This is a genomic window from Aquisalibacillus elongatus (genome assembly GCF_003843875.1).
GTDB lineage: Bacteria > Bacillota > Bacilli > Bacillales > Alkalibacillaceae > Aquisalibacillus > Aquisalibacillus elongatus.
The window spans coordinates 634,387-692,057 of sequence record NZ_RKRF01000007.1 but is presented as its reverse complement, the minus strand read 5'-3'; the positions used below and the strand labels follow the sequence as shown (position 1 = coordinate 692,057).

The following is a 57,671-nucleotide window of genomic DNA, read 5'->3' as shown; positions in this document are numbered from 1 at the left end:
ACTATTACTGAAGGCTTATCATAGTGGAAATCATGTTTTTGTTGAAATTAAAGATGATGGCGGTGGCATTAATCAAGAAAAAGTATTACAAAAAGCTTTAGAAAGACAAGTAATTACACAAGAACAAGCTCAAAACTTAACGAATAAACAAACGAACGAATTAATTATGTCAAGTGGCTTTTCAACAGCCGACCAAATTTCAGATATTTCAGGTCGAGGTGTTGGATTAGATGTTGTGAAAAATACGATTGAATCGTTAGGTGGCACTATTGAAATACAATCCGAATATCAAAAAGGGACAACTTTTTTAATTAAACTACCATTAACGTTATCAATTATTTCCGTTATGTTAGTAGTATTACAAGATGAAACTTACGCCATTCCGCTTTCATCTATCATTGAAACAACCGTGATAAAAGATCAAGACATATACAAGGCACATGGTGAAAAAGTCATTGATTTTAGAGGGAATATTATCCCGCTTATTGATTTAAAAGACGTTTTAGATGTACCACAGAGTGATCAAACAAATGAGGATCAGTACTCTTCTGTTGTAATCGTTCGAAAAGGAGATCAAATGGCAGGTTTAGTCGTTGATTCATTTATCGGTCAGCAAGAAATAGTATTAAAGAATCTAGGAAACTATTTAAAACAGGTGTTTGCGCTTTCTGGTGCTACGATATTAGGTGATGGTGATGTTGCGCTAATCATAGATACAAATGCGTTAATAAAATAATTAGAGAGAGGATGATAATCATGAGTGAAGCGGTTGAACAAGTAACGAAACATATTGTTTTTAAATTAGACACAGAGTACTATGGCATTCCGGTTGAATCAGTCGGTTCGATTGAAAGAGTTCAAAAGATTACGAGAGTTCCAAACACGAAACCTTATATGAAAGGTGTTATGAACCTAAGAGGAATTATTACGCCAATCATTGATTTGCGTAAAAAATTCGGCCTAGAATCAATTGATTTCGATGATCAAACCCGTATTTTAATTGTTCAATTACAGGATATGACAGTTGGATTTATCGTAGATGAGGCAAATGACGTCATTGACTTAGGTTCAAGTACAATAGAACCTCCGCCAGAAGCTTTTAATTCAACACATGTTGATTACATCAAAGGTGTGACGAAAGAGAATAATCGACTGATTGTTTTATTAGATTTAGAAAAAGTACTACATGAAGAGGAAGAATTAGCATCTAATCAGTCATAGAGAGGGAAATTTAAATGGCGGAACAATTTCAGTTTAACCAAAAACATTTGGATTTACTAAAAGAAATAGGAAATATAGGCGCAGGCAATGCGACAACCTCGTTGTCTAATTTGCTAGATACATCTATTCAAATGGATGTACCAGTTGTTAATATCGTTTCTTTTGATGACATGATGGAATTAACTGGGGGTCCTGAGGATGTTAAAGCCGCAACATTAGTAGAGTTTGAAGGCGATTTCTCAGGTAGTGTTTTCTTTTTAATTCAACCACAAAACGCTGATTATTTATTACAACTACTGACTCATGATGAACAACAATCATTATTAAATGAAGAAAATCAGATTGCTCGGTCTGCTTTCTTAGAGCTTGGAAATATCTTAACAGGATCTTATTTAAGAGCTTTATCGGATTTCTTGAACCTTAATTTACAATCACTTGTTCCAAATGCTGCAATTGATATGACTGGCGCTATCATGACCCAGGGGTTAATCGAAACATCAAAAGTTTCGGATCAAGTCATATTAATCGAAACTATACTTTCTTCTGATGAATTAGAAGAGGATATAAAAGGCCATTTCTTTCTATTACCTAATCCGGATGCATTTCATACTATATTTGATCAATTAGGAGTTAAGTAGTCATGGAACAAACACTGGATATCGTTAAAGTAGGAATTGCAGACTTGAAGGTTGCGCGCCGCCCGCAAACTATTTCAACCTCTGGATTAGGATCTTGTGTAGGTTTAGTAATCTATGATGATATCACTTACACAGCAGGTATGGTTCATATTATGTTGCCTGAATCATCATTAGCTCGAAATACTGAATTTAATCCTGGCAAATTTGCTGACACGGGTATTAGCGAATTAATCGAACAATTAATTAAACAGGGTGCTAAAAGACGAGTTTTTAAAGCTAAAATGGCTGGAGGTTCCCAAATGTTTAATTTATCTAGCCAAAATGAAAAGATGAACATCGGTCAGAAAAATGTTAACGCTATTGAAGAACGTCTGGAACAACTATCAATACCGATAATTGCAAAAGATATCGGTGGCAGTAGTGGTCGAACGATTGAGTTTGACACAAGCACCTTTGAATTGAAGATCAGAACAGTTTATAAGGGCATTACTTATATATAATTCGTCTAGGTTTGGGGGTACAGAACGTGAAACAAACAACGACCTCTTTGGAATCTTTATGGGAAAAATGGCAAGAAAATAAAGATCGTGATGCTGGTAATGAGTTGGTTGAATATTATATGCCGTTAATTGATTATCAAGTTAATCGAGTGTTTGCTCATCTTCCTAAAAATGTTGATCGTCAAGATGTGAAAAGTTTAGCATTTATGGGGCTAGTTGATGCACTTGAAAAATTTGATACTAAACGTGACTTAAAGTTTGATACATACGCTTCTTTTAGAATAAGAGGTGCGATTATTGACGGATTAAGAAAAGAAGACTGGTTACCAAGATCAGTTCGCGATAAGTCCAAACAAATAGAACAAGCTTATGAAACATTAGAACAACAATATAAAAGAACACCAACACTAGAAGAAGTGGCATCGTATACGAATCTAGACGAAGATGAAGTTGCAGAAGTAGTTAAGGATACTTTATTCGCAAATGTATTATCCATTGAAGATAAAACAACGGAATCGGATGATGACCAACGCGAGAATTTAAGAAACACTATTCCTGATGAAGATGGTTTAACACCATCAGAAGTTATTGAGAGAAATGAAAGCATTCATGAAATTAGTCATTTAATTACGGAATTAAATGAAAATGAACAATTAGTCATTAGCTTATTTTATAAAGAAGAGTTGACGTTTACAGAAATTGGCCAAGTATTAGAACGATCAACATCCCGTATATCGCAAATTCATAGTAAAGCAATTGCTAAATTAAGAAACAAGTTATCCGTAATTTAATTATGTAAACTTGCTTATTATTACGATAGAGGTGAGTCATCATGGATTTGAGTCAAATTTTTCAAGTAACCTTATCTAATGATCATCTAGAAGCTACGTTAAACCTAATTGAGGGTTCAGAAAGTAATCTCATCGATTTGTCAAAAGAGAATCATGCTGAACAAATTATTTTAGATTTTTTATCCGAAGAACAAGCGAATTTTGGCATTAATGAGAAACTAATAAAAAACATTATAGAGCACCCTAATGAAATTGAGTGGCCGTTAACTATTGCAGAAGGGATGCCCCCTGTAAATGGGAACGATGGCTATATCCAGTATCAAGTGGATGTGGAAGTGAAGATGGATTTATCTCAATCAGAACGAATTGACTTTAAAGAAGTCATTAAAATTCCGAAAGCTGAAGCGGGAGATTTATTAGCTGTCATCATACCACCTACACCTGGTGAATCCGGAACAACTGTTTCGAATGACGAAATTGAACCTAAGCCTGGTAGTTGGCCACAATTAAAACCAGGAAAAGGTGTTAAATATGTAGAAGAAGAGCGTTCTTACTATGCCATTGATAATGGTCAAATATCGATGAATTTTAAACAGATTCAAGTATTACCTTTATATGAAGTATCTGAATCACTCAATTTAAAGACAGGTAATATTGATTTTAATGGCTCAGTCGTCATTAAAGGTGATATTCCTGAGGGATTTTCAGTAAAAGCAAGAGGCGATATAACGGTTTACGGATTAGTTGAGGCTGCAGACTTAACAGCTGGTGGCTCTGTATATGTACGTGAGGGAATCTCTGGATTAGGTAAAGGTTTTATTAAAGCAGGTGTCGATATACATATTAGGAACGTTAATCAAGGGCAATTATCTTCAGGGAGATCAATTCAAGTTAATCAGTCAATTTTTCATAGTCAAGTATCTGCTAAGGAAGAAGTTGTGTGTCAGAAGGGGCATATCATTGGAGGGTCGGTCTCTGCAGGACAGAAAATTGTATGCCGAGATGTAGGTAATCGTATGCACACCTCTACAAATATTTATTTAGGTGAAAATAAGGAAGCGAGAGACCGACGTCGTTATTTAGAAAACGAAATAGAATCATTAGAAGATCAACTACAGAAACTTGAACAAATTGGTCAGTCCCTTAAACAAAAACAAAATGTAAGAGATCTAAATGCTAAAGAAAAGGCTATTTTACTTAAGCAGGAGAAATCAATTGATCAGACGAAGTTGTTATTAGATGACTTAAAGAATGAATTTAGTGAGATTGATTTAGGAGAACAAGTAGAAGAGTTTATAAAGCTGTCTGCACATGGTATAATTTATCCAAACACAGAAATTTTTGCCGGAAAATACTCTAAGAAAATATTAAGAGAAGAAAAGTATATATCCGTTGTCTTCATAGAAAATGACTTCACCATTTCTTCTTTATAAAAAAGATCTATGTGAACCCCGTTGTTGTTCTTGTGATTCGCTTTCGGTGGACGCTTTCCGTGGGCACGGACTCAACTTCCCAAAGCTCACTATCGTTTCGCTTTGCGTGATTTTCGTCTCGTGCTGTTCCCACAGGATTCGCCACCTTCGCTCACCACAATACAACAACTCATTTTGCTATAATCAATAAGAAGGAATCACTTGATCTATAAAATATATAAGGTGTGGTGTTCTGATGAGTTGGAAAGGTGTTGAACTTCAAGTTGCACTTCCTAGAACTCAAGATGCAGGTCAATTGCAGGAGCAAATGAATCAACGTGGACAACTTTCCCAGGATCAAATGGCTCAAATACAAATGAAGAATGCTGAATTGAAAAGGAAAAAGGTGTTAGAGGCAAAAGAAGAGGAGAAAGTCAGGAATGAAGAGGACGAGTCTTCATCCGACCAACAACACTCTATTTCTAATTCTGATTCAGACATAGAGAAGTCATATCCCTCAGAAAAACACCCCTATCTCGGAAATATTATCGACTATTCTGGATAAGAATAAGGATGTCATTATGAACAATATATTATTAATTTTTAGTCTAATTTTACACGGTGTAACGTTTGTTGCCATTATTTGGTTATATCAACAAGTACAGAAACAAAACGAATCCGAACGTCACTTTGAAAAACGTGTACGTGAAACTGAAGATATGTTTGACTCTTATTTATTAGAGTTAAAAGATGAAAATAAGAAGTTCATTCAAGCAATATCGAAAGTTGAACACTCAACATTCGAACCGACGAAAGCGTCCGATAATCAAATATCACAATCCTATCAGCCGACACATAGACATAATGCTACAGAACAAATGAAATCTGACTTTAAGCCTGAGTCAGTTTCAGTTGAGGATCAAGTTGAACCGCCATCTTTACAAACACAAGTTATGCATTTGTATCATTCTGGGCATAGCATTGAAGAGATTGCGAAAAAGTTGGATAAAGGAAGCACTGAGATTGAACTTATTGTAAAATTTAATCAAAAAATGCACGTATAAACCTTGCTAGCTCACCAAGGTTATGATATATTAACTTTTGGTGTTAAATACACACGCTTATGGAAATGAGTCAAAGGTGCTTATAAAACGTAAGTTTTGATTCATTTATGAAGTAGGCGGAGGAATAAAACCATAGGAGGAATTAAATTATGTCTGTTATTTCAATGAAACAGCTACTAGAAGCTGGTGTTCATTTCGGACACCAAACTCGTCGTTGGAATCCGAAGATGAAAAAATACATCTTTACGGAGCGTAACGGCATTTACATCATCGACCTACAAAAAACAGTTAAAAAGGTTGATGAAGCTTATAACTTTGTGAAGAACCTAGCTGAAGATGGAGGCAAAGTTCTATTCGTAGGTACGAAGAAGCAAGCGCAAGACACAGTGAAGGAAGAAGCTCTTCGTTCTGGAATGTACTATGTCAACTCACGTTGGTTAGGTGGTACACTAACAAACTTCAAAACGATTCAAAAACGTGTTAATCGTCTAAAAGATATTGAGCGCATGCAAGAAGATGGCACATTCGACGTACTTCCGAAAAAAGAAGTCGTTATGATCTTAAAAGAAAAAGATCGTCTAGAGAAATTTTTAGGCGGTGTAAAAGACATGGATGGCCTTCCGGATGCATTATTCATCGTTGATCCACGTAAAGAACGTATTGCTGTTGCTGAAGCGCATAAATTAAACATCCCAATTGTTGCAATGGTAGATACTAACTGTGACCCGGATGAAGTAGATTACGTCATCCCAGCAAACGACGATGCAATCCGTGCCGTTAAACTAATTGTTGCTAAAATGGCAGATGCTATTTTAGAAGTTAAACAAGGTGAAACAACTCAAGATGTTGCGGCAGAAGAAGAACAAGCAGAAGTTTCTGAAGAACAATCTGAAGAAACTGAAACAGTGCAAGAGTAAAAGGTGAGGTGATAAGAGGTTGAGCCTTTTATCACCTTTTTTAAAGCATAATAACGTCATCATATGACGAATGAAATAAAGTTAAGTTAAGGAGGATTTATATGGCTGTAACAGCACAAATGGTAAAAGAATTACGTGAAAAAACTGGTGCAGGTATGATGGACTGCAAAAAGGCTTTAACTGAAACTGATGGTGACCTAGAAAAAGCAGCAGAATTTCTACGTGAAAAAGGTATGGCAAAAGCAGCTAAAAAAGCTGACCGTGTAGCTGCAGAAGGTTCAACTCATATTGTGAGTGAAGGTAATACAGCTGTTATTATTGAAGTGAACAGCGAAACTGACTTCGTTGCTAAAAACGATGAGTTCAAAACGTTATTAGACGATCTAGCGAATCATTTACTTAAATTCAAGCCTGCAACACTTGAAGAAGCTATGGAACAAAAGCTTCACGGTGAAGGCGATACATTAGAGTACTACATTAAGTCTGCAATTGCAAAAATCGGTGAGAAGCTTTCACTACGCCGTTTTGAAATCATTGAAAAAGATGATAACGCAGCTTTCGGTAAATATTTACACATGGGTGGCCGTATTGGCGTATTAGCTTTATTAGAAGGTACAGATGATGAGCAAGTAGCTAAAGATGTTGCAATGCACGTTGCTGCTGTTAACCCTCGTTATATTTCTCGTGAAGATGTACCAGAAGAAGAAGTGAATAAAGAGCGTGAAATGTTAAAGCAACAAGCACTAAACGAAGGTAAACCTGAAAATATTGTAGAAAAAATGGTTGAAGGTCGTCTTAGAAAATTCTTTGAAGAAATTTGCTTACTTGAACAAGAATTTGTTAAAGATCCTGATCAAACAGTTAAGAAGTATGTTGAATCAAAAGGTGCTACTGTCAAACAATACGTTCGTTATGAAGTTGGCGAAGGCATGGAAAAACGTGAAGATAACTTCGTAGACGAAGTTATGAACCAAGTAAATAACTAATTTTTGCTTAACAAGATAGGGGACACAGTGTGTTCCCTATTTTTCAAGCAAACGTCAAAACTTTCATGTAAACATAACGGAGGTCATTATGTCGACAGCAAAATATAATAGAATTGTTTTAAAACTAAGCGGGGAAGCATTAAGCGGGGATAAAGGTTACGGTATTGACCCTAAATTTATTAAATCAATTGCCAATCAAATAAAAGAAATTCATAAATTAGGCATAGAAATTGTTATTGTTGTTGGCGGAGGTAACCTATGGCGTGGTAAAATAGGTAGTGAAGTAGGTATGGATCGCGCCAATGCTGACTATATGGGAATGCTGGCAACTGTTATGAATTCATTAGCTCTACAAGATGGACTAGAAAACTTGGATATTCCAACTAGAGTTCAAACATCTATTGAAATGAGACAGGTGGCAGAACCATATATTCGAAGGAAAGCTATGCGTCATTTAGAGAAAAAACGTGTCGTTATTTTTGCTGGAGGTACTGGTAATCCATACTTCTCTACAGATACAACAGCTGCTTTAAGGGCTGCAGAGATGGAAGCAGATGTAATATTAATGGCTAAAAACAACGTTGATGGCGTATACAATGCTGATCCAAAATTAGACTCAGAAGCCTACAAATATGACGAGCTATCATACTTAGACTTACTTAATGGAGGTTTAGGCGTGATGGATTCAACTGCTTCATCTTTATGTATGGATAACAACATAGCATTAATTGTATTCTCCATCACTGACAAAGACAACATTAGACGTGTTGTAACAGGCGAAAATATTGGAACCATAATTAGGAGGAAGGAAGACCATGAGTGATTCAGTAATTCAAGAATGTCGTGACAAAATGAAAAAAGCCGTACAGGCTTATTCAAAACAGTTATCTACTGTTCGTGCAGGTAGAGCAAATCCTGCCATTCTAGACTCGGTTTATGTAGAGTATTACGGAGCTAATACTCCGCTGAATCAACTGTCAACAGTGTCAGCTCCTGAACCACGTTTACTTGTGATTACACCATTTGATAAATCTGCAATTGAAAACATCGAAAAAGGAATTCAAAAAGCGGATTTAGGACTCACGCCAAATAATGACGGTAATGTTATTCGCATTAATATTCCGGCACTAACTGAAGAACGTCGTAAAGATCTAGTAAAAGTTACGAGAAAGTATGCTGAGGAAGCAAGAGTACAAGTTCGTAACATTCGTCGTGACTCTAACGATCAACTTAAAAAGCTTGAAAAAGAAGGCGAAATCTCAGAAGACGATTTACGTTCTTATCAAGAAGATGTACAAAAAGAAACAGACAAACATATCGCTGAAATTGATGAATTACTTGATGCTAAAGAAAAAGAAATGACAGAAGTATAAAATTAGAATGAATTACCATAAATTCATGATATAATATTAATAGCTTTCGCATCATGCGAAAGCTAAATTTTTCTTACTTGTTTGGCGAGGGATGAACATGAATTTTAAAACAAAAAAGGCTCAAAACACTATTGATTTTGAGAACGTCCCAGACCATGTTGCCATCATTATGGATGGAAATGGCAGATGGGCAAAAAAAAGAGGCTTGCCACGTGTAGCCGGTCACCGTGAAGGTATGAAAACGATAAAAAAAGTTGTAGAAAGAGCTGTTGAGCTTGAGTTAAAAGCCATAACATTATACGCTTTTTCAACAGAAAACTGGAAACGACCTCCAAAAGAAGTCGAATTTATTATGAAGTTACCGTCGCAGTTTTTAGATACATATTTACCGGATTTAGTAAACAATAATGTAAGAGTAACAACCATCGGCCATTTTGACGGTGTGCCTGAGGCAACGAAAAAGGCTGTTCAGTATTCAATTGAGCAAACAAAACATAATACTGGACTTCAATTAAATTTTGCATTGAATTATGGAAGCCGTTCGGAAATCTCAGATGCTGTTAAGGCGATCAGTCAAGATGTTAAGGAAAATAAACTAAGTGTTGATGCTATCGATGAGTCTTTAATTTCAAATTATTTATATACTAAAGGTTTACCAGATCCAGATTTAGTTATTAGAACAAGTGGTGAAAAAAGGCTAAGCAATTATTTATTATGGCAAGTGGCTTATTCCGAGTTTTATTTTACAGAGAAATTATGGCCTGAATTTGACCAAGAAGCTTTAGACGAAGCAATAATTGAATACCAGAACCGGAAACGCAGGTTTGGTGGTTTGTAAGGTTGTGATGCATAATGAAAACACGTATAATTACAGCAATCATAGGATTATTAATCTTTTTACCATTCGTTTTATATGGCGAGTGGCCTTTTGTTATTTTTATTTATTTAATTGGAACAATCGGTTTATTTGAAATGTTAAAAATGAAACGAATCCCTATCGTTTCATTCCCTTCTATAGTAGGGGTATTATTATTATGGACTTTTTTATTTAATAATTATTATTTTGAGTTAAATCAATACATACCACTATCGAAGTCTGAAATACTCTATGCGTTAATATTTATACTTTTAGCATATACCGTATTGGTCAAAAATCGATTTTCATTTGATGATGTATCATTCGTTTTATTATCATCCTTATACGTTGGAATTGGTTTTGGTTACTTAATTTTAACGCGAGAAGCAGGTTTAGAATATATTTTATTTGCTTTATTAATTATTTGGTTGACGGATACAGGAGCCTATTTTGCTGGACGAGCTTTTGGTAAACATAAGTTATGGCCTATTATTAGCCCTAAGAAAACGATAGAAGGTTTTTTTGGTGGAGTTATTGGAGCAATCATCGTAGCTGTAATCTTACAAGTTATATTCAATTATCATGAGCATATGTTATTGGTTGTGTTTGTCTCTATTGTGGCTTCTGTGTTAGCTCAAGTTGGCGATTTGATACAGTCAGCATTTAAACGTATTTATGATATTAAAGATACGGGACATATTCTTCCTGGTCATGGCGGTATATTAGATCGTTTTGACAGTTTGATTTTTATGGTTCCATTTTTACACTTTATACAATTCATTCAGTTATAAAGAGGGATATACATGAAAAATATTACGCTACTCGGTGGAACAGGGTCAATTGGACAACAGACCATTGATGTTATTAAAGAACACCCTAATGAGTTTCAATTATATGCATATGCATTTGGTTCGAATATTGAAGAAGCCCTACCTGTATTAGAACTTTTTAAACCTTCATATATTGTTGTAAAAGATCGTGAAATAATGGAGAGTTTGAAACGTAAAATAAATTATGATGCCCATATTCACTATGGAGTAGATGCTCTAAATGAAATTGTCTCACTACCAGATGTTGATATTGTTGTTAATGCTGTTTTAGGCAGTGTTGGGTTACAGCCAACACTAGAAGCGATACGCGCTAAGAAACAAATCGCTTTCGCAAATAAAGAGACTTTAGTAACTGCAGGTCACATCGTGATGGAAGAAGCTCAGCGATATGGGGTTGAGTTATTACCTGTCGATAGTGAACATGCAGCGATTCATCAATGTTTAAAAGGTGAGAACAATAAAGATCTTAAGCGAATTTTATTAACTGCATCTGGAGGTAGTTTTAGAGATCGTACAAGAGATGAATTAGTTGGTGTTACGAAACAAGATGCATTAAAACACCCTAATTGGAGTATGGGGGCTAAAATTACAATTGACTCAGCTACAATGATGAATAAAGGTTTGGAAGTGATTGAAGCGCATTGGTTATTCGGTGTTGATTACGATCAAATTGATGTCATTTTACATAACGAAAGTGTTATACACTCCATGGTTGAATTTGTAGATCGTAATGTAATGGCACAACTAGGTACACCAGATATGCGTATTCCTATACAGTATGCATTGGCTTATCCAGACCGAACTGATTTTAATTTAAGTGACTCACTTGATTTGGCGCAGATTGGGCAACTTAACTTTAAGGAAATGAGTTTTGAAAGATTCCCTTGTTTACGTATGGCTTATGAAACTGGGCGTGAAGGTGGTTCCTTACCAACAGTCTTGAACGCCGCAAACGAAGAGGCTGTTTCATTATTTTTGAATGATCATATTACGTTTTTAGATATTGAAGACTTGATTGAAAGGGAATTAGAAAACCATAACAAAATTGAAAAGCCTGATTTAGAGACAATCTTAGAGTTGGACCAGGAAACGCGACAAAGAGTTAGCCACACAGTACTGAAAAGGTAGGTGCTTGTATTGAATTTCGATACTATTATTGCTTTTATATTCATGTTTGGGTTATTAGTTTTCATTCATGAATTAGGTCATTTAGTTTTTGCAAAACGTGCAGGAATGTTAGCGCGTGAGTTTGCGATTGGTTTCGGGCCTAAAATTTTTTCTTATAGAAAAGACGAGACTTTATATACGGTAAGGTTACTACCAATTGGTGGTTACGTCAGAGTAGCCGGTGATGACCCTGAAATAATTGATCTGAAACCGGGGTATCATATTGGTTTAGAATTCAATTCGTCAAATCACGTTAATAAAATCATCGTCAATAACAAGTCAAAACATCCAAATGCTAAAGTTGTAGAAGTCGAGCAAATTGATTTGGACCATGAATTAATTATTGATTGTTATGATGTTGAAACTGAAGAACGTTATCAATACCAAGTGGATCGTAAAGCTATTTTTGTTATGGACGAAAAGGAGACATTAATTGCACCTTATGATCGTCAATTTGGTTCAAAATCAGTCGGTAAAAAAGGTATGCAAATTTTTGCTGGACCGTTGATGAACTTTCTATTAGCTATTGCGATTTTTATTGGACTTGGGTTATTCCAGGGTGTTCCAGATGATAACCCAGTTGTTGGAGAGCTTCAAGATGGTTCACCTGCAGAGGAAGCTGGATTGGTAACGGGTGATGAGATAGTCAGTATTGATAGTGAACCCATTGCGAGTTGGACTGACTTTGTAAGGTATGTTCAAGAGCGCCCTAATGAAGAGATTAATTTAACGGTTGATCGCGATGGTGAGATACTTGAACAATCGTTGACCACGATGTCCGTAGAGAGTCCTCAAGGTGGAGAAATTGGTCAAGTCGGTATTGCAAGACACTATTTAGATGACCCACTTCTAGCTATAAAATTCGGGTTTACACAAACCTATGATATAGCTGTTCTAATTTTACAAGCTCTCGGTCAATTAGTCACAGGTCAATTATCATTAGATGCTTTAGCAGGCCCGGTTGGTATTTATGATGCAACGGATGATGTAGTTCAAACCGGTTTAACCAGTTTTATTATGTGGACAGCTATGTTAAGTATAAACTTAGGGATTATTAACTTATTACCACTACCTGCATTAGATGGAGGTCGATTACTGTTTATTATTCTTGAAGCATTAAGGGGTAAACCAATTGATCCTGAAAAAGAAGGTTTTGTACATTTTATTGGTTTTGCATTACTAATGCTCCTTATGATTGTCGTTACATGGAATGATATAGAGCGTCTGTTTATGTAAGTGGTAAAATACGAATAAAGAGGTGGAAATGATATGAGACAAAGTAAACTATTAATCCCAACACTACGAGAAGTTCCAGCAGAAGCAGACCTAAAGAGTCACCAGTTATTATTAAAGGCCGGCTTTATTCGACAATTAGCATCAGGAGTCTATAATTTCCTTCCTTTAGGTCGTCGAGTGTTGAGAAAAGTTGAGACGATTGTGCGTGAAGAAATGGACCGAATTGGAGCCCAAGAAGTACAAATGCCTGCATTACAACCAGCTGAATTGTGGCAGACAACCGGACGTTGGGAAACAATGGGTAATGAGTTGATGCGATTAAAAGACAGACACGAACGTGACTTTGCTTTAGGTGCGACACACGAAGAAGTCGTTACGGCATTAGTGCGCGATGAGGTTAACTCTTATAAGAAATTACCTTTTACGTTATATCAAATTCAGGCTAAATATCGAGATGAAAAACGCCCTCGTTTTGGGTTATTACGTGGTCGTGAGTTTTTAATGAAGGATGCTTATTCATTTCATGAAGATTTTGACTCGTTAGATCAAACATATGAAGATATTTTTAATGCTTATAAGCGAATTTTTGAGCGTTGTGGCTTGGACTTTAGAGCAGTAATTGCGGATTCTGGAGAAATGGGTGGTAAAGACACCCATGAATTTATGGTCTTATCTGAAGTTGGAGAAGATATTATCGCTTATTCAAATGAATCTGATTTTGCTGCAAATATTGAAATGGCACCAGTTAAGCCAAGTGATGAAAAAAGTCATGAACAGCCACTAGAATTTGAAAAGGTTGAAACACCTAATGTTAAAACGATGCAAGAAGTTGCCGATTACTTAGGTCATACTTTAGCTCAAGGTATGAAAGCTATTATGTTTAAAGTGGATGATCAATACGTTATGGTTGTAACTCGTGGAGATCATGAAGTCAATGACGTAAAACTTAAAAACCTTTACGATGCTAATAACGTAGAATTAGCCACTGAAGAGGAAACGAGACAATTAGTAGGAGCTGGTTTTGGCTCGTTAGGCCCAATTCATGTGCCTGAAACAGTTGAAGTGATTGCTGATTATGCTGTAAAAGGATTAGCCAATGCTACTTGTGGTGCCAATGAAGATGGGTATCATTATAAAAACGTTAATTCTGAACGAGATTTTAATGTGAAAGAGTATGCGGATATTAGGTTTATCCAAGAAGGGGACCCTTCACCTGACGGCCATGGTACTATCGAGTTTGCTCGAGGCATTGAAGTTGGGCATGTCTTTAAGTTAGGTACGAAATATGCTGATGACTTAAATGCGACGTTTTTGAATAAAGATGGACGAGCTCAAACTTATGTCATGGGCTGTTACGGTATTGGTGTCTCTCGTACTTTAGCATCTATCGTAGAGCAGTACCATGATGATAGAGGTATGCTGTGGCCAACACATTTAGCACCTTTTAAAGTACATTTAATCAATTTGAATGTTAAGAAAGATGAGCAGGTGGAGTTGTCAGATCAGTTGTATCAGAAGTTACTTGATGCTGGCATCGATGTTTTATATGATGATCGCCCAGAGCGTGCAGGGGTTAAATTTAACGATAGTGATTTAATTGGCGTTCCATATCGAGTAGTAGTCGGAAAGCGTGCAGACGAAGGTTATGTTGAATTTAAACACCGCTCTACAGGTGAGCAAACCGATGTGCATATGGATGATTTAATTAGCCATCTTAAACCATTAGTACAAAACTAACCTCATTTTAAATTTCATAAACTTAATTTATTAATCTTACAGCCTTTGGTTAGAATTGTATTTTGCCAAAGGCTAGTTTTCTTTTAAAATAGATTGTAGAACTATAAGGATTAAGGACGGGGAATGTCGATGGACTTGACCAAGCGAGAAAAACTAGAACTGTTGTTAAAACAAATAGGCTTACCACAAGAAATAGTCGATCGTGACTTTACAGAAGCCTATTTAGAGCGACTGTTAGTTTTAAAAGATCAGAAACAGTGGCAGTTTCATATTTATAAACCTGCACCGTTTTCTAGTGCCACTATTGAATACTTTACAGCTAGATTGAAAGACGCATTTCGCCACATTGCAGACGTAGATGTGGTTGTCGTAACAGATGATAAAGAGTTACCAGAAGAAGAAATACAATCTTATTGGAAGTTTTTTATAAATTCTATTCATGATCTATTCCCGGCATATAAAGATTTTATTTGTAATCAGATACCTAGTGTTAATGGCTCTCAATTGACGGTTTATGCACGTAATGATGCGGAAGCGAACATGATGAAGAAAAAAATTAATCCATTATTTCAAGAGTTTTGTCAGAACAAGGGTCTTAAACCTTATCAATTATTATTTGAGATTTCCTACAACCAAGAAGAAGTAGAAGAATTTCAACGGCAAAAACAACTAGAAGAACAACAGTATATTGAACGGGCAATTAAAGATAAAGAAGAACGAGAGAAGAATGGAATAGATGAGCAATCATCAACTGATTCATTACCATTAAAAATAGGTAATGATATTCAAGATGAGCCTGAGCAAATACGTAATATTCTAGAAGAAGAAAAACGTATGACCATTCAGGGGTACGTGTTTGAAGTTGATATCAGAAATTTAAGATCCGGAAGAGATTTATTAATTGTTAGTTTGACAGATTATACAGATTCGATTCAGATCAAGATGTTCTCAAAAGGCGATGAACAAAAAGAACTCTTCAAAAAGGTTGAAGAAGGTAAATGGATTAAAGCTCGTGGTAGTATTCAAACAGATACGTACACCAATGAACTGATGATGATGGGAAATGACTTGCATGAAGTAGCACCTAAACAAAGAAAAGACGACGCGTTAGAAAAACGTGTTGAACTGCATGCTCATACAACAATGAGTCAGATGGATGCAACGGTATCAGCAACTAATTTAGTAGAGCGAGCTGCGAAATGGGGTCATAAATCTATCGCCATAACAGACCATGCCGTAGCACAAGCATTTCCAGATGCCCATAGTGCGAGTGAGAAACATGGTATTAAAGTGCTTTATGGTTTAGAAGCTAATTTAGTGGATGATGGCATCCCGATTGCTTATAATCCGGCTTCCGTAGATTTAAACGATGCCAATTATATCGTCTTTGACGTTGAGACTACAGGCTTATCAGCATCGTACGATAAAATTATTGAACTTGCAGCGGTGAAGATTTATCAAGGTGAGATTATTGATCGGTTCGAGAGATTTGCAAATCCGCATCAAAAACTAAGTCAAACAACCATCGACTTAACGGGAATCACCGATGATATGGTTGCTGATGCGCCAGAGATTGAAGATGTTATGTCTGATTTTAATGAATGGATGGGAAATGACATCTTAGTTGCGCACAATGCTAGTTTCGATATAGGGTTCATTAATGCAGCTTTTCAGCGTATGGGAATCGAAAAAGTTTCAAACCCTGTTATCGATACGTTAGAACTTGCACGTTTATTATACCCTGAGCTTAAAAACCATCGACTTAATACGTTATGTAAGCACTTAAATATTGAACTAACACAGCATCACCGTGCGATTTATGACGCAGAGGCAACAGGTTATTTATTGTGGAGTTTAGTTAAATCGGCATTGGAAAAAGAAATGAAACAGCATCATGAATTAAATCGTCACGTAGGTGAAGGAGATGCATATAAGCGTTCTCGCCCAAATCATGCTATTTTAATCGCTCAGACGCAGGAAGGTCTAAAGAACTTATTTAAATTAATTTCAATGGCACATGTGGATTATTTTTATCGAGTCCCAAGAATTCCTCGATCGAAATTAGTTGAACATCGTAAAGGAATTTTAGTTGGTTCTGGCTGTGACCAGGGTGAGTTATTCGATACGATTGCCTTAAAATCAGAGGATGAGGCTGAAAAAGTCGCTGAGTTTTATGATTATATTGAAGTTCAACCACCGATGAACTATTATCACTTAATCGAAAAAGAACAAGTTCAATCCGTTGAACATATCAAACAATTAATTAAAAAGCTCGTTAAAATAGGTGAGAAACAAAATAAGAAAGTTGTAGCAACGGGCAACACTCATTACTTAGACCCGCACGAAAAAATCTATCGACAAATGTTAATTGCATCTCAAAGCGGTAACCCTCTAAACAGACAAACTGTTCCAGATGTATATTTCAAAACAACCAACGAGATGCTTGAAGACTTTGCCTTTTTAGGTGAGATAAAAGCAAAAGAGGTTGTGATTGAAAATACGAATTGGGTAGCGGATCAAGTTGAAGATGTAAAACCAGTAAAAGATGATTTATATACACCGAACATTGAAGGTGCAGACGATGAAATTATAGATACGTGTTATACGCGTGCTAAATCAATTTATGGTGATGATTTACCAGAGATTGTCGTTAACCGATTAGAGAAAGAATTAAAGAGTATTATTGATAATGGGTTCTCGGTTATCTATTTAATTTCAGAGAAACTCGTTAAGAAATCACTTAGTGATGGTTATCTAGTTGGTTCACGTGGATCAGTCGGTTCATCTTTTGTCGCTACGATGCTGGATATAACTGAGGTGAACCCATTACCGCCACATTATGTTTGTGACCAGTGTAGTTTTTATGAATTTTTCAATGATGGATCTGTTGGTTCAGGGTTTGACCTCCCGGAAAAAACTTGTCCAAACTGCGGAGCTGATTTAGTTCGTGATGGTCAAGATATTCCATTTGAGACGTTCTTAGGATTTAAAGGTGATAAGGTACCTGATATTGATTTGAACTTCTCAGGTGAATACCAACCAAAAGCACACCATTATACGAAGGTATTATTTGGTGAAGAAAATGTGTATCGTGCAGGGACAATTGGGACGGTAGCTGAAAAAACAGCATTTGGATTTGTGAAAGGCTATGCTCAAGATCATCAATTAATGTACCGGCAAGCTGAAATTTCAAGATTGGTTAAAGGTTGTACAGGTGTAAAACGTACAACAGGACAACACCCTGGTGGTATTATCGTTGTACCGGATGATTTAGAAATTTATGACTTTACACCGATTCAGTACCCAGCGGATGACCGGAATGCGGAATGGAAGACAACGCATTTTGATTTCCATTCTATACACGATAACTTATTAAAGCTAGATATACTCGGGCACGATGATCCGACCGTCATCAGAATGCTTCAGGATTTAACTGGGATTGATCCGAAAGATGTACCAACGAATGATCCAGAGGTTATGAAAATTTTTGAAGGACCAGAGCCATTAGGTGTATCACCTGATCAAATTATGTGTAAAACTGGTACGCTAGGTGTACCAGAATTTGGGACGCGTTTTGTTCGTCAAATGCTTGAAGATACAAAACCATCGACGTTTGCAGAATTGGTTATTATCTCAGGTTTATCTCATGGAACTGACGTGTGGTTAGGAAATGCTCAAGAATTAATTAATGATGGTATTTGTGAAATTGGTGATGTTATCGGATGTCGTGATGACATTATGGTCTATTTAATGCACCAAGGGTTAGAAGCTTCTTTAGCATTTACAATTATGGAACACGTTCGTAAAGGTAAAGGGTTATCCGATGATTGGATTGCAGAGATGAAAAAGCATGGTGTCCCAGATTGGTATATTGATTCTTGCTTGAAGATTAAATATATGTTCCCGAAAGCACACGCTGCCGCTTATGTATTAATGGCTGTTAGAATTGCGTATTTTAAAGTGCATTATCCAATAGAATTCTATGCGGCTTATTTCACAGTTAGAGCAAGCGATTTTGAATTAGATACGATGGTTAAAGGTTCAGAAGCGATCAGGTCTAGAGTTCAAGAGATTTTAGATAAAGGTAATGATGCTACACCTAAAGAAAAGAGTTTACTAACAGTATTAGAGCTAGCGCTTGAAATGTGTGAAAGAGGCTACTCATTCCAAAAAGTAGATCTTTATCGCTCAACTGCAAGTGAGTTTTTAGTGGATGGTGATACGCTCATTCCTCCATTTAACGCTGTTGATGGACTTGGGACGAATGCGGCAATTAACATTGTGAAGGCAAAAGAAGACGGTGAATTCTTATCTAAAGAAGATTTAAGAGAACGCAGTCGTATTTCTAAAACAGTATTAGAATACTTAGATGAACATGGTTGTTTAGAAGGATTGCCTGATCAAAATCAGCTATCACTGTTCTAAGTTGTTGCATTTTATAGGGGTTTATGGTATATTTTCAATTGGTTAAGCAAAAGATACGTTAAGGTTTAAAAGGAGTGGGGCGACCCACTCTTTCGTTTTATCTTTACTTTCCCTGCTGTCATCAGCAGGGAAATTTATTGAATGAGATCATTTAGCTGAAAAATACTATTAAAAACTAGTTGTTTTGATCTTTTTCCTTTAAGGAGGTATTCAGTTGAGTAAAAAGATTATTTCTTTAACTGAAGAGTTAGTTCAACCTATTGTTGAAGATTTAAACTTAGAATTAGTAGAAGTTGAATTCGTTAAAGAGGGGAAAAATTACTTTTTACGCGTATATGTTGATAAAGAAGGCGGAGTTGATATTGAAGACTGCGGAAAAGTAAGTGAACAATTAAGCGAAAAATTAGATGAAGTTGATCCTATTGAGCAAGCATACTTTTTAGAAGTATCTTCTCCAGGTGTTGAAAGAAGGTTGAAGAAACGTTCAGATTTTGAACGGTTCGTAGGATCACATATATATGTAAAAACATACGAGCCAATTAACCATGAAAAAGAATTTTATGGCGATTTAACATCATTCGAAGATGATTTGATTACGTTAATGGTGAAAGAAAAAACAAGAGAAAAAGAGGTACAAATACCTTTTGATAAAGTGGCAAAAGCCAATATTGCCGTTACATTTTAATATGAGGAGGTAAGACTGTTGAGTTCGGAACTTTATAGTGCGATTGAGTATTTATCTGAAGAAAAAGGGATCGACAGAGAAATTTTATTAGAAGCATTAGATGCTGCATTAGTATCAGCTTACAAAAAGAACTTTAACTCTAAGACCAACGTGAGAGTTGAGCTGAATGAAAACGATGGAATGAAAGTTTTTGCGAGGTTAGAAGTTGTCGATGAAGTTACTGATGACCAAACAGAAATTGCATTAGATGAGGCAAAAGAAATGGACCCATCTTATGAAGTAGGTGACGTCGTTGAGCACGAAGTGACACCAAGAGATTTTGGCCGTATTGCAGCTCAGGCGGCTAAGCAGGTTGTCACCCAGCGTGTGCGTGAAGCTGAACGCGGTGTGATTTACAATGACTTTATGGATCGTGTGGATGACATCATGACAGGGAAGGTACAACGTAAGGACAATCGTTTCCTATATATTCATTTAGGTAAAATCGAGGGTAAATTACCTCTAAATGAAATTATGCCAAATGAATCATACGATATTCACGATCGAATTAAAGTATATGTCACAAGAGTTGAAAATAGCGGAAAAGGACCACAAGTTTTTGTATCCCGTACTCATCCTGGTTTATTAAAACGATTATTCGAGATGGAAGTACCTGAAATCTATGAAGGTATTGTTGAGTTAAGATCGGTTGCTAGAGAAGCGGGCGATCGTTCTAAAATAAGTGTATATGCTGAAAATCCTGAAATTGATCCAGTCGGTGCGTGTGTAGGTCAACGTGGTCAAAGAGTCCAAACGATTGTCGATGAACTTCGTGGAGAGAAAATTGACATCGTTCATTGGTCTGAAGATCCAGTTGTGTATATATCAAATGCCTTAAGTCCATCACAAGTTATTGACGTCTTAGTTGATGAAGAAGACCAAGCAACAACTGTCATTGTTCCTGACCACCAACTTTCACTTGCTATTGGTAAAAAAGGTCAGAATGCAAGGCTTGCGGCTAAGTTAACAGGTTGGAAAATCGATATTAAAAGTGAATCTGAGGCAAGAGAAGAAGGTTTATTAGACGAAGATCCTGACACTTTCGATCTTGAATAAAGGGGGAGTGAACATGGGTAATAAGAAAGAACCTTTAAGAAAATGTGTAGTGACTCAAGAAATGTTTCCTAAAAAGCAATTAATTAGAGTGGTTCGAAACAAAGAAGGAGACGTCTTTGTAGATGAAACTGGAAAAAAGAATGGTAGAGGGGCTTATTTAAGTAAAGATCCTGAAGTGATTCAAAAAGCTCAACAATCTAATGTTCTACAGAGACATTTGAACACCAACATAGATGACGAATTATATCAAGAATTGCTGCAAAAGGTGACTGAATCATGAGTTCATACTTAAATTTATTAGGCCTAGCGATACGCGCAAACAAAGTATCTTTAGGTGAAGAGACGATTGTTCACGATATTCGAACGAAACAAGCGACGTTAGTTTTAATTGCAAATGATGCTTCTTCTAACACAAAAAAGAAGCTAACAGATAAGTGCAAAAGTTATGGAATACCTTATAAAATAGTTGATTCAAGAGAAGAGATCTCGCAAGCGATTGGTAAAAAAAATCGAGTAGCAGTAGCCATAAAAGACGAAGGATTCACGAAAAAGTTTTTGCAATTAATTAACGATTAATCACGGGGGTGAATGTATGAAAAAAATGCGAGTATATGAGTATGCTAAGCAAAATAATTTAAAAAGCAAAGAAGTTATTAATCATTTACAAGAATTAGATATTGAAGTATCTAACCATATGTCAACAATTACGGAGAATGCCATTAGACAACTAGATCAAAAACTAAATCCTACAACAAATGAAAACAAACAAGAATCAACACAAGAAGCAAAGCCAAAACAACAATCACAGCCAAAACAAGAGCAAAAAAATAAATCTAACCAAGGTTCAAAACCACAACATCAGTCGAAATCGAATTCTAATCAACATAAGAAAAAATCCAATCAAAATAAACAACAACAGCAAAAGAAGAACCAAAAGAGTAAAGGGAACCATAAACAATCTAAACGACCTGAGGCAAAACAACAACCTCAAGGATTACCAGATAAAGTTACTTACCAAGGATCTTTAACGGTTGGAGAATTAGCTGATAAGTTAAATAAAGACAGCTCAGAAATTATTAAGAAACTCATGATGCTTGGTGTTATGGCAACAATAAACCAAACACTAGAAAAAGAATCCATTGAATTAATTTGTGATGATTATGGTGTAGAGGTTGAAGAAGAAATTGTTGTAGAAGAAACAGATTTAGACAACTTTATTGAAGAAGATTCAGAGGAAGCTCTACAAGAACGCCCAGCAGTTGTGACCATCATGGGGCACGTTGACCACGGTAAAACAACGTTGTTAGATTCCATCCGCCACACTAAAGTAACAGAAGGTGAAGCGGGAGGAATTACTCAACATATTGGAGCTTACCAAATCGAAACACAAGGCAAAAAAGTAACATTTCTTGATACACCTGGCCACGCTGCTTTTACCAGTATGCGTTCCCGCGGTGCTCAAGTGACTGATATCGCCATTTTAGTTGTTGCAGCAGATGATGGTGTTATGCCTCAAACTGTAGAGGCCGTGAACCATGCGAAAGCAGCAGGGGTACCAATCATTGTTGCTGTTAATAAAATGGATAAAGAAGGTGCTGATCCAAACCGTGTGATGCAGGAATTGATGGAATATGAATTAGTTCCTGAAGATTGGGGAGGCGAGACCATCTTCGCTCCTTTATCAGCAATTGAAGGTGATGGTATTGACGATTTACTTGAGATGATTAAGCTAGTAGCTGAAGTAGAAGAATTAAAAGCAAACCCAGATTGCTTTGCTAATGGTACCGTTGTAGAAGCTGAACTAGATAAAGGTCGAGGACCAGTCGCTACATTCTTAGTTCAAAATGGAACTTTAAGAGTCGGCGATCCATTAGTAGTCGGAAACACGTTCGGTAAAATACGTGCGATGACAAACGATTTAGGTATGCGGGTTAAAGAAGCGGGCCCATCTACACCTGTTGAGGTTATTGGTTTACAAGATGTACCAAAAGCAGGTGACCGTTTTGTCGTCTTCAAAGATGAAAAAGACGCTAAACGCATTGCTGAACTAAGAAAAGAAAAACAAATTGAATCACAACGTGAAGAGTCTGGAAAGTTAAATTTAGATGATTTATTTAAACAGATTCAACAAGGTGACGTTAAGGAAATCAGCGTTATTGTTAAGGCAGACGTTCAAGGAACTGTTGAAGCATTAGCATCCTCTTTAGAAAGAATAGAAGTTGAAGGCTGCAATATTAAGATTATTCATACAGGTGTTGGTGCTATTACGGAATCTGATATAATTCTTGCATCTGCTTCTAACGCGATTGTGGTCGGTTTTAATGTTCGTCCAGATGCCAATGCTAAGCGAACGGCAGAGCAAGAGAAGATTGATATCCGATTACATCGTGTCATCTATAAAGTGATTGAAGAAATTGAAGCTGCTATGAAAGGTATGCTTGATCCTGAATTTGAAGAGCAAATCATTGGTCAAGTAGAGGTGCGTGAAACGTTTAAAGTGTCTAAAGTAGGTACTATTGCGGGTTGTTACGTTACAGATGGAAAAGTAAAACGTAACTCTGGTATACGCGTTGTTCGTGATGGTGTTGTCATCTTTGAAGGTGAAATTGACTCATTAAAACGTTATAAAGATGATGCAAAAGAAGTCCAACAAGGTTATGAATGTGGTATAACCGTGGTAAACTATAATGACATTAAAGTTGGGGATTATCTAGAAGCATTTGAAATGAGGGAAATTGAACGCAAATGATTGGTTATGCATACGTTGAATGCATGATGTACGACGTTCACTCTTTAAAAGAGAAAAGGTCCATTTTAAAACAACTCATTCATCAAACTAGAAAGAAATTTAATGTCAGCATTACCGAAGTAGAATACCATGATTTGTGGCAACGATGTGCTTTTGGAGTAGCTATCGTTTCAAATCAAAAAGTAATAGCTGAGAAAACATTACAAGAGGTAGTTCGTCATATGGATATGCGAACGGACTTAGAAGTCACTGTAGTGGACTATGAGTGGCTCTAACCTCCAATATTGAGGTGATCGACATGAGTAATATTCGTTCAAATCGAGTGGCGGAACAAATGAAAAAAGAACTTGGTGATATTCTTTCTCGTAAAATTAAAGATCCGCGTGTCGGCTTTGTCACTGTGACAGATGTTCAAGTTTCAGGGGACTTACAGCAGGCTAAAGTATTTATTTCTATTTTTGGAGATGAAGAAAAGAAGGAAGAGACCCTAATTGGATTAGCCAAGTCTAAAGGATTTATTCGTTCTGAAATAGGCAATCGAATCAGACTTCGAAAAGTTCCAGAATTAACATTTGAAATCGATGAAACGATCGAACATGGAAATAAAATTGAACGAATTATTCAAGATCTAAATGAAGATGATCGCTAATTTATTAAAAGGATAGGCCTTGTGTCTATCCTTTTAGATTGTACATACAGGAAATCCTTTAATGAGGAGGAGTAAGATGAACGGTGTAATTCCACTCTGGAAACCTAAAGGAATGACTTCTCATGATTGCGTTTCTCGCATCAGACAAATTTTTAAGACAAAAAAAGTAGGACATACAGGAACTCTTGACCCAGATGCTGAGGGTGTACTGCCGATTTGTGTAGGTAAGGCAACAAAAATTGCCTCTCTTCTAACATTAAATAATAAAGAGTATGAAGCTGAAATTTCACTAGGGCAGTCTACGACAACTGAGGATTTAGCTGGTGAAATCGTTGAAAAAAAGAACGTAGATCAATCGTTCACAATTGATGAATGCGAAAGTGTATTATCAGGTTTTCAAGGGTGGATAACACAAGTTCCTCCAATGTATTCAGCAATTAGAGTCGATGGCAAACGATTATATGAGTATGCCAGAGAAGGTATTGAAGTTGAACGGCCAAGTCGTCAGGTAAACATTTATGAAATTAAGATGTTATCAGATGAATTAACTTGGTATAATGATTGTGATGTGCGTTTTAACTTTAAAGTAGCTTGCTCAAGCGGAACATACATAAGAACGTTATGCGTTGATATAGGACACAAATTAGGATACCCTGCTCATATGAGTCGATTAATCCGAACACAAGCTGGTGACTTTCCAATTGACCAGACGGTTACCTTTGAAGAATTAGAACAATCAAAGGCGGAATCTCTTATTTCGTTGGCTGATGTTTTAACGTTGCCAAGTTATACAATCAGTCCTGATGAGGAATACCGATTTAGACATGGACAAGTCCTAGAATTACCGGAAGAATTAGAGGATGTATCAACTTTTAAAGTCATCACTGAATCAAACGAATTAATTGCGGTCTATCAACACCATCCTTCTAAAGTCGGCAAGATGAAACCTTATAAAGTATTTTAAAGACAAAAAGTGGTGAAGAACATGCAAGTCATTCATTTAAATTACCCAAATCAAGATTATTATAATGTGGATCCAGTAAGCATGGCAGTAGGCTATTTTGACGGTCTTCATTTAGGACACCAAGAAGTGATACATGAAGCTATACGTGTGGCTGATGAACGAAATCTTAAAAGTGCTGTTATGACCTTTCATCCTCATCCATTATCTGTCTTAAAACAAGAGCCTTTAAAAGATTTTTTAATAACATCTTTAGATGATAAAATAAAGCTGTTTAGTGACTTGAACATTGATTATCTATTTATCGTGACATTTAATAAGGATCTGGCAAAATTATCCCCAGAGGATTTTGTTCAAAAATTCTTTATTGATATTAACGTTAAACATGTTGTCGGTGGATTTGACTTTTCATTTGGCCATAAAGGGTCTGGAAAAATTCAAAAAATGAATGAATATGCTAATGGACAGTTAACATATTCTGTTGTAGATAAAGTGTCATATGAAGGGGACAAAGTAAGCTCTACTAGAATTAGGGATTTATTAAATGAAGGACAGTTAGAAGCTGTTACAAAACTTTTAGGTAGACCTTTTACGCTTACAGCAGAGGTAATTCATGGTGAAAAGCGAGGCAGGGAAATCGGATATCCCACCGCGAATCTTCATATATCAACCGAACAAAAGCTTCCAAAGGTAGGCGTCTATGCTGTTTACGCATACGTCAACGGGCAATCTTATTATGGTATGGCGAATATTGGGTATAATCCAACCTTTACAGATGGAATCGAACGACCTATCGTAGAAGTTCATTTGTTTGATTTCGATGAAGATATATATCATCAATCCATTCGTGTAGAGTTTCATTACTATATACGTGATGAGGAGAAGTTTAATGATATTGATGATTTAATTGCCCGCATGAAGGAAGATGAGATCGAAACTAAAAATTTCTTTCAAATTCCAAAGGGATAACACTTGCATTTTAAGTCAAAAAAATGTATCGTAATAATGTGATTAATCAACCTTTCATCTTGGCATTACGAGTCACCGACGAATGCTAGGGGTTAGGGGATCAAAAATAGGAGGTGAAAAAGGATGGCCATTTCACAAGAACGTAAGCAAGCATTAATCAATGAATTCAAGACACACGAGAATGACACTGGTTCACCAGAAGTTCAAGTTGCTATCCTAACTGAACAAATCAATACACTAAATGAACATTTACGTGAGCATAAGAAAGATCATCACTCGCGTCGTGGATTGATGAAAATGGTTGGTAGACGTCGTCATTTACTAAACTATTTACGTAATAAAGACGTCCAACGCTATCGTGACTTAGTTAACAAATTAGGACTACGTAGATAAACGAAAAAGCGGGGGATACCCGCTTTTTCTTTACTTTTACATACTTTTACAGTTTTGAGAGGGGTATTAAATTATATGTCCAATGAAATGAAAACATTTTCAATTGATGTGGCAGGTAGGACGTTAACGTTTGAAGTGGGAGAAGTAGCGAAGCAAGCCAATGGTGCTGCGATGGTTCGTTACGGTGATACATCCGTATTAGTAGCAGCAACTGCTTCTAAAGAACCGAAAGACCTTCCATTTTTCCCATTAACCATCAACTATGAGGAAAAGCTTTACGCAGTGGGTAAAATTCCAGGTGGTTTTATTAAACGTGAAGGACGTCCAAGTGACCGTGCGGTTTTAACATCTCGTTTAATCGACCGTCCAATTCGACCATTATTCGCAGACGGATTCCGAAATGAAGTACAAGTCATTAGCACCGTTATGAGTGTTGATCAAGACTGCTCATCAGAAATTGCAGCGATGATTGGTTCATCATTAGCTCTTTGTATTTCTGACATACCATTTGAGGGTCCAATTGCAGGTGTTCATGTTGGCCGTGTTAATGATGAATTCATTATTAACCCAACGATTGAACAATCAAAAGAAAGTGATATTGACTTAACAGTTGCCGGCACAAAAGATGCGATTAACATGGTTGAAGCTGGTGCTCATGAAGTTCCTGAAGATGTTATGTTAGAGGCGATTATGTTCGGTCATGAAGAAATTAAAAGGCTTGTTGAATTCCAGGAAGAAGTTGTAAAAGAAGTCGGTAAAGAGAAGATAGAAGTCGAACTTTTCGCGCCAAGTGAAGACGTTACAACAGAAGTTGAAAAAATTGCGAAAGAAAAAATGATTGAAGCTATTCAGACTGAAGATAAGCAAGATCGTGATGAGGCAATAAGTGCAGTAAAAAAAGAAATTGTAGAGAAGTACGAACAAGAAGAAGCAGAAGAAGATAAAATCTCTCAAGTAAAAGCTGTATTAGATCAAATGGTAAAAGACGAGGTAAGACGTTTAATTACTGAAGATAAAGTACGTCCTGACGGAAGAAAAGTTGATGAAATTAGACCGTTATCATCTAGAACAAATGTTTTACCACGTACACATGGTTCTGCTATGTTTACCCGTGGTCAGACTCAAGCATTAAGTGTATGTACTTTAGGTGCTTTAGGTGATGTACAAGTTTTAGATGGTTTAAATCTAGAAGACGAAAAACGCTTTATGCATCATTATAATTTCCCGCAATATAGTGTTGGTGAAACTGGACCAATTCGTGGTCCTGGAAGGCGTGAAATTGGGCATGGTGCTTTAGGTGAACGTGCATTAGATCCAATTATTCCAGATGAAGTAGAGTTTCCTTATACGGTACGTGTCGTATCAGAAATATTAGAATCAAACGGTTCAACTTCACAAGCAAGTATTTGTGCTGGTACGATGGCATTAATGGATGCAGGTGTTCCAATTAAAGCACCAGTTGCAGGTATTGCAATGGGCTTAGTAAAATCAGGTGAAAATTATACGGTTTTAACTGATATACAAGGCATGGAAGATGCTTTAGGTGATATGGACTTTAAAGTAGCAGGGACTTCTAAAGGAGTAACAGCGCTTCAAATGGACATTAAAGTTGATGGACTATCAAGAGACATCCTAGAAGAGGCTCTAACTCAAGCGAAAAAAGGTCGCATGGATATTCTAGATCATATGATGAATACGATCTCTGAGCCAAGAGAAGAGCTGTCTGAATTTGCACCTAAGATTGAATCTATTGCCATTAATCCAGATAAAATTCGTGATGTGATTGGTCCAAGTGGTAAACAGATTAATCAGATCATTGAAGAAACAGATGTTAAAATTGATATTGAACAAGATGGTACAATCTTTATTTCATCGCCTGACCGTGAAAAAATTTCAAAAGCTAAAAAGATTATTCAAGATCTAGTCCGTGAAGTAGAAGTTGGGGAAATCTACTTAGGAACGGTTAAGCGTATTGAGAAATTTGGTGCGTTTGTTGAATTGTTCAGCGGAAAAGATGGTCTTGTACACATTAGTGAGTTAGATGAAAAACACGTTAAAAACGTTACTGATATTGCTAATGTTGGAGATGAGATGCTTGTTAAAGTAAAAGAAATTGATAAGCAAGGACGAGTTAATCTGTCAAGAAAAGCTGCTTTACAAGAACAAGAAACAAACGAAGCTAAGTCATAGAGCTGGTTGAGACAATACCAGTTCTTTTTTCAGTCAACACTTTGACATGTTAAAGCGTCAGAATAGACTTGGCCTTTAAGCCAAGTTTTTTCTATGACGTATAATGAGTGAATATTCAATCATTATACAAATGGGGAGGGGAAAACCTTGATTCGTCGGTATCAATTAGATAATGGTCTCCGAATTGTGGAAGAGTCATTGCCATCTTTACGCTCTGTGTCAATCGGTATATGGATTCTTACCGGTTCAAGAAATGAATCCTATGCTTATAATGGTATTTCGCACCTGATTGAGCACATGCTGTTTAAAGGAACGCAGACTCGTAATGCAAGAGATATTGCTGAAGCATTTGATTCAATTGGAGGAGATACAAATGCTTTTACATCTAAGGAATATACATGTTTATATGCAAAGGTTATGGACCAACATACCAATTATGCATTAGATCTTATGTTTGATATGATTTTTAACTCTACTTTTGATGAAGATGAATTAGAAAGAGAGAAGAATGTTATATATGAAGAAATTGCAATGACTGAAGACACACCAGATGATATCATTCATGACCATTTACATGAAGTAAGCTTTAAGTATCACCCATTAGGAAAACCGATATTAGGTAACCATGACACTTTAGAAGGTATTACTAGAGATGATATTTTGAAGTTTAGAGAGGAGTACTATACATCTGATCGTATAGTAATTTCAATTGCAGGAAATATACCAGAAGGATTATACGAAAAAATAAATGAGCTCTTTTCTGATTTACCATCTAATTCGAGTTCTAATGATGAGTTAATGACTTCTTATAATATAGAAGTGATGAAACAGCATAAAGAAACGACGCAAGCACATTTATGTTTAGGTTATGAAGGTATACCGATCCATCATGATTCGATTTATCACATGGCTGTATTAAACAACGTCTTGGGTGGGAGTATGAGTTCGAGATTATTCCAAAAAATACGTGAAGAATTAGGGCTTACATATACGATTTTCTCTTATCATAATGCTTTTCGTGATAATGGAATCCTTACAGTGTATGGAGCGACTAATTTAGAACAATTAGATTTGTTGGAACAGGAAATTCAGTTAACAGTTGAAGATATATGGAAACATGGGATAACTGAAAAAGAACTTAATAATACGATTCAACAATTAAAAGGCCAAATTGTGCTAGGGTTAGAAAACCCCAATAGCCGTATGCACCGTAATGGACGTAATGAGCTTCTAGGAATCGAACATATCCCGCTTAATTCATTAATTCAACAATTTGAACAAGTAACACACCGAGGGATAGAAGAACTGGCACAAAAAACATTTAGTCAAAAGCCTTCTAAAGCATGTATTTTACCTCAGGACGTATAATGTATAAAGACGTTTATAAAGAGGTGAAGTGATGCGTTATCGAGATTTGACGGGTAAGGAACTTATTGATGCGCACAAGGGCGAACGTTTAGGGATTTTAGGTCATACGGATTTAGATATTAACCCAGAAACAGGACGAATTGATTCGATTGTGATTCAGGACTTTTCGATGTTAGGCCTTAAAAAAGGAGATGCAACTGCTAAAGTAAAATGGAACGATATTGAAGTAATTGGGGACGACATGATTATTGTTAAACCAAACCGTCATAAAGACTGACTCTCAATTTTTGGGAGTCAGTCTTTCACTTTTTTTGGGCTATGACATAGAATATTATGGGCTGAATGACGCTTGAGAGGTGATGATATGTTAACAGGAAAATCAATTGTTATTATTGGGGGTGATGCAAGGCATGTGGAAATGATGAAACATTTGATTGAAAAAGACGCAACTTTATATGCCGTAGGATATGAAGAGCTTGAAGAAGAAATTGACGGTTTATATTTAACCGATGTCGATCATATTCCTCAAGAAAAAGTCGATGCGATTATTCTTCCGATTACTGGATTAGATAAAGAAGGTTACGCGGAAGCACATTTTGCTGAAACATCACCACATATTACAAAGGACTGGTTAGAAGGTTTCAGAGGCGACTGTATACTATTTACAGGAATTATGACGCCTTATTTGAAAGAGTTACTCTCTTTTAAAGAACGTATTATACCGTTATTTAACCGAGATGACGTGGCAATTTACAATTCGATACCAACTGCAGAAGGCACAGTCATGTTTGCAATCCAACATACGGATTTTACGATACACAATTCGAATGTCACCATACTTGGTTTAGGTCGTGTAGGAAAAACGTTAATTCATACTTTTAAAGGACTAGGAGCTAACGTATCGGTTTATTCCAGGCATGAGGATGAATTGGCGAGAATCTTTGAATATCAAGCATCACCAATACGTGATGAAGAGTTAGAAGACCATTTAAAAGATTGCGATATATTAATCAACACGATTCCAGCACTATTTGTTACACCTTCTTTAATTTCTTCGCTTCCAATCAATAGTTTAATCATTGACTTGGCGTCAAAACCAGGAGGCGTTGACTTTCGTTTCGCAAAGAAGAGAGGGATTAAATCTATTTTAGCTCCCGGTTTGCCTGGATTAGTAGCACCTAAAACAGCAGGTGTTATTTTAGCGCGCGTCATTCATAACATTATTATGGAAAATCAATAGGAAGGAGCTTGACTATAGTGGATTTAAAAGGAAAGCGAATTGGCTTTGGTCTAACGGGTTCTCATTGTACTTATGATGAAACATTCCCTCAAATGCAGCGATTAGTCGAATTAGGAGCAGAGGTCGTACCGATTGTGTCCTATACCGTACAATCAACGGATACAAAATTTGGAGAGGCCGCAAGCCATTTAGATCGAATTAAGGACATTACACAAAAAAACTTAATCTCATCGATTCCAGAAGCAGAACCTTTAGGGCCTAAGGAGCCTTTGGATTGTATGGTAATTGCACCAATGACAGGTAATTCATTGAGTAAGTTTGCTAATGCTTTAACGGATTCCCCTGTCTTAATGGCAGCAAAAGCCACTTTAAGAAATCGTAACCCTGTTGTATTAGCTATATCTACCAATGATGCTTTGGCTATTAATGCAGCGAATTTAGCTAAATTATTGGTGGCAAAAAACGTTTATTTTGTGCCGTTTGGGCAAGATGATCCGATTCAAAAACCAACTTCTCTAGTTGCACATATGGACCTTTTACCTGAAACGATTTCTTATGCTATTGAAGGTAAACAGTTCCAGCCCATGTTGAAGGAGTATTTGTGAGAGTCATGACTTTATAGAATTCAAAAATGTGTTAAAATGACGATAAAGAAAAACGAGAAGGGAGAAAATTCAATATGGTAAATCACAAACAATACCACGTAGCAGTAGTCGGCGTAACAGGAGCAGTCGGGCAGAAAATGTTAGAAATGCTTGATAGTATCGACTTTCCTGTTGAAAAGTTATATCCACTGGCTTCTAAGAGGTCAGCGGGGAAAAAGGTGACTTTTAAAGGGGAAGAAGTTGAAATATTAGAAGCGAAACCAGAAGCTTTTGAAGGCGTAGATATAGCTTTATTCTCAGCAGGAGGTTCAGTATCTAAACAACTAGCACACGAAGCAGTTAATCGCGGAGCTGTAGTAATTGATAATACAAGTGCGTTTAGAATGGATCCTGATGTACCGTTAGTTGTTCCAGAGGTTAACCCAGAAGACATTCAAAAACATAATGGTATTATCGCTAATCCTAACTGTTCTACAATCCAAATGGTCGTTGCCTTAGAACCTATTCGAAAGAAATTTGGTTTAGGTCGTGTCATCGTATCGACTTATCAATCGGTTTCGGGGTCTGGTAATGATGCTGTTGAGGAATTAAAAGATCAATCTAAAGCATTATTAAATGGAGAAGAGCCAGAGACCAATATTTTACCAGTAAAATCTGAGCCTAAACATTTTCCTATAGCCTTTAATGCACTACCTCAGATTGATGTATTTGAAGATAATCACTATACATTTGAAGAAATGAAAATGATTAATGAAACGAAAAAAATCATGAATTATCCAGAGTTAAAAGTAGCAGCGACTTGTGTTCGTTTGCCATTCTTTTATTCACATGCTGAGAGTGTCTATGTTGAAATCGATCGAGATGACGTATCAATTGAAGATTTACAAAACGCTCTTAATGATCAAGATGGGCTAGTTTTAGAAGATGATATTACTCAACAAGTATACCCTACACCTTTATCGTCAGAAGGCAAAAAAGACGTTTTTGTTGGTCGAATTCGTAAAGATTTGGATGTATCGAGTGGATTCCATTTCTGGGTTGTGTCTGACAACTTATTAAAAGGAGCTGCTTGGAACTCCGTGCAAATTGCACAAAAGTTAATACAGCAAGAACAATAAACATCATAGGGGTGTGAAATGACAGTAATTGTACAGAAGTTTGGTGGAACATCTGTAAGAGATACGAACACGAGACAACATGCCATCAAACATGTGATCGATGCTGTTTCACAAGGTCATCAAGTTATTGTAGTTGTCTCGGCAATGGGACGAAAGGGAGAACCTTATGCAACGGATAGCTTGCTTCAGTTAGTCAACTATCCCGAGCATAAGGTCACTTCACGTGAACTAGATTCACTCTTGTCATGTGGGGAGATTATTTCATCTGTTGTATTTGCTAATGAACTTATACAACAAAAGGTTAAAGCCACTGCTATTACAGGGGCTCATGCTGGAATTCGTACAACAAGTGAATTTACAGATGCTCGAATTGATAAAATTAGTACCGATTTACTTCATTCTCTGTTTAAGTCTAATCAAGTAATTGTTGTTGCAGGCTTTCAAGGCCAGGACAGATTTGGCCACATCACAACATTAGGTCGTGGTGGTTCTGATACCTCTGCAGTAGCTCTTGGTGCAGCCATGAACGCTGAGTTTGTTGATATTTTCACTGATGTTGACGGAATTAAAACCGCAGACCCGGTGTTAGTTCAACATGCTGAAACCTTGAAGGCAATGACGTATACTGAAATCGTACATTTAGCTTACCAAGGCTCAAAAGTCATACATCCTCGTGCAGTGGAAATTGCAATGCAAGAAAAAATCCCCATTCGAGTTAGATCTACTTATACAGAGGATAAAGGCACATTAGTTACTTCCAAAGTAGAAAATACGATAGACCAAATGATTCAAGAACGATTAGTGACTGGAATAGCTCAAGTTTCTGGGCTAATACAAGTGAATATACACGCAAATGATTCCTTAATTGAATTACATGACCAAGTTTTTAAACATTTAGCAGACGCTAAAATATCTGTTGACTTTTTTAACATTTCTTCACAAGGGATCACATTTACAATACCAAAAGACACTTGGACTTTAACGCGTTCCATTGTTGAATCACTAAAATTAAAGTATACGCTTGAGGATGATTGCGCTAAAGTGTCGACCGTTGGGGCAGGAATCCAAGGTGTGCCTGGTGTTGCATCTAGAATAGTATCTGCTTTAGCTAAGCATAATATACAAATACTACAATCTGCAGATAGTCATACGACAATCTGGGTATTAATTAAAGAAAAAGATTTAAAAACGGCAGTTAATGCTCTGCACGATAGCTTTATAAGTAAGAAAGGGGTATAAATCATGAATTTTGGGAATGTGTTAACAGCAATGGTGACACCTTTTAATGAACAAAATGAATTAAACTTAGGAAGAACTGAAACGGTAGTTGAACATTTAATCAATAATGGAACAGATGCATTAGTAATTGGTGGAACAACTGGTGAATCACCGACTTTAACTAAAGAAGAGAAATTAACACTCTATAAACATGTGGTTGAAGTTGTTAATGGCAGAATTCCTGTCATTGCTGGTACCGGTAGTAATAATACGCAGGAAACCATTGAATTTACTAAGAAAGTAGAAGAACTTGGCGTAGATGGTGTGTTATTGGTCGCGCCATATTATAATAAACCAAATCAAGAAGGGTTATATCAACACTTTAAAACCATTGCTGAATCGACAAAGTTACCAGCAATGTTATACAACATTCCAGGTCGTACGTCCATTAATATGGATGTCGAAACGACGGTAGCTTTATCTAAAGTCCCAAATATTGTTGCTGTTAAAGAGTCTAGTCAAGATGTTTTTATGATGACAGAGATTGTTGATCAGACAGATGATGACTTCATGTTATACAGTGGTGATGATGGTTTTACATTACCTGCTTTAGCCGTCGGTGGTAATGGGATTGTTTCCGTTTCATCTCATATTTTTGGAAATGAAATGCAGGATATGGTCCAATCATACCTAAAAGGTGAAGTCGATCGCGCAGCTGAAGCACATCAACAGTTACTACCTAAAATGAAAGGGTTCTTCAAAGCGCCATCTCCGGTTCCGATTAAGACAGCTTTAAACCGTATGGGTATTGAGGTTGGCTCAGTTCGTTTACCATTAGTTCCGTTAAACAAAGAAGAAGAACGTCAACTGTATGAAGATATAGGAATGTAATGATACAAGAACTCTGTTCAGTTTAATGAATAGAGTTCTTTTTGTATGAAGAAATAGGGTTTGTAAACACTATTGGAAAAGGTGGTGTTTACAATATGTCAGATGATAAGCAAAAAGATCAACAAGACCAACAGAATGATGAAAATAAGGAAGATTCATCAGATTCTCTAATGAACAAAATTAAGCAATTAGGGCAAACGAATGTTCCGCAAAATCCTGAATCGAACATTCATGTCCTACCCATCATTGGACAGATTGAGGGACATTTACAACTTCCGCAAAAAAATAAAACGACCAAATACGAGCATTTAATCCCTCAAATTGTTGCCATTGAACAAAACCCTAAAATTGAAGGGGTGATTTTATTACTAAATACAGTTGGTGGCGATGTTGAGGCAGGTCTGGCTATTTCAGAAATGATTTCGACGATTTCAAAGCCAACGGTATCGATCGTATTAGGAGGTGGCCACTCCATAGGGGTACCAATAGCAGTATCGGCGAACCATTCGTTTATTACAGAAACAGCTACGATGACCATTCATCCTATTCGGTTAACTGGATTAGTCATCGGTGTACCTCAAACGTTTGAATACCTTGATAAAATGCAAGATCGCGTTATAAACTTCGTTGTTAAAAACTCGAACATCACGGAAGAAGACTTTAAAGAACTTATGTTCGCTAAAGGTAATCTGACACGTGATATCGGAACAAATGTCGTTGGTGATGATGCTGTAGAATGCGGGTTAATTGACAGCGTTGGCGGTGTTAAAGAGGCAATTGAAAAATTAAATGAATTAATAGGTAACGATGATGATGAGCAGGTGGTTCAATGATTTTGTATACGCCATTAGACGTACAGGAAATTTTTGAAGATGAAGACCAAAATGAATATCAATTCGTCTCAGTTAATCATGCAACAGTTAAACTGAAACGTGACCCTGATATTAATGGGTACGAAATTGTTCATATGACCTCCACCGATCCAGCTGATTATTTAAATCAAGATCTACAACCAGGGCGCCAATATTACTTATAAAGACTTATCCAAAAGATTGGATATCTATGGTATAATGAATTCACATCAAAGCAGCCGACATAAGGCTGCTTCCTTATTTTGGGGGGAATATTATGGCTAAACGCAAAAAGAAAAAACAATCAAGACGTAAAAAACGCCATGTTCTGCAATATGAATTATTTGGTCTTTTATTCATTTTAAGTGCCATTTTTTCAAGCGGAATTAGTACCATTGGTGAAGGCTTTATTCCTCATATTTTTGTTACTTTATTTCAATGGTTATTTGGTTTTTGGTATATCGTCATCAGCTTGTTTTTATTTATTTTAGGAATTTATCTTATGTTAAAGCGTAAGTGGCCAATGTTTATGGCGACTAAGTGGATAGGCTTTTACATCTTATTTGCATCCGTATTGTTATTTACACATGTTCAAATATTTGATTCAATCATTACGCAATATGATCAAAACATATTCGGTTTAACATGGGATTATTATGAAGCTTATCAAGATGGAGCTATTACATATGAGAATATCGGGGCAGGTATGGTTGGTGCAACACTGTTTGCATTAAGCTACTATCTTTTATCTTCTGCAGGAGCAAAAGTGTTAGCGATCTTTGGCTTTTTAATCGGATTTATGCTTCTGACTGAACGATCCATTTCAGATGCTTTAAAGAATCTAATTAACCGAGTTCGAACGATGGCTCAAAACGTTGTACAAAAGTTCAAAGAACGTAGAGCAGCTCGTTTAGAAGCACAAGAACAATCAGATGAGCCAGAGACAACTTATAGTATTGAAGCGAATGAAATTAAACAGGATGACCATAATCCTGTTATAGAAGATTTTCAAGAAAATAAAAGCACTCCTTCTACAGATGAGATAGAAACAAATGAACTTGAAACGAAGCAATGGACAGACACCTTAGAAAATGAGGATACAGTGGAGCAAGGAACCAATGATGAGTCCTTAGAGGACCTACCAATGACTGAGGTAGAAAACGAGTCTTATAAACTACCATCCTTACAAATATTAAATAATCCTGTTGCACATTCACAACAGCAAGAAAAGTCACAGATTCAATCAACCGTGCAAAAACTTGAAAAAACGTTTCAAAGCTTTGGTGTTAAAGCCAAAGTAACTAAAGTCCATGTAGGACCTGCTGTAACGAAGTATGAAGTTTATCCTGATGTTGGTGTTAAGGTAAGTAAAATTGTTAATTTACACGATGATTTAGCACTCGCCTTAGCCGCAAAAGATATTCGAATTGAAGCACCCATCCCGGGTAAATCAGCTATAGGTATTGAAGTGCCAAATACGGAAGTAGCTCAGGTAACGTTACGAGAAGTTATGCAACATTCACAAAATAATCCGTCTAAACTCTTATTTGGTTTAGGACGAGATATCGCTGGTGAAGCTATTACAGCTGAGCTGAATAAAATGCCTCACATGCTCATTGCTGGTGCGACAGGCAGTGGTAAGAGTGTTTGTGTCAACGGCATTATTACAAGTATTTTATTAAGAGCAAAACCTCATGAAGTTAAGATGATGATGATTGACCCGAAAAAAGTAGAATTAAATGTTTATAATGGGATTCCACACTTGTTAGCGCCAGTTGTAACTGATCCTAAGAAGGCATCTCAAGCACTTAAGAAAATAGTTTCAGAGATGGAAAGGCGTTATGACTTATTCTCAGAGACTGGAACACGTAATATTGAAGGTTATAATGAGTACGTCAATAAAGTTAATGAACGTGATGGTGAGAACCACCCTCATTTACCTTATGTCGTTGTGTTAATTGATGAGTTAGCTGATTTAATGATGGTAGCATCGAATGAAGTAGAGGACTCAATTACGAGATTAGCACAGATGGCTCGAGCTGCTGGTATACATTTAATTATTGCAACACAAAGACCGTCAGTAGATGTTATTACTGGTGTTATTAAAGCGAATATTCCATCTCGTATTGCGTTCAGTGTATCTTCTCAGACGGATTCAAGAACGATATTAGATGGTGGAGGGGCTGAAAAATTATTAGGTAAAGGGGACATGCTCTTTTTACCAGTTGGAGCCTCAAAACCTACACGTATCCAGGGTGCTTTCTTATCAGATGATGAAGTGGAAAGTATTGTTGACTTCTGTGTTGAGCAACAAAAAGCACAATATCAAGAAGAGATGATCCCAGATGAGGTTAGTGAAGTTACAAATGATGTTGATGATGATTTGTATGAAGATGCTGTTCAATTGATTGTTCAAATGCAAAGCGCGAGTGTATCCATGCTTCAACGTAAGTTTAGAATTGGTTACACAAGGGCTGCTAGATTAATAGACGCTATGGAAGAGCGAGGGATTGTAGGCCCTTATGAAGGGAGCAAACCGAGAAAAGTTTTAGTTAGTCAATATGAAGAAGAACAGACGTCAAGTTCATAAAATTTAAAATTATTTTTATCTTTTATTTTCTAGGACTTCCGTGGTATAGTAATTGAGGAGGTAATAGAATTGTGACAATTAACACAATTGCTATTACTTCCTCAATTTTTTAATTTTAAGGGGGAATTACAGTGAATAAGCGTTTTGCATTTTTAACTATTTTGTTATCGCTTTCACTTGTATTAGCTGCTTGTGGTTCAGGTGGCAGTGAATCTGGATCTAATCAAGACTGTGAGCCAGACAGCAATTTTGTAAAAGCAGGAATTGTAACAGATGAGGGCGGCGTTGACGATAAGTCATTTAACCAGTCCGCTTGGGAAGGCCTTCAAGCATATGGTGATGAACATTGCTTAGAAAAAGGTGAGCACTTCGACTATGCTCAATCTAATTCAGACACTGAATATGATTCTAATCTAACTCGCCTTACTCAATCAGATTACGAATTAGTATTCGGGATCGGTTATAAATTAACTGAAGCGATTGAAAAAGTAGCGGAGCAAAATCCAGATACAAAGTACGCTTTAGTTGATGAAGTAGCAGAAGGAGATAACATTGCTAGCATTACTTTTAAAGAGCATCAAGGTTCATTCTTAGTTGGTGTAGCCGCTGCCTTGAAAACTGAAACAGGAAAAGTTGGATTTGTCGGTGGCATGGATAGTCCATTAATCAATAAGTTTGAAGTTGGTTATATTGCAGGTGTTAAATCGATAGACCCTTCCATCGAAATTGATGTTCGTTACGCTGAGACATTCTCAGATGCCGGAAAAGGCCGACAAATTGCAAACAGTATGTACAACAGTGATGCTGATGTAATTTACCATGCTGCAGGTGGTGCTGGTAACGGTGTGTTCAACGAAGCAAAAGACATTAAAAACAATAATCCAGACCGTGATGTTTGGGTAATTGGTGTTGATCGTGACCAGTATGAAGAGGGAGCTTTAGAAGTAGATGATACAGAGTACAATGTAACTTTAACTTCTATGGTTAAACGTGTTGATATTTCGGTACAAGACGTGATCGAACGTACAATGGATGGCGAATTTCCAGCGGGTGAAACATTAGAATACGGTTTATCCGACAACGGTATTAGTGCAGCAGACACTAATGAAGAAGCATATACAGAAGATATTAAATCAGAAGTTGAAGATTGGAAAGAACAAATCCAAAACGGAGATATCGATGTTCCATCTACACACGATGAATTAGATGAGTTTCTAGAGAACTTATAATAGTTGAAACCAAACAGAAAAGGCTCTCGTTAGCCTTTTCTGTTTTATACATATCATTAAAATTGGTGAAATAAGATGTTTCTAATGGAGACATTTTATTTGATTATTTTTAATCACTCGGTACATGTTTACTAGGTTAAACAGTTCCGAGAACCTATACATAATGGACGAGGGGTGAGAAGAATGGACTATGTTATAGAAATGCTTGACATAAGAAAAGAGTTCCCTGGGGTTGTAGCGAACAACAATATAAATTTGCAAGTTCAACAAGGGGAGATACATGCTTTGCTCGGGGAAAATGGTGCCGGTAAATCAACTTTAATGAACGTATTATTTGGCATCTACCAAGCTGAAAAAGGAAAGATTCGAGTGAAAGGTCAAGATGTGAATATTACAAGTCCAAATGTTGCTAATGATTTAGGTATCGGAATGGTGCACCAACACTTTATGTTAGTTGATACTTTTACTGTAACAGAAAATATTGTATTAGGTTCAGAGCCAACTAAAGGCTTGAAAGTTAATATAGAGGATGCAGCTAAAGACATCAAGAAAATTTCCGATCAATATGGACTTAAGGTAGATCCGTATGCATTAGTGCGAGATATATCCGTAGGAATGCAACAGCGTGTTGAAATTTTAAAAATGCTTTATAGAGAAGCAGACATTTTGATTTTAGATGAACCAACAGCTGTTTTAACACCACAGGAAATTGAAGAGCTAATGGAGATTATGAGATCTCTAGTAAAAGAGGGTAAATCTATAATTTTAATTACCCATAAGTTAAAAGAAATCATGTCTGTTGCAGATCGTTGTACTGTAATTAGACGTGGTGAAGGTGTAGGAACGGTAAGTGTTAATGAGACATCAACAAATGAATTAGCTTCGATGATGGTTGGTAGAGAAGTTAGTTTCAAGACGGATAAAAAAGAAAGTCAGCCTAAAGACCTTGTACTAGATATTCAAAACTTAATCGTAACTGACCAACGTGAAGTTGAAATGGTTAAAGGGTTAGACTTAGAAGTGAGACAAGGTGAAATTGTCGGTATTGCAGGTGTTGACGGAAACGGACAGTCAGAGTTAGTAGAAGCAATCACAGGTCTTAGAAAGCCAAAAGATGGCCAGATTCTATTAAACAATGAATCTATAACTTATTTAAATCCTAGAGATGTCTATGAAAAAGGGCTTGCTCATATTCCGCAGGATCGTCATAAATTCGGTTTAGTTTTGGATTACCCAGTTGCTGAAAATATGGTTCTTCAAACGTACTATAAGAAACCGTTTTCGTCAGGTTGGTCGTTAAACTTTAAAGAAATTTACCAGTATGCAAGGAAAATTATTGATGAATATGACGTCAGAACGCCGAGTGAATCAACATTAGCACGATCGTTATCTGGTGGTAATCAGCAAAAAGCAATCGTTGGTCGAGAAATTGACCGTTCACCTGATTTGCTAATTGCGTCTCAACCAACGCGTGGGTTAGATGTTGGCGCGATTGAATTTATTCACAAAAAATTAATCGAAGAACGAGATCAAAATCGAGCAGTTTTGCTTGTATCATTTGAATTGGACGAAATCCGGAATTTAAGTGACAGGATTGCAGTTATTTACGAAGGTAAAATTGTAGCAAATGTTAAACCAGATGAAGTAACTGAAGAAGAATTAGGTCTACTAATGGCAGGCAGTAACATCGAGAAAGTGGGTGAGTCATAAATGAATTTACAAAAACTATCAGGTGCTTGGATTCCGATCGTATCCATTATTTTTGGGTTATTAGCTGGTGCCATTATCATGCTTATTTTTGGTTATAACCCCATTGCTGGATACATTGCACTTATTGAAGGAGCGTTTGGCAACTCTTATTTCACTGGTCAAACCATCTTATTAACTACACCTTATATATTATCAGGTCTGGCAGTTGCTTTTGCATTTAGAACAGGTCTATTGAATATTGGTGTTGAAGGACAAGTATTAGTCGGGTGGCTGGCTTCAGTTACAGTTGGTTTACTGTTTGACTTTCCTATGATCATACATTTACCATTAGCCATTTTGGCTGCAATTATAGCTGGCGGATTATGGGGCTTTATACCGGGGTATTTTAAAGCAAGATTTCATGTTCACGAAGTTATTGTAACGATTATGATGAACTATATAGCATTGTATTCAACCAATGCTATTGTTCGTAATGTTTTAACAGATGGTAGCGACAGAACAGAATATATCTCAGATTCTGCTTCTTTAAAGGCTTCTTGGTTAAGTAATTTAATGCCTAACTCAAATGTTCATACGGGTATATTTTTAGCGATTGTTGCTGCCTTATTCTTTTGGTATTTTATTGAAAAAACAAAGTATGGCTATGAGTTGAAGGCAGTAGGGTTTAATCCTCACGCCTCACAGTATGCAGGTATGAGCGTTAAACGAAACATTATATTATCCATGACGATCTCAGGTGGTTTTGCCGGTTTAGCTGGTGCTATGGAAGGGATCGGAAACTTTGGCTACATGTCTTTAAATAATGGGTTTACGAATATTGGTTTTGATGGTATCGCTATTGCACTATTAGGTGGAAATGTCGCGTTTGGAGTTGTATTAGCCGCTGGATTATTCGGTTTCTTAAAAGTGGGAGCACTCAATATGCCACTAAGTGCTGGAGTTCCAAATGAATTAGTTGATATCATCACAGCGCTTATTATTTTCTTTGTGGCTGCAAGTTATATGATTATTCTTCTTAGAGATCGTTTAAAAACGCTATATCAACGCATCAAAAATAAATTAAAAGGAGGGGGTCGCTCATGAGTGCAATTATCGATGTGTTACAGTCTATTATTCCATCTGCGTTTCTGTTTGCAACCCCTCTTATTTTCACGGCGTTAGGTGGCGTATTTAGTGAACGCTCAGGGATTATTAATATCGGGTTAGAAGGCCTGATGATCATGGGTGCCTTCCTCGGAGTTGTAATTAACCTTGAACTTTATCCGATACTAGGAAGTACTTTAACGCCTTGGGTATCCATTATTATAGCTGCTATTATCGGTTCTCTTTTTGCAAGTCTTCATGCAATTGCGACGGTAACCTTTAGAGCTGACCAAGTTGTAAGTGGTGTTGCCATTAACTTCTTAGCATTAGGAATCGGTCTGTTTATGATTAAACAATTGTATGGGAAAGGTCAAACGGACATGGTCCAAGGGATGCTTCGCTCAACAGACATTCCTATACTAAGTGATATCCCATTAATTGGTCCGATCTTTTTTGAAAATACGTATTATACTAACTGGATAGCTGTTATTTTGGCGTTTGTCGTTTGGTATATCATTTTTAAAACACCTTTTGGTCTGCGTTTACGTTCTGTTGGTGAGCACCCATTTGCAGCAGACTCAGTTGGGATCAATGTTAACCGTATGAGATATATTGCTGTTATGTTATCTGGGTTCTTTGGAGGAGCTGGTGGTGCAATTTTTGCATTAACGTTCGCTGGCAACTTCTATATGGGAACCATTAATGGCCAAGGATTTATAGCTTTAGCGGCTGTTGTTTTTGGTAAATGGCATCCGTTAGGTGCTTTGGGTGCAGCTGTATTCTTTGGTGTTGCTCAAAGTTTAAGTGTAATAGGTGGAGGTATTCCACTTCTTGATAGCATTCCATCCGTCTATTTACAAATTGCACCTTACGTTTTAACCATACTAGCATTAGTTGGATTAGTAGGACGTGCGGACGCTCCCAAGGCGTTAGGTACACCATTTGTCAAAGGTTCAAGATAATTGGTATTGAGAGACTGTGACAAAAGGTAGATGAAAAATGTAAAATAAGAATAATATTCTGGAATACTGGTTTTCAGCGTAGTCAAAAAGTGCAGACTCCAGCAGGAACAGCACGAGCTGAAAATCACGCAAAACTCACGGTAGTGAGTTTTGGGAAGTTGAAGCCGTGCCTGCGGAAAGCGGAGCTTTTTGACGGAGCGGTGTTAGAAAGGTCGTACAATGATTAAAATGACTTTTTGTACGGCCTTTATTTACTTTTAAACGTTTGCTCCAGTCTAAATTGGTATTAAATCCCCTTTTTTTGAAAGGGGATTTTTCGTATTTAATGGAAATTTAGGGTAGAATATAAGAAGGAGTGTTCTAAAGGAGGTATAATATGCAGAAGTTAACCCATAATGAATATTCAAATGATGAGTACAATCTTCATTTAATTCAAACCAAAAAGTTTAAGACAAATACGGTTGCTCTTAAGTTCGCTAGACCGCTTGAAAGAGATCATATTACAAAACGAGCATTGCTACCATTTGTTTTACAAAAAGGAACTAATGAGTATCCATCGGAGAAAGAACTAAGACTGAAATTAGATGAACTATACGGTGCTAAGTTCTCTATAAACTCAGGTAAAAAAGGTGAAAATCACGTCATTACATTCGTGTTAGACTTCGCCAATGAAAAATTTATACCAGAGGCAAGTCAGCTCGTTCATGACTGTTTATCTTTTCTTTATGAGGTAGCTATGAACCCTAAAAGTAACGGTCAGGCTTTTGATGAAAAAATTGTCACTAAAGAAAAGGAAACCTTAACGAACAAAATCAAATCAATTGTCGATGAAAAAATGCAGTATGCTAATATGCGATTAATTGACGAGATGTGTGAAGGTGAGAAGTACAGTATTCACGCTCACGGCTATTTAGAAGATATGGACGATATAAATGCTGAGAATCTATATGGAACTTATCAACAAATGGTCAATGAAGATGCTTTAGACATCTTTTTCGTAGGTGATTTTGATGAAGGTGATGTAAAACCTGTCATTGAGGATGTATTCCAATTTAACCGAAAACCAAACGTTGAAGTGACAAAATCTGAACCTAAATTACCTGATAAAGTTGAGACTGTCTCTGAAAAACAAAAATTACAACAAGCAAAGCTTCATTTAGGTTATCGCACTGGGATTACATATGGTGATCCTGAATACCGATCATTACAAGTGTTTAATGGTATATTTGGTTCTTTTCCACACTCGAAGTTGTTCTTAAATGTACGAGAAAAACATTCATTAGCTTATTATGCAGCATCAAGAATTGAAAGTAATAAAGGGTTAATGCTTGTGTTTAGTGGTATTGCGCCAGAAAAATACGATCAGGCAAAAGAAATTATTATGAAACAACATGAAGATATTAAAAACGGTAACATTACGGACGATGAATTAGAACAGACGAAAAAAGCTATTACGCACCAGCTAAAAGAAACGATTGACCGAGCCGGTGGAATTGTTGAATATTTTTATCAACAAATTGTCTCAGGAAAAACTGAGGATATAGAAGATACGTTTAAGGAAATAGAAAACAAGACAAAAGACGATGTCATTAAAGTAGCTAATCAAGTCAAATTGGATACTATCTACTTCCTAACTGCAGAAGATCATGGAGGTGAAGACAATGAATAAAATCGAAATCCCTCGTATTAATGAATCAATGTACCATAAGCAATTAGAAAATGGATTAGATGTCTTTTTATATCCAAAACCAGAAGTCGAAAAGACGTTTGCTATTTTTTCTACGAAATATGGCTCAATTGATCAGACGTTTACACCAATTGGCGAAACTGAAAAAGTATCAGTCCCAGATGGCATTGCCCACTTTTTAGAGCACAAAATGTTTGAAAAAGAAGACGGTGATGTGTTCCAGCACTTTTCAGAACGTGGTGCATCTGCTAATGCATTTACATCATTTACTCAAACGGCTTATTTATTTTCAAGCACAACCGCTGAAGAACAAAACGTAGAAACCTTGCTAAACTTTGTTCAGGATCCTTACTTTACTGAAGAGACTGTCGAAAAAGAAAAAGGAATCATTGAACAAGAGATTAAAATGTATGATGACCAAGCAGATTGGCGCTTATTTTTTGGCACAATCGGATCACTTTATGAAAATCATCCAGTAAGAATTGATATCGCTGGAACTGTTGACTCTATTTATGACATTACGCATGAAGATTTATATACGTGCTATCATACGTTTTATCACCCATCTAATATGTCCATGTTCGTTATTGGAAATTTTGATCATGAGAAGATGTTTGATCTCATTCAGCAAAACCAAAATGAGAAAAACTTTAAAGAACCAAATGGTATTGATCGTTTTTATGGTGATGAAGCGGATACAGTATATAAATCATTAGAAAAAATCTATATGCCTGTTCAAACGCCTAAGTGCATGGTCGCTGTTAAAGAAAAGGCTGATAACTTGGCTCAGGATCAACTGTTAAAAAATGATTTAGTTCGTGATATTTTGATTGATTTATATTTCTCTAAGAGTGGTTCGTACTATGAAGAACTTTATCAGGAAGGTTTAGTTATTGATAAATTGCGGTTAGAACTCTATTTAGAAGAATCTTTTGGTTTCTCTGCGATCGGTGGAAGTACGACTAAACCTCAAGAATTTGGCGAACGAGTAAAAGTAATGCTCTTAAAAATTAAGGATGAGCCAATTGACCAAACCGAGTTTGACCGTGCTAAAAAGAAGAAATATGGCGAGTTAATTCGTGAATTTAATGAACTTGAAGGAACGGCTAACACAATTATTCATTATCATCATTTAGGGATTGACTATCGTGAAGTGTTTGAGTTATTAGAGAATTTAACCCTTGATGAAGTTAATCAAATTATTGATGATTGGATTTCAGAGGATCGAATTTCCATTTGTATGGTATTACCAGAGGATGAACAATAATTGAAAGCAACGAAAAATGTATTAATTATTGGCTCGAGCGGAGAAATAGGGCAGGCTATTGTTAAGGAAATTTCCGAACAAGATTTTCAGTTTGTTCTTCATTACAACCAAAATGTTAAACAGTTAAATCAAACATTAGACTTTTTGAGTGATGAACAGGTGTTAATGACTATACAGTCGGACTTAACAAAAGAGGAAGATATTAACTGTCTGATTGAGAGCATCCCTTTTCACATTGATATTGTTATATTTGCTCAAGGTGAGGCACACTATCAATTATTAATCGATACTGACCCTGTCATGATGGACCGTTTGTATCATATTCATGTGAAGTCAACCATGTTGATTTCAAAAGCATTGATCTCTAGCATGGTAAGGCGTAAGTTCGGTAAAATTATAGTGATCTCATCTATTTGGGGTGAGGTAGGCTCGGCTAATGAAGTCGTTTATTCGACGATGAAAGGCGCACAAATCTCTTTTGTAAAAGCCTTGGCAAAAGAGTTAAGTGCATCGAATATCCATGTAAATGCTATTAGTCCAGGTTATATTGATTCAAAAATGAATCAACATTTAGATGATGAAGAGGAAAAAGACTTTCTGTCGATGATTCCTTTAAAAAGGGCTGGTACATCTAAAGATGTTGCGAAAGGGGTATTGTTTCTTTGTTCAAATGACTCCTCTTATGTCCAAGGACAAGTCATTCGAATTAACGGTGGTCAACTGTAAAATTTATGTATAATGTTTCATCTTCGGCAAAAACTAATTATTGAAAGTACGTAAAGGAGGATGAAACATGTCCGTATTAGATAATTTTGATCAGTGGAAAGACTTCTTAGGCGATCGTTTACATCAAGCAGAAGAAAATGGCGTGCCAAGTGATACGATTAATGAGTTAGCTTATGAAGTTGGTGAACACCTAGCAACTCAAGTTGATGCAAAAAATAACGAAGAGGCAGTGTTACGTGATTTATGGAATGTTGCTTCTGAAGAGGAACGTCATACGATTGCTAATATGATGGTTAAGTTAGTCCAAAATGAAGGCTCTGACCACTAAATGAATTCCCGAAAGATCCTTGGATCTTTCGGGATTTTCATATCATTTACAGTAAAATATTCCAAACATCCTTTTAATATATGTCAAAATAATTTATTATAGTAATAACATTACTCAAAATTCATAAAACTTGGTTGGAGGGCTATAAATGGAAGATCGAAAAGATTGGTATCTCGAATATGAAATTTTACATAACCGACCAGGTTTATTAGGAGATATTTCTTCATTATTGGGCATGTTATCGATTAACATTATAATGATAAATGGTGTTGAAGATGCTCATCGAGGCATGTTATTACTTTGCAAAGAAGATAAACAGATGAAGCGACTTGTTACGATATTAGACACGATGCAAACGATCCAAGTTAAAAAGATCAGACGTCCGAAGTTAAGAGACAAGCTTGCTGTAATGCATGGACGTTACATAAAAAGTGATTCCGATGATAAAAAAACCTTTCGTTTTGTCAGAGACGAGTTAGGTATTCTCGTTGATTTCATGGCAGAATTGTTCAAAAAAGATGGTCATGTGTTAGTAGGGATAAGAGGAATGCCTCGAGTAGGGAAGACTGAGTCTGTTGTTGCTGCAAGCGTCTGCGCAAATAAAAAGTGGTTATTTTTATCAAGTACATTATTAAAACAAACCGTGCGAAGTCAGTTAATAAAGCATGAATATCATAAAGACTATTTGTATATATTAGATGGAATTGTATCTGTTAAACGATCAAGCGATAAACATTGGGGTGTCATACGAGAAGTAATGCAATTACCAGCTGTTAAAGTTATTGAACACCCTGATGTATTTGTTCAGCATTCAGAATATACAATGGAGGATTTTGATTATATAATTGAACTGCGTAATAATAAGGATGAAGAGATTAAATATGATGAAATAAATAAACCTCAGTTTGATGACCAAGACGGGTTTGCGATGTTTGACTTTTAAAAAATTGGACGGTGTTAAACATGGAATTAGGAGAAAGACTCAAAGAAGCTAGATTAGACCAAGAATTAACGTTAGAAGATATACAAAAAGAAACTAAAATTCAGAAGCGCTATTTAGAAGCACTTGAAAGAAATGACTGGTCTACATTACCTGGTACGTTCTATGCTAGAGCGTTTGTTAGGGAATATGCAGAGGCGGTAAATTTAAACCCTGACACTATTTTAGAAGAACACGCCGAAGAATTGCCTTCTTCTGAAAGTCGGCAGTATGAGTATGTAACACCATCACGCTCTAAACGTGAATCAAGTGGGTCTAATCCAGTTTTCAAAGCTTTACCTAAATTATTAACCATTATATTATTAATTGCTATTGCTTTTGCAATTTACTACGCCATCCTTAATTTTATGGATACTAGAGGATCTGATGGTGAGGATGAACAAAATAACGATGAAATCATAACGGCACCTGATGAAAATGAAAATGATGAAGAAGATGCGAATCAAGAGGAAGAGTCGGAAAACCCTGATGAATCTGAGGAAGAGACAGAACCTGAGGAAGAACCGGAACCAGATCCTACATTAGAAGTTAAATCTGTCGATGAAAGCAACTCGCTTACAGTCTATCAAACTTCTAATATGGATGAATTAGTGTTAGAGTTCTCTTCTGATGGTAATAGTTGGCTTGGTGTCATTGGCTTAGGTGAAGATGGTGGAGAAAATCAATACTTCTCAGATTCTGTGACTACTAAAAATTCACCTGTTGAAGAAGCAATCGAAGAGGACCGGGTTCGTTTAAGAGTTGGAAATGCTCCTCAACTAGACATCTCAGTGAACGGTGTACCGCTTGAGTATGAGTTAACACCTGATGCACAACAGGGAGAAAACATTGTCCAGAATATAATTATACAATTAAACAGAGAATAGAATGATGAATCATTTACCAAAAAATCCTTTGCAATCGTCCAAAGTGAGCAAAGGATTTATTCATGACATGATGGAGGATAACAAATGAATATACCTAATAAAATTACAATTTCTCGTATATTTCTTATACCCATATTTATTATATTATTAGTTGCACCTTTTAATTGGAATGTTTATTCAATAGGTGAATATGAACTGCCGCTCGAACATTTAGTTGCTGGTATTTTATTTCTAGTAGCATCATTAACGGATTGGATTGATGGTTATTATGCTAGAAAATATAATTTAGTGACTAATTTAGGGAAATTTCTCGATCCTTTAGCAGATAAACTATTAGTTTCAGCAGCCTTAATTTGTTTAGTAGAACTCGGACTGGCTTCATCATGGCTCGTTATTATTATTATCAGTCGTGAATTTGCTGTAACAGGACTTAGACTCGTGGCGGCAGGAGAAGGAATCGTGCTAGCGGCTAGTCAAATGGGAAAACTTAAAACAACATTACAAATTGGAGCAGCTGGATTTTTATTACTCCATCATTTCCCATTCTCATATATTGGACTTCCGATTGGAACGATTCTGTTATACGCTGCCGCACTTATTACGGTAATTTCAGGTGTTGACTACTTCAAGAAAAACTGGCATGTCATGAGGGATTCTAAATGATTCACGATACGAAGTGTGAGATTATTACGGTTGGAACAGAACTCTTATTAGGGCAAATAGTCGATACGAATTCAGCGTGGCTATCTGAACGATTAGCTTCAGCTGGTATAAATGTATATTTTAAACAGACAGTAGGCGATAATGAACATCGCCTATTTTCTGTGTTTGAAAAGGCTCAATCGAGATCGAACATCATATTCGTCACAGGTGGGTTAGGTCCAACGGATGATGACCTAACGAAGGACGTAGCCGCTAAACTATTTCAAACAAATCTAATGACTCATTCCTCTACCATGGATAAGATCGAAACTTTCTTTAAAAAACGAAACCTCCAAATGACAGAAAATAATCGAAAACAAGCCTTAGGGTTCGAAGGTGGAAAAGTGTTTAAAAATGAGGTTGGCATGGCACCTGGATTGTTTTTTGAACACGATGGCACATGGTGGTTTTTCGTACCAGGCGTGCCAAAGGAAATGAAATATTTGATGAACGAACAAATCATGCCTTATTTAAAGGAACAAGGGGTATTAACTGAACAATTGTACAATCGTGTTCTCAGTTTTCAAGGCATTGGTGAGTCAACTTTAGAAACAGAATTACATGGTTTGATTAGACAACAAACAAATCCAACGATTGCCCCCTTGGCGAAGGATGGCTATGTCACACTTAGATTGACAGCTAAAGCCAAAACAATTAAGGAAGCTAACCAACTATTAGACCCAACAGAAGAAAAAATCATGAATCGAGTAGGTTCGCACTTTATTGGATATGGTCCTGTGTCGTTAGAAGAACAATTAAAAATATTGCTAGAAGAACACAATTTGACCTTAAGTTCATGTGAAAGTGTCACTGGAGGACTTTTTTCATCAACAATGGTTTCTTTAGAAGGCGCATCATCGTTTTTCAATGGCTCAATTGTCTCTTATTCCAATGATGCTAAAGAACAAGTTGTAGGAGTATCTAAAGAAGTTATTACACAACACGGAGCCGTTAGTGAGCCATGTGCTAAACAAATGGCTCATTTAACAAGAGACAAATTACAAAGTGATTTATCGATCAGCTTTACAGGGGTTGCTGGTGATGAGGTTGTTGATGGTCATTCACCGGGAACCGTGTTTATCGGAATAAGCGCAAATGACCATGCGGAAGTTGATTATGTCCAAATTAAGGGTGACCGTCAAACGATTCGAGAAGAAGCTGCAACGGAAGGAATTAAACGTTTAATAAAATTTATAAAAAATTTTATAGCATAAGATAATTGAATTTTTAGGGTTATTTTCGTTAAAAGATTTAATTTTTGACTAAGAAAAGTTCATTTTCTTATCACCTAAAAACAGAACAAATATTCGCTTTTTTGTTGGCAAATGATTAAAAACGTAGTATCATAGAAGTACTTAGTCGAAGGGGGATTTATTTAAAATGAGTGAACGTAAGCAAGCATTAGATATGGCCTTAAAGCAAATAGAAAAGCAGTTTGGTAAAGGCTCGATTATGAAATTAGGCGAACAGGAAGGTCAGATTGTATCAACTGTATCCAGTGGATCATTATCTTTAGATGTCGCTTTAGGTGTAGGCGGTTACCCACGTGGACGTGTGGTTGAAATATACGGTCCTGAATCTTCTGGTAAAACAACCGTTGCTTTACATGCTATTGCAGAAGCTCAAAATCAGGGAGGTCAAGCAGCATTTATCGATGCTGAGCACGCATTAGACCCTGTATATGCGAAAGCTTTAGGTGTAGATATTGATAATCTTCTACTCTCTCAACCGGATACTGGTGAGCAAGCGTTAGAAATTGCTGAAGCACTTGTTCGTAGTGGTGCTGTTGATATCATTGTAGTAGACTCTGTTGCCGCATTAGTACCAAAAGCGGAAATCGAAGGTGAAATGGGAGACGCCCATGTCGGTTTACAAGCTCGATTAATGTCACAGGCACTTCGTAAACTATCAGGTGTCATTAATAAATCTAAAGCAACAGCTGTTTTCATTAACCAAATACGTGAAAAAGTTGGAGTTATGTTTGGTAATCCTGAAACAACACCTGGTGGTCGTGCACTTAAATTCTATTCTTCTGTTAGATTAGAAGTTCGTCGTGCTGAAACACTTAAACAAGGTAACGAAATGGTAGGGAACCGTACTAGAATTAAAGTTGTTAAAAACAAGGTTGCACCACCATTTAAGCAAGCAGAAGTGGATATTATGTATGGCGAGGGAATTTCTCGTGAAGGCGAACTCGTAGATGTCGGAACGAATCTAGATATCGTGCAAAAAAGTGGAGCGTGGTTCTCTTACAATGGCGATAAATTAGGCCAAGGTAGAGAAAATGCTAAACAATTCTTAAAAGACAATTCAGATGTCTATGAACAAATCTATAATGAGATTCGTAAGCATTATCAAATGGATGAAGAACCAGAAGAAGTAGAAGAAGGCCAGGAGAAACTTAATTTAGAGTAATATATTAACCTTTTCCCGATCTACTCTTGGGAAAAGGTTTTTTGTTACCTTACCTGTCAAATAGTTTGACAATTCCTTGACATAAGGTGTAGACAGGCTTAAAATTAAATTGTATAATTTTCATTTTTACCTATAAAAATGATGAAATGAATGATTGTACATTACCGACTGAAATGTATGAAAGAAAAGAGAAAAAATTTTAATAGCAAGAGGAGGTGAAAGTATGGATTCTACGGCAATACTCATCTCCATTTTGCTTGCAGTTGTCGGTATTGTTGTTGGTTATATGATTCGTAAATCGATCGCTGAAGCAAAGATTTCTAGTGCTGAAGATCTCGCGAAACAGATTGTTGATGAAGGAAAACGTAATGCTGAATCAGCAAAGCGTGAAGCTCTTTTAGAAGCGAAGGATGAAAGTCACCGATTACGTCAAGAACAAGAAGATGAGCTAAGAGACAGAAGATCAGAAGTTCAAAAACAAGAAAATCGTCTCTTACAAAGAGAAGAAACGCTTGATCGAAAAAGTGAAACATTAGATAAACGTGAGCTAATGTTAGAGAAGAAAGAGGAATCGTTGAATGAAAAACAACAACAACTAAATGATGCCGAAAGCAAAGTGGATGAGTTATTACAGACACAACAAACAGAGCTTGAACGCATTTCTGGTTTGACCCAAGATCAAGCTCGTGAAGTGATTATTGATCGTACTGAAAAGGAAATGGAACATGAAACGGCATTAATGGTTAAAGAAGCCGAGAACCGTGCTAAAGAAGAAGGTGATAAGAAAGCTAAAGAAATCTTATCACTTGCCATGCAAAGATTAGCGGCTGAACATGTGTCTGAGACAACTGTTTCTGTTGTTAATTTACCGAACGATGAAATGAAAGGTCGTATTATCGGTAGAGAAGGTCGTAATATCCGTACGTTAGAGACGTTAACTGGTATTGATCTCATCATAGATGATACTCCTGAGGCTGTTATTTTATCTGGATTTGATCCAATTCGAAGAGAAATTGCTAGAATTGCGTTAGAAAATCTTGTACAAGACGGTCGAATTCATCCGGCTCGCATTGAAGAGATGGTAGAGAAATCTCGACGCGAGGTTGATGAATATATCCGTGAAGTTGGTGAGCAAGCTACATTTGATATTGGCTCACATGGAATACATCCTGATCTAATTAAGATTCTTGGTCGTCTAAAATATCGTACAAGTTATGGTCAAAACGTGTTAAATCATTCATTAGAAGTTGCTTATTTATCGGGATTACTAGCAGGCGAATTAGGAGAAGATGAACAACTAGCCAGACGTGCAGGATTACTTCATGATATTGGTAAAGCAGTTGACCATGAAGTAGAAGGAAGTCACGTTGAAATTGGTAAAGAGTTAGCACAGAAGTACAAAGAACATGAAGTAGTAATTAACGCAATCGCTTCTCACCATGGAGATGAAGAAGCAACAAGTGTTATCTCTGTTATTGTTGCTGCAGCAGATGCGCTTTCTGCGGCACGACCTGGTGCGAGAAGTGAATCACTTGAAAACTACATTAAGCGTTTAGAAAAACTTGAGGAAATTGCGGATACTTACGAAGGTGTTGAAAAGTCATTTGCTATTCAAACGGGACGTGAAGTTCGAATTATGGTACGTCCGGATGATATTGATGATGCTAAAGCATCACAATTAGCAAGAGACATTCGTAAGAAAATTGAAGAAGGACTCGATTATCCAGGTCACATTAAAGTGACGGTGATTAGAGAAACAAGAGCAGTAGAATATGCGAAATAAAAACGGCTAACTTTAGCCGTTTTTATTTTTTTATAACCTTTTGACTTTATAAATAGTTTATGTAACTATTTACGTAACAAAAGATTTAGAAAGGAAACAAGTATGAATATATTATTTATAGGAGATATTGTAGGTAAACCTGGTAGAAATGCATTCAAAGAACATTTACCTAAATTGAAAAAGCAATATCATACGGACTTAGCGATCGTAAATGGAGAAAATGCTGCGCACGGTAAAGGGCTAACAAAAAAAATCTATCATGAACTATTAGAAAATGGTGCAGACTTCGTAACTTTAGGGAATCACGCGTGGGACAAAAAAGAAATATTCGATTTTATAGATGATGCCAAACAACTCGTTCGCCCCGCGAACTATCCTGAAGGCACACCTGGAGTTGGTCTTCAATTTGTTAAGGCTAAACAAAAAGATGTAGCTATTATTAATCTAATGGGCCGGACGTTTATGAATCCGCTAGATGATCCATTCCAGGTCATTGATACACTAGTAAACGAAGCTAAAAAGAAAACAAATATTATTTTTGTTGATTTTCACGGTGAAGCAACTAGCGAAAAACAGGCCATGGGTTGGTATTTGGATGGTAAAGTATCAACCGTTGTTGGCACTCATACACATATCCAGACTGCTGATGAACGCATTTTAACGAATGGAACAGGGTATATTACAGATGTTGGTATGACGGGTGCATATGATAGTATTTTAGGCATGGAAAAAGAATCCATCATTAGAAAATTTAAAACCGGGTTACCCGCTAAATTTGAAATCCCTGAAACGAATCGTACGGTTCTTAGTGGATTAAGTGTTTCAATTGATGATAAAACGGGTAAAACTAATAGTATCAAACGCATTTTAATCAATGCGGACCACATAAATTTCGATTAATAATATTGAATATTTGAATTTTTCGAAAAACTAGTTCATAATAAAAGGAATAGTGCAAAAGAATGCTGAATAAATTAGTTATGAAAATCATAATAGTCAATTAAGGAGGAACTAGTAATGGAAATATTAAAGGTTTCAGCAAAGTCAAATCCAAATTCTGTAGCTGGTGCGTTAGCAAATGTATTACGTGAACGTGGGTCGGCAGAAATTCAAGCGATTGGTGCGGGTGCTCTTAACCAGGCCGTTAAAGCAGTAGCGATTGCAAGAGGATTTGTTGCTCCTAGTGGTGTTGACTTGATTTGTATTCCAGCATTTACAGATATCATGATTGACCAAGAAGAAAGAACGGCAATTAAACTAATTGTAGAACCAAGATAAGACAGAGAATGTGAACGTTCAAACCTGGTTAGGTTTGAACGTTTTTTATGTAATATGAAACATTTGACATTTCAGTGATATTTCTTTGGAATTACCTGTTCTATGTTGTTAAAATCAGTATGAGGATTTATACTGTAATAATGAACAGATATGTCTTGCTTGATATTCTGGACGAAAGGAGTTTATATAAATGAACGAAAAGCAACGGAAAGAGCAGAGTCAAATTAACCAAGTTGATCCTGCGGACGTAAAATCCGATGAGGACAACTTGCAACGTCTTAAAACAACAACGTCTGATGATTTTCTTAAATACTTTGAAGCCACCTATGAACCACCGAATATGAAAAAGGCTAAAAAGCGTTTAAGAAAAGAAGTAGAATACCATGATGACTTTGAAATTGAAGACCAATTTCAAGGGCTCGGTAAAGGTAAGAAATTTTTAATCCGGACATATGGTTGTCAGATGAACGAACACGATACAGAAGTCATGTCAGGGATTTTATCTGAGATGGGTTATGAGGCTACAACAGACCAAAACGAAGCTGACATCATCTTATTGAATACGTGTGCTATTCGTGAGAATGCTGAGAATAAAGTGTTCGGTGAAATTGGTCACTTAAAAGCCTTGAAACGTGAAAATCCGGATTTAATTATAGGCGTTTGTGGCTGTATGTCACAGGAAGAGTCAGTCGTAAATCGCATTCTTAAAAAACACCAATATGTTGATTTAATTTTTGGAACTCATAATATCCACCGCTTACCTCAGCTTGTTTACAATGCGTTAATGAGTAAGGAAATGGTTGTGGAAGTATGGTCTAAAGAGGGCGACATAATTGAAAATCTACCAAAACGCCGTGAAGGCCGTATTAAAGCATGGGTCAACATTATGTACGGGTGCGACAAGTTCTGTACATACTGCATAGTGCCTTACACACGTGGTAAAGAACGTAGTCGCAGGCCAGAAGACATTATTCAAGAAATTCGTCATTTAGCTGCACAAGGCTATAAAGAAGTCACATTACTTGGGCAAAACGTTAATGCATATGGTAAAGACTTAGATATGGACTATGGCCTTGGTGATCTAATGGATGAAATTCGTAAAATTGATATCCCGCGTGTTAAATTTACGACATCACATCCAAGAGATTTCGACGATCGCCTCATTGAAGTATTAGCTAAGGGTGGAAACCTAATGCCTTATATTCACTTACCAGTACAATCTGGAAGCTCTGAGGTATTGAGAGTTATGGCACGTCGCTATACTCGAGAAAGCTATTTAGAATTAGTTCGTAAAATTAAAGAACAAATTCCTAATGCGGCTTTAACAACAGATATCATCGTTGGGTTCCCTAATGAAACCGAAGAGCAATTTGAGGAGACGATTTCGTTATACCATGAAGTAGGATTTGAGGGTGCTTACACATTTATTTTCTCACCACGTGATGGCACACCTGCAGCTCGCATTGAAGATCATGTGTCAGAAGACGTTAAGAAAAAACGTCTGCATCGCTTGAATGAAGTCGTCAATGAATACTCTAGAAAAGCGATGGAACAGTATCAAGATAGAGTTGTTAAAGTACTTGTTGAAGGAACAAGTAAAAGTAATGACGAGAAATTGGCTGGTTACACTGAACGTGGTAAATTAGTTAATTTTGAAGGTCCTAGATCAGCAATCGGTCAGGTTGTAAATGTGAAAATTACGAATACAAAAACTTGGACATTAGACGGCGAAATGGTTGAAGAACCATCCGCTGAACCAGCAGAGGTGATTTAAATGGCTGAATATACACGTCAGGAAGTTGTAGAAGAAGCGAAAGAGCTAGCGAAAAAACTAGCAAACATTGATGAAATTGAACGTTTTAAACAGCTTGAAGCAAAAATAAATGAAAGTAATAAGGTGCAAAGTCACA

At 36.6% G+C, this 57,671-nt stretch carries 58 protein-coding genes (2 of these 58 only partly in view); 57 read left to right on the top strand and 1 reads right to left on the bottom strand.

What is annotated here, in order from left to right; all coding sequences use genetic code 11:
- The 6 genes in view from EDC24_RS04235 to EDC24_RS04210 are tightly spaced (at most 41 nt apart) and all read left to right on the top strand, a layout consistent with a single transcriptional unit that may run on beyond the window.
- Positions 1-736: the 3' end of a chemotaxis protein CheA gene (locus EDC24_RS04235; RefSeq protein ID WP_124220006.1), read on the top strand. 1,286 nt of this gene lie to the left of the window's left edge; only the last 736 of its 2,022 coding nucleotides appear in the window; its start codon lies beyond the left edge, outside the window; its stop codon occupies positions 734-736.
- Positions 737-756: 20 nt separating this feature from the next.
- Positions 757-1,221: a chemotaxis protein CheW gene (locus tag EDC24_RS04230; protein WP_124220004.1), complete on the top strand. Its 465-nt coding sequence runs from the start codon at positions 757-759 to the stop codon at positions 1,219-1,221.
- A 14-nt stretch (positions 1,222-1,235) separates the two neighbouring features.
- Complete coding sequence (locus tag EDC24_RS04225; protein WP_124220002.1) at positions 1,236-1,859, top strand: chemotaxis protein CheC; 624 nt, start codon at positions 1,236-1,238, stop codon at positions 1,857-1,859.
- A gap of 2 nt (positions 1,860-1,861) precedes the next feature.
- On the top strand, positions 1,862-2,359 hold the full coding sequence (locus EDC24_RS04220; protein WP_124220001.1) for a chemotaxis protein CheD: 498 nt from the start codon (positions 1,862-1,864) through the stop codon (positions 2,357-2,359).
- 26 nt (positions 2,360-2,385) lie between these two features.
- The gene (locus EDC24_RS04215) at positions 2,386-3,150 is read left to right on the top strand and encodes a FliA/WhiG family RNA polymerase sigma factor (RefSeq protein ID WP_124219999.1); all 765 of its coding nucleotides are present in this window, start codon (positions 2,386-2,388) and stop codon (positions 3,148-3,150) included.
- A gap of 41 nt (positions 3,151-3,191) precedes the next feature.
- The gene (locus EDC24_RS04210; RefSeq protein WP_124219997.1) at positions 3,192-4,583 is read left to right on the top strand and encodes a flagellar assembly protein A; all 1,392 of its coding nucleotides are present in this window, start codon (positions 3,192-3,194) and stop codon (positions 4,581-4,583) included.
- Between the two features lie 7 nt (positions 4,584-4,590).
- Here EDC24_RS04210 and EDC24_RS15360 read toward each other — a convergent pair whose 3' ends face one another.
- Complete coding sequence (locus tag EDC24_RS15360; RefSeq protein WP_281274494.1) at positions 4,591-4,716, bottom strand: hypothetical protein; 126 nt, start codon at positions 4,714-4,716, stop codon at positions 4,591-4,593.
- Between the two features lie 102 nt (positions 4,717-4,818).
- On the opposite strand from EDC24_RS15360, the gene EDC24_RS04205 reads away from it, so the two are divergent.
- From EDC24_RS04205 to EDC24_RS03955, 51 genes are all read left to right on the top strand, one after another.
- Entirely contained in the window at positions 4,819-5,127 is a 309-nt protein-coding gene (locus EDC24_RS04205) for a hypothetical protein (protein WP_124219996.1), read from the top strand.
- Between the two features lie 16 nt (positions 5,128-5,143).
- The gene (locus tag EDC24_RS04200) at positions 5,144-5,626 is read left to right on the top strand and encodes a DUF6115 domain-containing protein (protein ID WP_124219994.1); all 483 of its coding nucleotides are present in this window, start codon (positions 5,144-5,146) and stop codon (positions 5,624-5,626) included.
- A gap of 149 nt (positions 5,627-5,775) precedes the next feature.
- Positions 5,776-6,543, top strand: a complete 768-nt coding sequence (rpsB, locus tag EDC24_RS04195; protein WP_124219992.1) for a 30S ribosomal protein S2 — start codon at positions 5,776-5,778, stop codon at positions 6,541-6,543.
- Between the two features lie 101 nt (positions 6,544-6,644).
- Positions 6,645-7,529 (top strand): translation elongation factor Ts, encoded by an 885-nt coding sequence (gene tsf, locus EDC24_RS04190; protein ID WP_124219990.1) that lies wholly within the window; start codon positions 6,645-6,647, stop codon positions 7,527-7,529.
- Positions 7,530-7,617: 88 nt separating this feature from the next.
- On the top strand, positions 7,618-8,352 hold the full coding sequence (gene pyrH / locus EDC24_RS04185; RefSeq protein ID WP_124219988.1) for a UMP kinase: 735 nt from the start codon (positions 7,618-7,620) through the stop codon (positions 8,350-8,352).
- On the top strand, positions 8,345-8,902 hold the full coding sequence (gene frr / locus EDC24_RS04180) for a ribosome recycling factor (RefSeq protein ID WP_124219986.1): 558 nt from the start codon (positions 8,345-8,347) through the stop codon (positions 8,900-8,902). The genes pyrH and frr overlap by 8 nt, the downstream gene beginning before the upstream one ends.
- Positions 8,903-8,999: 97 nt before the next feature.
- Positions 9,000-9,740, top strand: coding sequence for an undecaprenyl pyrophosphate synthase (locus EDC24_RS04175; protein WP_425455172.1), 741 nt, complete (start codon positions 9,000-9,002; stop codon positions 9,738-9,740).
- A 14-nt stretch (positions 9,741-9,754) separates the two neighbouring features.
- The gene (locus tag EDC24_RS04170; protein ID WP_124219983.1) at positions 9,755-10,549 is read left to right on the top strand and encodes a phosphatidate cytidylyltransferase; all 795 of its coding nucleotides are present in this window, start codon (positions 9,755-9,757) and stop codon (positions 10,547-10,549) included.
- A 12-nt stretch (positions 10,550-10,561) separates the two neighbouring features.
- Positions 10,562-11,716 carry a 1-deoxy-D-xylulose-5-phosphate reductoisomerase gene (dxr, locus tag EDC24_RS04165; protein ID WP_124219981.1) on the top strand — a complete coding sequence of 385 codons (1,155 nt, stop codon included), beginning with the start codon at positions 10,562-10,564 and terminating at the stop codon, positions 11,714-11,716.
- A 9-nt stretch (positions 11,717-11,725) separates the two neighbouring features.
- Positions 11,726-12,991: an RIP metalloprotease RseP gene (gene rseP / locus EDC24_RS04160; RefSeq protein ID WP_281274493.1), complete on the top strand. Its 1,266-nt coding sequence runs from the start codon at positions 11,726-11,728 to the stop codon at positions 12,989-12,991.
- A gap of 33 nt (positions 12,992-13,024) precedes the next feature.
- Entirely contained in the window at positions 13,025-14,728 is a 1,704-nt protein-coding gene (locus EDC24_RS04155; RefSeq protein WP_124219980.1) for a proline--tRNA ligase, read from the top strand.
- A gap of 129 nt (positions 14,729-14,857) precedes the next feature.
- Positions 14,858-19,153: a PolC-type DNA polymerase III gene (locus tag EDC24_RS04150; RefSeq protein WP_124219978.1), complete on the top strand. Its 4,296-nt coding sequence runs from the start codon at positions 14,858-14,860 to the stop codon at positions 19,151-19,153.
- A gap of 214 nt (positions 19,154-19,367) precedes the next feature.
- Positions 19,368-19,838, top strand: coding sequence for a ribosome maturation factor RimP (gene rimP, locus EDC24_RS04145; RefSeq protein ID WP_124219976.1), 471 nt, complete (start codon positions 19,368-19,370; stop codon positions 19,836-19,838).
- An 18-nt stretch (positions 19,839-19,856) separates the two neighbouring features.
- Positions 19,857-20,933, top strand: coding sequence for a transcription termination factor NusA (nusA, locus tag EDC24_RS04140; protein ID WP_124219974.1), 1,077 nt, complete (start codon positions 19,857-19,859; stop codon positions 20,931-20,933).
- Positions 20,934-20,940: 7 nt separating this feature from the next.
- Positions 20,941-21,213, top strand: coding sequence for an RNase P modulator RnpM (gene rnpM, locus EDC24_RS04135; RefSeq protein ID WP_281274492.1), 273 nt, complete (start codon positions 20,941-20,943; stop codon positions 21,211-21,213).
- Positions 21,210-21,509, top strand: a complete 300-nt coding sequence (locus EDC24_RS04130) for a YlxQ family RNA-binding protein (protein ID WP_124219971.1) — start codon at positions 21,210-21,212, stop codon at positions 21,507-21,509. The genes rnpM and EDC24_RS04130 overlap by 4 nt, the downstream gene beginning before the upstream one ends.
- A gap of 16 nt (positions 21,510-21,525) precedes the next feature.
- Positions 21,526-23,682, top strand: coding sequence for a translation initiation factor IF-2 (infB, locus tag EDC24_RS04125; RefSeq protein WP_124219969.1), 2,157 nt, complete (start codon positions 21,526-21,528; stop codon positions 23,680-23,682).
- Positions 23,679-23,957 carry a DUF503 domain-containing protein gene (locus EDC24_RS04120; protein ID WP_124219968.1) on the top strand — a complete coding sequence of 93 codons (279 nt, stop codon included), beginning with the start codon at positions 23,679-23,681 and terminating at the stop codon, positions 23,955-23,957. Before infB ends, EDC24_RS04120 begins: the two co-directional genes overlap by 4 nt.
- 23 nt (positions 23,958-23,980) lie before the next feature.
- Positions 23,981-24,331, top strand: coding sequence for a 30S ribosome-binding factor RbfA (gene rbfA, locus EDC24_RS04115; protein WP_124219966.1), 351 nt, complete (start codon positions 23,981-23,983; stop codon positions 24,329-24,331).
- A gap of 76 nt (positions 24,332-24,407) precedes the next feature.
- Positions 24,408-25,295: a tRNA pseudouridine(55) synthase TruB gene (gene truB, locus EDC24_RS04110; protein ID WP_124219965.1), complete on the top strand. Its 888-nt coding sequence runs from the start codon at positions 24,408-24,410 to the stop codon at positions 25,293-25,295.
- Positions 25,296-25,316: 21 nt separating this feature from the next.
- Positions 25,317-26,261 carry a bifunctional riboflavin kinase/FAD synthetase gene (locus EDC24_RS04105; RefSeq protein ID WP_124219963.1) on the top strand — a complete coding sequence of 315 codons (945 nt, stop codon included), beginning with the start codon at positions 25,317-25,319 and terminating at the stop codon, positions 26,259-26,261.
- Between the two features lie 123 nt (positions 26,262-26,384).
- Positions 26,385-26,654, top strand: a complete 270-nt coding sequence (gene rpsO / locus EDC24_RS04100) for a 30S ribosomal protein S15 (protein WP_124219962.1) — start codon at positions 26,385-26,387, stop codon at positions 26,652-26,654.
- A gap of 75 nt (positions 26,655-26,729) precedes the next feature.
- Positions 26,730-28,844 (top strand): polyribonucleotide nucleotidyltransferase, encoded by a 2,115-nt coding sequence (pnp, locus tag EDC24_RS04095; protein ID WP_124219960.1) that lies wholly within the window; start codon positions 26,730-26,732, stop codon positions 28,842-28,844.
- A gap of 147 nt (positions 28,845-28,991) precedes the next feature.
- Positions 28,992-30,212 (top strand): M16 family metallopeptidase, encoded by a 1,221-nt coding sequence (locus EDC24_RS04090; protein ID WP_124219958.1) that lies wholly within the window; start codon positions 28,992-28,994, stop codon positions 30,210-30,212.
- Between the two features lie 31 nt (positions 30,213-30,243).
- Positions 30,244-30,489, top strand: coding sequence for a YlmC/YmxH family sporulation protein (locus EDC24_RS04085; protein ID WP_124219957.1), 246 nt, complete (start codon positions 30,244-30,246; stop codon positions 30,487-30,489).
- A gap of 87 nt (positions 30,490-30,576) precedes the next feature.
- Entirely contained in the window at positions 30,577-31,452 is an 876-nt protein-coding gene (gene dpaA / locus EDC24_RS04080; RefSeq protein ID WP_124219955.1) for a dipicolinic acid synthetase subunit A, read from the top strand.
- Positions 31,453-31,469: 17 nt separating this feature from the next.
- Positions 31,470-32,057 carry a dipicolinate synthase subunit B gene (locus EDC24_RS04075; RefSeq protein WP_124219953.1) on the top strand — a complete coding sequence of 196 codons (588 nt, stop codon included), beginning with the start codon at positions 31,470-31,472 and terminating at the stop codon, positions 32,055-32,057.
- A 74-nt stretch (positions 32,058-32,131) separates the two neighbouring features.
- On the top strand, positions 32,132-33,175 hold the full coding sequence (locus EDC24_RS04070) for an aspartate-semialdehyde dehydrogenase (protein ID WP_124219952.1): 1,044 nt from the start codon (positions 32,132-32,134) through the stop codon (positions 33,173-33,175).
- Positions 33,176-33,193: 18 nt separating this feature from the next.
- Positions 33,194-34,414 carry an aspartate kinase gene (dapG, locus tag EDC24_RS04065; RefSeq protein WP_124219950.1) on the top strand — a complete coding sequence of 407 codons (1,221 nt, stop codon included), beginning with the start codon at positions 33,194-33,196 and terminating at the stop codon, positions 34,412-34,414.
- Positions 34,415-35,284 (top strand): 4-hydroxy-tetrahydrodipicolinate synthase, encoded by an 870-nt coding sequence (gene dapA, locus EDC24_RS04060; RefSeq protein WP_124219949.1) that lies wholly within the window; start codon positions 34,415-34,417, stop codon positions 35,282-35,284.
- 95 nt (positions 35,285-35,379) lie between these two features.
- Positions 35,380-36,117, top strand: a complete 738-nt coding sequence (locus EDC24_RS04055; protein ID WP_124219947.1) for a ClpP family protease — start codon at positions 35,380-35,382, stop codon at positions 36,115-36,117.
- Positions 36,114-36,320: a YlzJ-like family protein gene (locus tag EDC24_RS04050; RefSeq protein WP_124219946.1), complete on the top strand. Its 207-nt coding sequence runs from the start codon at positions 36,114-36,116 to the stop codon at positions 36,318-36,320. Before EDC24_RS04055 ends, EDC24_RS04050 begins: the two co-directional genes overlap by 4 nt.
- A gap of 92 nt (positions 36,321-36,412) precedes the next feature.
- Positions 36,413-38,725 (top strand): FtsK/SpoIIIE family DNA translocase, encoded by a 2,313-nt coding sequence (locus tag EDC24_RS04045; protein ID WP_124219944.1) that lies wholly within the window; start codon positions 36,413-36,415, stop codon positions 38,723-38,725.
- A gap of 131 nt (positions 38,726-38,856) precedes the next feature.
- Positions 38,857-39,954, top strand: coding sequence for a BMP family lipoprotein (locus EDC24_RS04040; RefSeq protein ID WP_170158457.1), 1,098 nt, complete (start codon positions 38,857-38,859; stop codon positions 39,952-39,954).
- A gap of 183 nt (positions 39,955-40,137) precedes the next feature.
- The gene (locus EDC24_RS04035) at positions 40,138-41,664 is read left to right on the top strand and encodes an ABC transporter ATP-binding protein (protein WP_124219941.1); all 1,527 of its coding nucleotides are present in this window, start codon (positions 40,138-40,140) and stop codon (positions 41,662-41,664) included.
- On the top strand, positions 41,665-42,747 hold the full coding sequence (locus EDC24_RS04030; protein ID WP_124219939.1) for an ABC transporter permease: 1,083 nt from the start codon (positions 41,665-41,667) through the stop codon (positions 42,745-42,747).
- Positions 42,744-43,709: an ABC transporter permease gene (locus tag EDC24_RS04025; protein ID WP_211342333.1), complete on the top strand. Its 966-nt coding sequence runs from the start codon at positions 42,744-42,746 to the stop codon at positions 43,707-43,709. Before EDC24_RS04030 ends, EDC24_RS04025 begins: the two co-directional genes overlap by 4 nt.
- A gap of 376 nt (positions 43,710-44,085) precedes the next feature.
- Positions 44,086-45,378, top strand: coding sequence for an EF-P 5-aminopentanol modification-associated protein YfmF (yfmF, locus tag EDC24_RS04020; RefSeq protein ID WP_124219937.1), 1,293 nt, complete (start codon positions 44,086-44,088; stop codon positions 45,376-45,378).
- On the top strand, positions 45,371-46,663 hold the full coding sequence (gene yfmH, locus EDC24_RS04015; RefSeq protein ID WP_124219936.1) for an EF-P 5-aminopentanol modification-associated protein YfmH: 1,293 nt from the start codon (positions 45,371-45,373) through the stop codon (positions 46,661-46,663). The genes yfmF and yfmH overlap by 8 nt, the downstream gene beginning before the upstream one ends.
- A complete protein-coding gene (gene ymfI / locus EDC24_RS04010; protein ID WP_124219934.1) occupies positions 46,664-47,389 on the top strand; it encodes an elongation factor P 5-aminopentanone reductase in 726 nt (241 codons plus the stop codon). It abuts the gene before it with no gap.
- A gap of 67 nt (positions 47,390-47,456) precedes the next feature.
- A complete protein-coding gene (locus EDC24_RS04005; protein ID WP_124219932.1) occupies positions 47,457-47,717 on the top strand; it encodes a DUF3243 domain-containing protein in 261 nt (86 codons plus the stop codon).
- Positions 47,718-47,865: 148 nt separating this feature from the next.
- Positions 47,866-48,660: a DUF3388 domain-containing protein gene (locus EDC24_RS04000; RefSeq protein ID WP_124219931.1), complete on the top strand. Its 795-nt coding sequence runs from the start codon at positions 47,866-47,868 to the stop codon at positions 48,658-48,660.
- 20 nt (positions 48,661-48,680) lie between these two features.
- The gene (locus EDC24_RS03995) at positions 48,681-49,583 is read left to right on the top strand and encodes a helix-turn-helix domain-containing protein (protein ID WP_124219929.1); all 903 of its coding nucleotides are present in this window, start codon (positions 48,681-48,683) and stop codon (positions 49,581-49,583) included.
- Between the two features lie 84 nt (positions 49,584-49,667).
- Positions 49,668-50,246, top strand: coding sequence for a CDP-diacylglycerol--glycerol-3-phosphate 3-phosphatidyltransferase (gene pgsA, locus EDC24_RS03990; RefSeq protein WP_124219928.1), 579 nt, complete (start codon positions 49,668-49,670; stop codon positions 50,244-50,246).
- Positions 50,243-51,499, top strand: a complete 1,257-nt coding sequence (locus EDC24_RS03985) for a competence/damage-inducible protein A (protein ID WP_124219926.1) — start codon at positions 50,243-50,245, stop codon at positions 51,497-51,499. Before pgsA ends, EDC24_RS03985 begins: the two co-directional genes overlap by 4 nt.
- 166 nt (positions 51,500-51,665) lie before the next feature.
- Positions 51,666-52,700, top strand: coding sequence for a recombinase RecA (gene recA, locus EDC24_RS03980; RefSeq protein ID WP_124219924.1), 1,035 nt, complete (start codon positions 51,666-51,668; stop codon positions 52,698-52,700).
- Between the two features lie 223 nt (positions 52,701-52,923).
- Entirely contained in the window at positions 52,924-54,483 is a 1,560-nt protein-coding gene (gene rny, locus EDC24_RS03975; protein ID WP_124219923.1) for a ribonuclease Y, read from the top strand.
- Between the two features lie 102 nt (positions 54,484-54,585).
- Positions 54,586-55,383 (top strand): TIGR00282 family metallophosphoesterase, encoded by a 798-nt coding sequence (locus tag EDC24_RS03970; protein ID WP_124219921.1) that lies wholly within the window; start codon positions 54,586-54,588, stop codon positions 55,381-55,383.
- A 117-nt stretch (positions 55,384-55,500) separates the two neighbouring features.
- The gene (gene spoVS, locus EDC24_RS03965) at positions 55,501-55,761 is read left to right on the top strand and encodes a stage V sporulation protein SpoVS (RefSeq protein WP_093855602.1); all 261 of its coding nucleotides are present in this window, start codon (positions 55,501-55,503) and stop codon (positions 55,759-55,761) included.
- Positions 55,762-55,951: 190 nt separating this feature from the next.
- On the top strand, positions 55,952-57,535 hold the full coding sequence (gene miaB, locus EDC24_RS03960) for a tRNA (N6-isopentenyl adenosine(37)-C2)-methylthiotransferase MiaB (RefSeq protein ID WP_124219919.1): 1,584 nt from the start codon (positions 55,952-55,954) through the stop codon (positions 57,533-57,535).
- On the top strand, positions 57,536-57,671 hold the 5' end (the start) of the coding sequence (locus EDC24_RS03955) for a YlbF/YmcA family competence regulator (protein WP_124219918.1). Its footprint extends 278 nt past the window's final position; the window shows 136 of its 414 coding nt (coding positions 1-136); its start codon is at positions 57,536-57,538; its stop codon lies beyond the right edge, outside the window.

Coding starts and splice junctions, on each gene's coding strand:
- EDC24_RS04230 (WP_124220004.1), top strand. CDS start 757: ATGAGTGAAGCGGTTGAACAAGTAACGAAACATATTGTTTTTAAATTA.
- EDC24_RS04225 (WP_124220002.1), top strand. CDS start 1,236: ATGGCGGAACAATTTCAGTTTAACCAAAAACATTTGGATTTACTAAAA.
- EDC24_RS04220 (WP_124220001.1), top strand. CDS start 1,862: ATGGAACAAACACTGGATATCGTTAAAGTAGGAATTGCAGACTTGAAG.
- EDC24_RS04210 (WP_124219997.1), top strand. CDS start 3,192: ATGGATTTGAGTCAAATTTTTCAAGTAACCTTATCTAATGATCATCTA.
- EDC24_RS04205 (WP_124219996.1), top strand. CDS start 4,819: ATGAGTTGGAAAGGTGTTGAACTTCAAGTTGCACTTCCTAGAACTCAA.
- EDC24_RS04200 (WP_124219994.1), top strand. CDS start 5,144: ATGAACAATATATTATTAATTTTTAGTCTAATTTTACACGGTGTAACG.
- rpsB (WP_124219992.1), top strand. CDS start 5,776: ATGTCTGTTATTTCAATGAAACAGCTACTAGAAGCTGGTGTTCATTTC.
- tsf (WP_124219990.1), top strand. CDS start 6,645: ATGGCTGTAACAGCACAAATGGTAAAAGAATTACGTGAAAAAACTGGT.
- pyrH (WP_124219988.1), top strand. CDS start 7,618: ATGTCGACAGCAAAATATAATAGAATTGTTTTAAAACTAAGCGGGGAA.
- frr (WP_124219986.1), top strand. CDS start 8,345: ATGAGTGATTCAGTAATTCAAGAATGTCGTGACAAAATGAAAAAAGCC.
- EDC24_RS04175 (WP_425455172.1), top strand. CDS start 9,000: ATGAATTTTAAAACAAAAAAGGCTCAAAACACTATTGATTTTGAGAAC.
- EDC24_RS04170 (WP_124219983.1), top strand. CDS start 9,755: ATGAAAACACGTATAATTACAGCAATCATAGGATTATTAATCTTTTTA.
- dxr (WP_124219981.1), top strand. CDS start 10,562: ATGAAAAATATTACGCTACTCGGTGGAACAGGGTCAATTGGACAACAG.
- EDC24_RS04155 (WP_124219980.1), top strand. CDS start 13,025: ATGAGACAAAGTAAACTATTAATCCCAACACTACGAGAAGTTCCAGCA.
- EDC24_RS04150 (WP_124219978.1), top strand. CDS start 14,858: ATGGACTTGACCAAGCGAGAAAAACTAGAACTGTTGTTAAAACAAATA.
- EDC24_RS04130 (WP_124219971.1), top strand. CDS start 21,210: ATGAGTTCATACTTAAATTTATTAGGCCTAGCGATACGCGCAAACAAA.
- infB (WP_124219969.1), top strand. CDS start 21,526: ATGAAAAAAATGCGAGTATATGAGTATGCTAAGCAAAATAATTTAAAA.
- EDC24_RS04120 (WP_124219968.1), top strand. CDS start 23,679: ATGATTGGTTATGCATACGTTGAATGCATGATGTACGACGTTCACTCT.
- rbfA (WP_124219966.1), top strand. CDS start 23,981: ATGAGTAATATTCGTTCAAATCGAGTGGCGGAACAAATGAAAAAAGAA.
- truB (WP_124219965.1), top strand. CDS start 24,408: ATGAACGGTGTAATTCCACTCTGGAAACCTAAAGGAATGACTTCTCAT.
- EDC24_RS04105 (WP_124219963.1), top strand. CDS start 25,317: ATGCAAGTCATTCATTTAAATTACCCAAATCAAGATTATTATAATGTG.
- rpsO (WP_124219962.1), top strand. CDS start 26,385: ATGGCCATTTCACAAGAACGTAAGCAAGCATTAATCAATGAATTCAAG.
- pnp (WP_124219960.1), top strand. CDS start 26,730: ATGTCCAATGAAATGAAAACATTTTCAATTGATGTGGCAGGTAGGACG.
- EDC24_RS04085 (WP_124219957.1), top strand. CDS start 30,244: ATGCGTTATCGAGATTTGACGGGTAAGGAACTTATTGATGCGCACAAG.
- dpaA (WP_124219955.1), top strand. CDS start 30,577: ATGTTAACAGGAAAATCAATTGTTATTATTGGGGGTGATGCAAGGCAT.
- EDC24_RS04070 (WP_124219952.1), top strand. CDS start 32,132: ATGGTAAATCACAAACAATACCACGTAGCAGTAGTCGGCGTAACAGGA.
- dapG (WP_124219950.1), top strand. CDS start 33,194: ATGACAGTAATTGTACAGAAGTTTGGTGGAACATCTGTAAGAGATACG.
- EDC24_RS04055 (WP_124219947.1), top strand. CDS start 35,380: ATGTCAGATGATAAGCAAAAAGATCAACAAGACCAACAGAATGATGAA.
- EDC24_RS04050 (WP_124219946.1), top strand. CDS start 36,114: ATGATTTTGTATACGCCATTAGACGTACAGGAAATTTTTGAAGATGAA.
- EDC24_RS04045 (WP_124219944.1), top strand. CDS start 36,413: ATGGCTAAACGCAAAAAGAAAAAACAATCAAGACGTAAAAAACGCCAT.
- EDC24_RS04035 (WP_124219941.1), top strand. CDS start 40,138: ATGGACTATGTTATAGAAATGCTTGACATAAGAAAAGAGTTCCCTGGG.
- EDC24_RS04030 (WP_124219939.1), top strand. CDS start 41,665: ATGAATTTACAAAAACTATCAGGTGCTTGGATTCCGATCGTATCCATT.
- EDC24_RS04025 (WP_211342333.1), top strand. CDS start 42,744: ATGAGTGCAATTATCGATGTGTTACAGTCTATTATTCCATCTGCGTTT.
- yfmF (WP_124219937.1), top strand. CDS start 44,086: ATGCAGAAGTTAACCCATAATGAATATTCAAATGATGAGTACAATCTT.
- yfmH (WP_124219936.1), top strand. CDS start 45,371: ATGAATAAAATCGAAATCCCTCGTATTAATGAATCAATGTACCATAAG.
- EDC24_RS04005 (WP_124219932.1), top strand. CDS start 47,457: ATGTCCGTATTAGATAATTTTGATCAGTGGAAAGACTTCTTAGGCGAT.
- EDC24_RS04000 (WP_124219931.1), top strand. CDS start 47,866: ATGGAAGATCGAAAAGATTGGTATCTCGAATATGAAATTTTACATAAC.
- EDC24_RS03995 (WP_124219929.1), top strand. CDS start 48,681: ATGGAATTAGGAGAAAGACTCAAAGAAGCTAGATTAGACCAAGAATTA.
- pgsA (WP_124219928.1), top strand. CDS start 49,668: ATGAATATACCTAATAAAATTACAATTTCTCGTATATTTCTTATACCC.
- EDC24_RS03985 (WP_124219926.1), top strand. CDS start 50,243: ATGATTCACGATACGAAGTGTGAGATTATTACGGTTGGAACAGAACTC.
- recA (WP_124219924.1), top strand. CDS start 51,666: ATGAGTGAACGTAAGCAAGCATTAGATATGGCCTTAAAGCAAATAGAA.
- rny (WP_124219923.1), top strand. CDS start 52,924: ATGGATTCTACGGCAATACTCATCTCCATTTTGCTTGCAGTTGTCGGT.
- EDC24_RS03970 (WP_124219921.1), top strand. CDS start 54,586: ATGAATATATTATTTATAGGAGATATTGTAGGTAAACCTGGTAGAAAT.
- spoVS (WP_093855602.1), top strand. CDS start 55,501: ATGGAAATATTAAAGGTTTCAGCAAAGTCAAATCCAAATTCTGTAGCT.
- miaB (WP_124219919.1), top strand. CDS start 55,952: ATGAACGAAAAGCAACGGAAAGAGCAGAGTCAAATTAACCAAGTTGAT.